Source organism: Myroides sp. WP-1 (assembly GCF_014145635.1).
Classification (GTDB): domain Bacteria; phylum Bacteroidota; class Bacteroidia; order Flavobacteriales; family Flavobacteriaceae; genus Flavobacterium.
In genome coordinates, this window is record NZ_JACHTC010000002.1 from 1 (window position 1) to 57,671 (window position 57,671).

44 protein-coding genes and 2 tRNA genes (1 of these 46 running past the window's edge) are annotated in these 57,671 nt (G+C 34.4%); 24 read left to right on the plus strand and 22 right to left on the minus strand.

Annotated features, from left to right (window positions below; all coding sequences use genetic code 11):
• Positions 1 to 108 precede the first annotated feature (108 nt).
• The 6 genes from H4K33_RS01760 to H4K33_RS01785 all read right to left on the minus strand — a co-directional run bounded on the left by H4K33_RS01760 (position 109) and on the right by H4K33_RS01785 (position 5,093).
• The gene (locus tag H4K33_RS01760; RefSeq protein ID WP_182646799.1) at positions 109 to 1,047 is read right to left on the minus strand and encodes a relaxase/mobilization nuclease domain-containing protein; all 939 of its coding nucleotides are present in this window, start codon (positions 1,045 to 1,047) and stop codon (positions 109 to 111) included.
• 1 nt (position 1,048) lies between these two features.
• Positions 1,049 to 1,348, minus strand: coding sequence for a hypothetical protein (locus H4K33_RS01765; protein WP_006260543.1), 300 nt, complete (start codon positions 1,346 to 1,348; stop codon positions 1,049 to 1,051).
• A gap of 98 nt (positions 1,349 to 1,446) precedes the next feature.
• Entirely contained in the window at positions 1,447 to 2,355 is a 909-nt protein-coding gene (locus H4K33_RS01770) for a toprim domain-containing protein (RefSeq protein WP_006260544.1), read from the minus strand.
• Positions 2,356 to 2,549: 194 nt separating this feature from the next.
• Positions 2,550 to 3,791, minus strand: a complete 1,242-nt coding sequence (locus H4K33_RS01775) for a primase-helicase family protein (RefSeq protein ID WP_006260545.1) — start codon at positions 3,789 to 3,791, stop codon at positions 2,550 to 2,552.
• A gap of 98 nt (positions 3,792 to 3,889) precedes the next feature.
• Positions 3,890 to 4,177 (minus strand): AlpA family transcriptional regulator, encoded by a 288-nt coding sequence (locus H4K33_RS01780; RefSeq protein ID WP_182646800.1) that lies wholly within the window; start codon positions 4,175 to 4,177, stop codon positions 3,890 to 3,892.
• A 91-nt stretch (positions 4,178 to 4,268) separates the two neighbouring features.
• Positions 4,269 to 5,093, minus strand: a complete 825-nt coding sequence (locus tag H4K33_RS01785; RefSeq protein WP_006260547.1) for a hypothetical protein — start codon at positions 5,091 to 5,093, stop codon at positions 4,269 to 4,271.
• 460 nt (positions 5,094 to 5,553) lie between these two features.
• On the opposite strand from H4K33_RS01785, the gene H4K33_RS01790 reads away from it, so the two are divergent.
• From H4K33_RS01790 to H4K33_RS01810, 5 genes are all read left to right on the plus strand, one after another.
• A complete protein-coding gene (locus H4K33_RS01790; RefSeq protein WP_182646801.1) occupies positions 5,554 to 6,786 on the plus strand; it encodes a site-specific integrase in 1,233 nt (410 codons plus the stop codon).
• Positions 6,787 to 6,790: 4 nt separating this feature from the next.
• Positions 6,791 to 8,047, plus strand: coding sequence for a hypothetical protein (locus H4K33_RS01795; protein WP_182646802.1), 1,257 nt, complete (start codon positions 6,791 to 6,793; stop codon positions 8,045 to 8,047).
• Positions 8,048 to 8,125: 78 nt separating this feature from the next.
• Positions 8,126 to 8,389 (plus strand): helix-turn-helix domain-containing protein, encoded by a 264-nt coding sequence (locus H4K33_RS01800; RefSeq protein WP_182646803.1) that lies wholly within the window; start codon positions 8,126 to 8,128, stop codon positions 8,387 to 8,389.
• Between the two features lie 99 nt (positions 8,390 to 8,488).
• Entirely contained in the window at positions 8,489 to 9,727 is a 1,239-nt protein-coding gene (locus H4K33_RS01805) for a primase-helicase family protein (RefSeq protein ID WP_182646804.1), read from the plus strand.
• Between the two features lie 589 nt (positions 9,728 to 10,316).
• On the plus strand, positions 10,317 to 10,841 hold the full coding sequence (locus H4K33_RS01810) for a hypothetical protein (protein WP_182646805.1): 525 nt from the start codon (positions 10,317 to 10,319) through the stop codon (positions 10,839 to 10,841).
• Here the strand turns inward: H4K33_RS01810 and H4K33_RS01815 are convergent.
• A complete protein-coding gene (locus H4K33_RS01815) occupies positions 10,838 to 11,320 on the minus strand; it encodes a hypothetical protein (protein WP_182646806.1) in 483 nt (160 codons plus the stop codon). The genes H4K33_RS01810 and H4K33_RS01815 overlap by 4 nt on opposite strands.
• Positions 11,321 to 11,580: 260 nt before the next feature.
• Here H4K33_RS01815 and H4K33_RS01820 point away from each other — a divergent pair, with 260 nt between their 5' ends.
• Entirely contained in the window at positions 11,581 to 12,201 is a 621-nt protein-coding gene (locus H4K33_RS01820) for a hypothetical protein (RefSeq protein WP_182647106.1), read from the plus strand.
• A gap of 254 nt (positions 12,202 to 12,455) precedes the next feature.
• Here the strand turns inward: H4K33_RS01820 and H4K33_RS01825 are convergent, their stop codons facing one another.
• Positions 12,456 to 13,331, minus strand: coding sequence for an Abi family protein (locus H4K33_RS01825; RefSeq protein ID WP_182646807.1), 876 nt, complete (start codon positions 13,329 to 13,331; stop codon positions 12,456 to 12,458).
• Positions 13,332 to 13,516: 185 nt separating this feature from the next.
• Between H4K33_RS01825 and H4K33_RS01830 the strand changes: the two genes are divergently transcribed.
• Together H4K33_RS01830 and H4K33_RS01835 are read left to right on the plus strand one after the other, a co-directional pair.
• Positions 13,517 to 16,675: a type ISP restriction/modification enzyme gene (locus H4K33_RS01830; RefSeq protein ID WP_182646808.1), complete on the plus strand. Its 3,159-nt coding sequence runs from the start codon at positions 13,517 to 13,519 to the stop codon at positions 16,673 to 16,675.
• A 3-nt stretch (positions 16,676 to 16,678) separates the two neighbouring features.
• Entirely contained in the window at positions 16,679 to 18,184 is a 1,506-nt protein-coding gene (locus H4K33_RS01835; RefSeq protein WP_182646809.1) for an SIR2 family protein, read from the plus strand.
• A 64-nt stretch (positions 18,185 to 18,248) separates the two neighbouring features.
• On the opposite strand, the gene H4K33_RS01840 is transcribed toward H4K33_RS01835, so the two are convergent.
• Positions 18,249 to 18,322 (minus strand) — tRNA-Ile (locus tag H4K33_RS01840).
• Positions 18,323 to 18,346: 24 nt separating this feature from the next.
• Positions 18,347 to 18,423 (minus strand) — tRNA-Ile (locus tag H4K33_RS01845).
• Between the two features lie 319 nt (positions 18,424 to 18,742).
• Here H4K33_RS01845 and rbfA point away from each other — a divergent pair.
• The 6 genes from rbfA (at position 18,743) to H4K33_RS01875 (ending at position 27,002) form a co-directional block, all read left to right on the plus strand.
• A complete protein-coding gene (gene rbfA, locus H4K33_RS01850) occupies positions 18,743 to 19,135 on the plus strand; it encodes a 30S ribosome-binding factor RbfA (protein WP_182647097.1) in 393 nt (130 codons plus the stop codon).
• 4 nt (positions 19,136 to 19,139) lie between these two features.
• The gene (locus H4K33_RS01855; RefSeq protein WP_182646810.1) at positions 19,140 to 20,345 is read left to right on the plus strand and encodes an FtsX-like permease family protein; all 1,206 of its coding nucleotides are present in this window, start codon (positions 19,140 to 19,142) and stop codon (positions 20,343 to 20,345) included.
• Between the two features lie 223 nt (positions 20,346 to 20,568).
• Entirely contained in the window at positions 20,569 to 23,082 is a 2,514-nt protein-coding gene (locus H4K33_RS01860; RefSeq protein WP_182646811.1) for a tetratricopeptide repeat protein, read from the plus strand.
• A complete protein-coding gene (locus H4K33_RS01865; protein ID WP_182646812.1) occupies positions 23,082 to 24,860 on the plus strand; it encodes an HSP90 family protein in 1,779 nt (592 codons plus the stop codon). Before H4K33_RS01860 ends, H4K33_RS01865 begins: the two co-directional genes overlap by 1 nt.
• Position 24,861: 1 nt before the next feature.
• Positions 24,862 to 25,947 (plus strand): hypothetical protein, encoded by a 1,086-nt coding sequence (locus tag H4K33_RS01870; protein ID WP_182646813.1) that lies wholly within the window; start codon positions 24,862 to 24,864, stop codon positions 25,945 to 25,947.
• Positions 25,944 to 27,002 (plus strand): hypothetical protein, encoded by a 1,059-nt coding sequence (locus tag H4K33_RS01875; RefSeq protein ID WP_182646814.1) that lies wholly within the window; start codon positions 25,944 to 25,946, stop codon positions 27,000 to 27,002. Before H4K33_RS01870 ends, H4K33_RS01875 begins: the two co-directional genes overlap by 4 nt.
• A gap of 120 nt (positions 27,003 to 27,122) precedes the next feature.
• Here the strand turns inward: H4K33_RS01875 and H4K33_RS01880 are convergent, their stop codons facing one another.
• Together H4K33_RS01880 and H4K33_RS01885 are read right to left on the minus strand one after the other, a co-directional pair.
• Positions 27,123 to 28,727, minus strand: a complete 1,605-nt coding sequence (locus H4K33_RS01880; RefSeq protein WP_182646815.1) for an ABC-F family ATP-binding cassette domain-containing protein — start codon at positions 28,725 to 28,727, stop codon at positions 27,123 to 27,125.
• Between the two features lie 268 nt (positions 28,728 to 28,995).
• A complete protein-coding gene (locus H4K33_RS01885) occupies positions 28,996 to 30,117 on the minus strand; it encodes a hypothetical protein (protein ID WP_182646816.1) in 1,122 nt (373 codons plus the stop codon).
• Between the two features lie 156 nt (positions 30,118 to 30,273).
• On the opposite strand from H4K33_RS01885, the gene H4K33_RS01890 reads away from it, so the two are divergent.
• Positions 30,274 to 33,027, plus strand: a complete 2,754-nt coding sequence (locus H4K33_RS01890; RefSeq protein WP_255493522.1) for a DEAD/DEAH box helicase family protein — start codon at positions 30,274 to 30,276, stop codon at positions 33,025 to 33,027.
• A gap of 304 nt (positions 33,028 to 33,331) precedes the next feature.
• Here the strand turns inward: H4K33_RS01890 and H4K33_RS01895 are convergent, their stop codons facing one another.
• Both H4K33_RS01895 and H4K33_RS01900 read right to left on the minus strand, forming a co-directional pair.
• Positions 33,332 to 35,710: a TonB-dependent receptor domain-containing protein gene (locus H4K33_RS01895; protein ID WP_182646818.1), complete on the minus strand. Its 2,379-nt coding sequence runs from the start codon at positions 35,708 to 35,710 to the stop codon at positions 33,332 to 33,334.
• Between the two features lie 220 nt (positions 35,711 to 35,930).
• A complete protein-coding gene (locus H4K33_RS01900; protein WP_182646819.1) occupies positions 35,931 to 38,312 on the minus strand; it encodes an outer membrane beta-barrel family protein in 2,382 nt (793 codons plus the stop codon).
• Between the two features lie 392 nt (positions 38,313 to 38,704).
• Between H4K33_RS01900 and H4K33_RS01905 the strand changes: the two genes are divergently transcribed.
• A complete protein-coding gene (locus H4K33_RS01905; protein ID WP_255493523.1) occupies positions 38,705 to 38,974 on the plus strand; it encodes a helix-turn-helix domain-containing protein in 270 nt (89 codons plus the stop codon).
• A gap of 78 nt (positions 38,975 to 39,052) precedes the next feature.
• Here H4K33_RS01905 and H4K33_RS01910 read toward each other — a convergent pair whose 3' ends face one another.
• From H4K33_RS01910 to H4K33_RS01935, 6 genes are all read right to left on the minus strand, one after another.
• Positions 39,053 to 40,045 (minus strand): beta-ketoacyl-ACP synthase III, encoded by a 993-nt coding sequence (locus H4K33_RS01910; protein ID WP_182646821.1) that lies wholly within the window; start codon positions 40,043 to 40,045, stop codon positions 39,053 to 39,055.
• 157 nt (positions 40,046 to 40,202) lie between these two features.
• Entirely contained in the window at positions 40,203 to 41,099 is an 897-nt protein-coding gene (locus H4K33_RS16660; protein WP_182646822.1) for a helix-turn-helix domain-containing protein, read from the minus strand.
• Between the two features lie 142 nt (positions 41,100 to 41,241).
• Entirely contained in the window at positions 41,242 to 44,403 is a 3,162-nt protein-coding gene (locus H4K33_RS01920) for an efflux RND transporter permease subunit (RefSeq protein ID WP_182646823.1), read from the minus strand.
• A gap of 24 nt (positions 44,404 to 44,427) precedes the next feature.
• The gene (locus tag H4K33_RS01925; protein WP_182646824.1) at positions 44,428 to 45,489 is read right to left on the minus strand and encodes an efflux RND transporter periplasmic adaptor subunit; all 1,062 of its coding nucleotides are present in this window, start codon (positions 45,487 to 45,489) and stop codon (positions 44,428 to 44,430) included.
• A 26-nt stretch (positions 45,490 to 45,515) separates the two neighbouring features.
• A complete protein-coding gene (locus tag H4K33_RS01930) occupies positions 45,516 to 46,838 on the minus strand; it encodes a TolC family protein (protein WP_182646825.1) in 1,323 nt (440 codons plus the stop codon).
• A complete protein-coding gene (locus H4K33_RS01935; protein WP_182646826.1) occupies positions 46,831 to 47,439 on the minus strand; it encodes a TetR/AcrR family transcriptional regulator in 609 nt (202 codons plus the stop codon). Before H4K33_RS01935 ends, H4K33_RS01930 begins: the two co-directional genes overlap by 8 nt.
• Before the next feature lie 317 nt (positions 47,440 to 47,756).
• On the opposite strand from H4K33_RS01935, the gene H4K33_RS01940 reads away from it, so the two are divergent.
• Both H4K33_RS01940 and H4K33_RS01945 read left to right on the plus strand, forming a co-directional pair.
• The gene (locus H4K33_RS01940; RefSeq protein WP_182646827.1) at positions 47,757 to 48,734 is read left to right on the plus strand and encodes a polyprenyl synthetase family protein; all 978 of its coding nucleotides are present in this window, start codon (positions 47,757 to 47,759) and stop codon (positions 48,732 to 48,734) included.
• 7 nt (positions 48,735 to 48,741) lie between these two features.
• Positions 48,742 to 49,092 (plus strand): hypothetical protein, encoded by a 351-nt coding sequence (locus H4K33_RS01945; protein WP_182646828.1) that lies wholly within the window; start codon positions 48,742 to 48,744, stop codon positions 49,090 to 49,092.
• Between the two features lie 68 nt (positions 49,093 to 49,160).
• Here the strand turns inward: H4K33_RS01945 and H4K33_RS01950 are convergent, their stop codons facing one another.
• Positions 49,161 to 49,739, minus strand: coding sequence for a hypothetical protein (locus tag H4K33_RS01950; RefSeq protein WP_182646829.1), 579 nt, complete (start codon positions 49,737 to 49,739; stop codon positions 49,161 to 49,163).
• Positions 49,740 to 49,855: 116 nt separating this feature from the next.
• Between H4K33_RS01950 and H4K33_RS01955 the strand changes: the two genes are divergently transcribed.
• From H4K33_RS01955 to dgt, 6 genes are all read left to right on the plus strand, one after another.
• The gene (locus H4K33_RS01955; RefSeq protein ID WP_182646830.1) at positions 49,856 to 52,627 is read left to right on the plus strand and encodes a 2-oxoglutarate dehydrogenase E1 component; all 2,772 of its coding nucleotides are present in this window, start codon (positions 49,856 to 49,858) and stop codon (positions 52,625 to 52,627) included.
• Between the two features lie 48 nt (positions 52,628 to 52,675).
• Positions 52,676 to 53,899, plus strand: a complete 1,224-nt coding sequence (odhB, locus tag H4K33_RS01960) for a 2-oxoglutarate dehydrogenase complex dihydrolipoyllysine-residue succinyltransferase (protein WP_182646831.1) — start codon at positions 52,676 to 52,678, stop codon at positions 53,897 to 53,899.
• Between the two features lie 193 nt (positions 53,900 to 54,092).
• Positions 54,093 to 54,317 carry a hypothetical protein gene (locus H4K33_RS01965; RefSeq protein ID WP_182646832.1) on the plus strand — a complete coding sequence of 75 codons (225 nt, stop codon included), beginning with the start codon at positions 54,093 to 54,095 and terminating at the stop codon, positions 54,315 to 54,317.
• Between the two features lie 134 nt (positions 54,318 to 54,451).
• A complete protein-coding gene (locus H4K33_RS01970) occupies positions 54,452 to 55,375 on the plus strand; it encodes a DnaJ domain-containing protein (RefSeq protein WP_182646833.1) in 924 nt (307 codons plus the stop codon).
• A 121-nt stretch (positions 55,376 to 55,496) separates the two neighbouring features.
• Positions 55,497 to 56,201 (plus strand): AAA family ATPase, encoded by a 705-nt coding sequence (locus H4K33_RS01975; RefSeq protein WP_182646834.1) that lies wholly within the window; start codon positions 55,497 to 55,499, stop codon positions 56,199 to 56,201.
• A gap of 24 nt (positions 56,202 to 56,225) precedes the next feature.
• Entirely contained in the window at positions 56,226 to 57,569 is a 1,344-nt protein-coding gene (dgt, locus tag H4K33_RS01980) for a dGTP triphosphohydrolase (protein WP_182646835.1), read from the plus strand.
• A 66-nt stretch (positions 57,570 to 57,635) separates the two neighbouring features.
• On the opposite strand, the gene H4K33_RS01985 is transcribed toward dgt, so the two are convergent.
• On the minus strand, positions 57,636 to 57,671 hold the 3' portion of the coding sequence (locus H4K33_RS01985) for a hypothetical protein (RefSeq protein WP_182646836.1). Its footprint extends 1,305 nt past the window's final position; the window shows 36 of its 1,341 coding nt (coding positions 1,306-1,341); its start codon lies beyond the right edge, outside the window — the gene reads right to left on this strand; it ends in the stop codon at positions 57,636 to 57,638.

Here is a 57,671-nt window from a genome sequence, read left to right on the forward strand (position 1 = left end):
TAGCAAACTTTATCCATTCAGAGTGAGAGAAAGGGGGACATTGTCTCTCTTTCCTCTCTGAAAAATAAATGTTTTTATTGCTTATTATCCGCACCCAAAAAGTTGCATTTATAAGTTGAATTCAAGATTTAATGTTTGTGTTTGTTTTCGTTTTTTCTTTTTAGTTATATCAGGCATATAATCCTCATAGTAATTTCCATAAGCGTTTAAAAAACTAAATAGACTTACTGTATTTGTATTCCAATTTTCAAAACAGATTTGTTTGTCTTGGTCTTTATATAGTACAGTATGAAATAAATCATTATTTGGTTTTGGTATCTTATTTTCAAAGAGTTCATTCAGTTTTAAATTCCGATCAACCTCACTTGCTTTTAGGTTCGTGTTGGTTGGTAAATGAATAAATCTATAGCCTTGAATATTACCTTGTTTGTTTACAGTTGGTTTTACTTCTATTTGATGTGCTAGCATCATATTGATGTACTGATCTAAGTTTTTAGGACGCTCTTTTAAAACAAAATAATGAGCCTTTTTTATTATTTCAGCTGTCTGTTTCTGATTAGTTTTTAAAAGCTCTTTTCTATTTAGATTTTCTTGTCTTATTGAAGTCCAATTGTATTTTAGGGCTATTTCGTGAGCGATACTCTGTGCTTGAAATCCGATATAGTTATCTTTTAGTGCTTTTCCATTCTCATCAATACGGTTAATCAAAATGTGAATGTGTTTGTGCTCTTTTTCAGTATGTAAGTAAGCGATGTATTGCGCGTCTTTGGGATTTAATTTTAAACCAACTAAAAAATCTTTTACGAGATTTTCTAAATCTTGGTCTGTCATTTTTCTACTATCTTCAATAGTAGGAGATATAACAACGGAGATTGTATTGTTTTTACAGCGAGTGTTTTGATTTTGTAGAATCTGCATGGTTTGATACATATCTTTCGGAGTTTCCCCCGAAAGATTGTTTCTAGCAAGTTCATAACCTTTGTTTGGATTAATTACATAATTAAAAAGTGCTGCTCCTCCAATACATGTTTTTGCTTTAGCTATCATATTACTTTAGTTTTTCAAGGTGAGCTCTAATTAAGTTTGCTGTTTCAATGGTGGATTCTTTTACCTTAGTGGTATCTCCAAGTTTAAAAAGGTTACCTATTCTTCTAAAGTTATCAGCAAATTTGTTTAGTAGTTTGTAAGTTTCAATTTCATCTTGAGTTAGTTTATAACTTACAGAATATCCCAGGGCAGTACTTCGTAAATATTCAGAAACGCTACAACCAATTTTATTTGCTTTGTTTTTTATAAGCAGAGATTCAGTAAGGGTAACTCTAAATTCTATCTTGTGTTCTCTTTTCATCGTCTTACCAATTTTGCGACCTTCGGGAGAAAAACGAGTGGTCTTTGTTCCGGTTCAAATTTTCAATTTGTAAGGACAAAGACACATCTCGATGATTCTCACGTCAGTTTATCGCGGTTAATACTCAGTAAATAATCATTGACATCCTTGTAATCTTTATATTTAGCTCTTGCATCTTTTGTAATTAATGGAAATGCTGCAATTAATTTCTCAGTTGCTTTATCTCCAGCAGTATCATTGTCAAAACAAGCAACTATGGTTTTATATTTAGATTCAAATGTTTCTGAATCGTCTAAGGTTTTATATAAAAACTTGTTCGAGGATTGAATAAGGGTACTTTCTAAAGTGTTAACGGAGTTTAAAATGATGTAATCAAACCTATGTTCTAAATTAGGTTTAAGAGTTATAAAGGATAAAAAGTCGATAAAGGCTTCAAATAAAAATACGGTAGATGAATCATTATTTATATAGGTAGGATACTTGGAGCCAAAGCACATTTGAACATATTTGTTTCTGAGTTCTACTCCATCAAGTTCATTTTGAAAGCCTATTGCATAATAAGCTTTATCTTTAAGGATATAATGTATTTCCTTACAATACCTTTGAGTTGTTTTAATGCATAAGCCTCTTTGCTTGATGTAATATATAAGGTATTTATTTCTCAGAGGTTTAATGGCTGTAATCTCATAATCTTTCTCATCTTGATTAACCTGTGGATTAAAAAGTTGCTGGTGAACAGAAAAAGAATTGTTTGCTAAGATTTTTAGAGCTTCTTTTATATCACATTTGTAATATAGCATTACAAAGTCAATTACATTTCCTTTATATGTACTATCACCAAAGTCATAGAATACATTTTTAGTTACACTAACACTAAACGAAGGGGTGTTTTCTGCTCTAAAAGGAGAATGGTACCAGGCTTGTTTATCATTGATTTTAGTTGGTTTTATACCAAGGCTATCTAAAATAGAAATAATCGATATGTTTTTTGCTTCTTGAATATTCATAATTTGGGTTGTTTAATTGTATGTTATTGATTTATAGTGTTTAAAGTAATATCTGTATGTCATTTAGTTGTCATCTGATCATCTGATCATAATTGTACTAATAGTGAATTACTTTCTTTAGATGAGCGCAGATGAATCGTAGATGACAATCAGTTTATGATTTATTAATACTTAAGTTATTGGTAAATAGTTTATTAGTTATTTATTTCATCTGTCATCTGATTTAAAAGTGTTTCTTTTGAAATCCTGTAATATTTACCCTTGTGAATAGTCCGTTTTAAAGTACTATCCTCTATCTTGACTCGTTCATAATTATTTGAGTTAGTTGATCTAACTAAAGCTATGTTTTCAAGTATTGTTTGTATCTCTCTCATTGTGATATTATGACCTCTGTTATAATAATTCAGAAGAGCATTAATATCAGAAGGAGTGGTGTCTATTTGATCCATATCAAATTCATTGAAAATAATATCAAGTATATCAAGCACCAGGTTTTTGTTTTGAAGATCTACATCGTGTTTTAGTTTATGTAAGGCTTCTGTGTGTAGAGTCTCTGGAGTAAACCACATTCGGGTTTTCTTTTCAGTCGTGAAAGGAACTCTATAGAGATAGTTTAAGAAAATAGGAATCTCCTGAATGAGTTTGGTGAAAAATTCAGTAGATCTCTTTCTTATCGGAGGGACTTTAATAACCCAAAACCTTGTTTCTTCTTTATCTATCTTTAGAAAATTATGCTCGTGATTACTTGTCATGATAATCTTAAGAAAAGACTTCTGCTCAACTTTTTCTTGGCCTTTGTATTCAATTGATTGATACATAGCCGTTGAAATGTATTTGATTGCTTCAACAATATCTTTGTTCTCAGATTTTACTTCTTCTATTAATAAGAGAAGTTTACTATCCATCTCACTATTGAATTTTTCTGTAAATGCATTTGCCTTTACAAAAACAGCATTTTTATCAAAGATTTCTTTTATCCAATTTAAAAATGTGGTTTTTCCTGTTTCACGATTCCTAGATACAAGCACTATAATTGGCAATATTTGTTCTGGATAGAATAATAGAATTTTAAAATAATCTATTGCAAGTAGATATTGATTTCCAAAGATGTGTTGTAGAAAATAATAAGTAATAGGTATCTGTTCTTTAAGTGAATTTAATGAAAGTTCAGAAGTAGTGTCAATGTTATATAGAATAGGAGAGTAGGAATTAAAGTAATCTCCTATAAAATGAGTGTAATGAATGTGATTAGGTTCACATTTATAACCAAAGAATTTAGGTAACTCTTTGATGATATCCTTTCCAAAGTCAGTGATGATTTCAGACTTTCTCCACAGTTTACGTTCAACAATGATTTCTTTACCGTTGACGTTCTTCTTTCTTATCGCATAGTACTCTGTTCCTATTCGAATATATTCTGTTGCAGTTGTATTCATATCAAAAAATTTTCAGAAAGAAGTAGTTATATTTACTACTGTTTTCTTTTGTTATAGAAATAGTTATTTAAGCATTGATAGTAGGGCTATCAATGCTTTTATTTTTTTAACTGTTTTGAAAATTGTGATAGAACTTCTTGGTCGGTAAAGACTCTATATTGTTTAATCCACTCAACTATCTCAAGGCGGTCAAAGAATAAGGTGCCATTGGTAGGTTTGTGATGAGGGATTAAGTTTTTAGAAGTTAACTTATGAATAGTACTGTCTGAAAAGCCAGTATAAACCATCAAATCTTTAATAGTAAAGATTTCTTTTTGAAACTGATTACCTTTAGTAATCATTAGCTTGATCTCGTTAAGCTCTTGAATGATTTTTAGCGTTGTCATAATAAATGTTTTTTGAATTATGACGCTAAACTATTGCAATGAAGCTACTTGAAATGGTTGTTTGTCAGTTAACTGACATTTAATTTTAGTCTTAGGACAGTTTTTTAGATAACTGACTTTTTACATTTTCTAAGATTTTAGCATAAGTTTCTTTATGAGCATTTGTAATTAACTTTCTGCCCTTTTTATTTATTGAATCATAGTTTATAGCTGAATAATCTTCTACAGTTGCATATTTAAAGTAGCGACAACTTTCTTTTAGTGTGGTTTTGTGTAAAGTAAATAAATGTACAAATGGTATAAAGAAAGCTTCTAAGAACATGGCACAATGTTGAGACTGAAGTTCTAACTTAATAGAAGAATCAGGATTATCTGTTTTTTTACTAATACAAGATTCTATAACTCTTTTAAAATCTTCCATTGTTGTGTCATCATTAATAACTTCTTTCTTTAATTCATACAAAGTTTCTTTAATGATAGCCTGATGTGCTGTGCTAAAAACAAATACATTGTCTTTCTTTTGCTCCTGTTTCTTTTTAGAAGGAGTAGTGATATTAATTGTAATTGTTTTTTTAGAAGGAGATATTAGTAGATACTCTTTAGAATTTTTAAATGATTTAAAAGATTCTTTATATATCAAACTTAGGTGACTGATTAAAAATATGTTCTGCCCTTTGTCAAAATTAATTGCAGCACTTAATAATAATATAGAGTAAATCAATGCTGTTAAAGGCAAAAGGATGTACCATTTAGATATACTATAAAAATATGGTAATTGAAAAGTGGATGTTACCAGGGATATTATTGGTAATAATGCGGCAATTATGTAAGTGAACTTCTTGGAAAGAGTTACAGAGCTTAGCTTTTCAAGCTTCTGGTGAAAGAAAAAAAACGGAGTTTCAATAATAGTATTCATAGTGTCTTGTTGTTGGTTAGTAATAAAAGTACTAAAAATATAACTAACTGCAAGAAAATGAAAACTTTACTATCTTTATAGGGTAAAACAAATTGTTGTACTTTTGTTGTACTGATGAAAAAAAAGGTGAAAAAAGGGCAAAAAAAAAAGCACCTATTTTACAATAGATGCTTCTCTGAAATTTTAGTGGTCCCACCTGAACTTGTTTTGTTTTTTAATTCGTTTTTATATAGTTTTACCTATTGATAATCAGTTTAATATGATTTATTTTAATTCGTTTGAACTGATTTGAATTCATTTTAATCATATTTTTAACCCCTAATTTGCCCCTTCGTAAAAAATGGATTTTTAGAGTATGTTTTTAAGATTTTGATCGATGAAAATTAAAAATAGGAAAAGCTCCTGTTTTTTTATGCAAAAGCGTTGCCCCCTTGGCAAGCCCCCTTAAAAAACAATAATAATGAAGTACTATTTCGAGCTGAGAAAAGATAAGATCGATAAAGAAGGTATGGTTCCTATTCGCTTAGTTGTTACTGCTCCAAAAGTTAGGATAAGAAAAAACATAAGCGTCAAGACAAAACTCGATGATTGGGATGCTGAGATTAATCAAATTCGAAATGTCAAGAGAGATGATAATGAACTGTATTTGGACTACAAAGAGTATAATGCTATACTTACTAATACCATTAATAAAGTAGAACATATCTTCGATTTTTTTAGATTTAACTCCATTCCTTTTACAGAGAAAATGTTTGAGGAAAAATATAAGTTAGAGACAGTTAGTGTATCTATCCGTTTTTTTGATGCTTTTAGTGAGTATATTAAAGTTTCTACTATTTCTAAGGCTAAGTCAACTATAACTAAATATAACTCCGTAAAAGCGTTCTTTATTGATTTTGCCACATCTTCCAAGTATGTTATGCGTTTTGACACTATAGATTTTCGTTTTGAGGAGGCTTTTATGGAATACTGTTTTGTTGAGCGTAAAACATTGAATAACTATTACGGAAAGTTAGTAGCTACATTAAAAGCATTTATGCAATGGGCATTTAATAGAGGGTATCATAACAGCCTAGAATTTAAAAAGATTAAAAGAGTTGATAATGAAATAGAAGTAGTGTTTTTGACTATGGATGAATTGATGAAACTTTATAATCATAATTTTGAAAACAGATCTATGGAAAGAGCTCGGGATATGTTTTGCTTCCTTTGTTTTACGGGACAGAGGCATAGTGATATCTATTCTCTTAGAGATTGTAATATAGTTGAAGATTATCTGAATTATACTGTTGTTAAGACTAAGACAGTTCATCACCAGGTATATTTAATATCATATGCAAAAGAGATACTAGAGAAGTATAAAGATACTCCTTATAGTCCTGTACCAAGAATCACTTCTCAGAAATTGAATGAGAGACTTAAAGAATGTTGTGAAGAGGTAGGAATTACAGATAAGATTAGACTAACTCGTTATATAGGTGCGAATAGAATAGATACAGAAGTAAGAAAGTGCGATGTAATTACTTCCCATGTAGGGAGAAAAACATTTATTACTAACAGTATTATTTTAGGAATTTCAGAGCGAGTAATTAAAAGTACAACCAATCATAAAGACGAGAGAAGTTTTAGGAGATACGTTCATGTTGGCGAGTCATTTAAACAAAAGGAATTAAATAAATGGGAAAGTTTGTAATCTGATGAAAAGAGAAATAAAAATACATTCTGCATTTGATCAGATTCTAACATACCTGAATATAACTCCTAAAGATGAAGTTTGCTTTAGTAGTTTAGAAAGAGAAATTATAGAACATTTTGATTATTTGACTTTTATTGATTTATTGCTTGGGCTTTCAGAGGTTAATTCTCAATTACGTATCGTTGTTATACTATCTACAGATACTTATGAAAAGATGCATCTCAAAGCGTTTAAAAAGTGGGAACTCTATAAACAAGATATGTCAGAAGTCTCTTATTTATGTAGGCTACTGAAATGTAAACATGATTTTTTAGAGAATTTAAATAAGCTCTCTATACCATTATTAGAAAGATTGGATAACCCAGACAAAGGAGATAATAATCATTTTATTAGAGTTTTAGATCAGTATATTTTTGAAGAACTAATGCTCATCAATAGTAATTTAGATGAGAATTGTATTAATACTAGCAATTGTTTTGCACTTTTGTTTTTGGAAAATAAAAAACAAGCCATTAATAGTTTCTTAAACTATGTATCTAAAGAAATTATATATGAGGGAGGAAAAAGTAATCATCAGAGTTTTATTCTTAGTAAAGATAGATTTTTTCACTTTTTGCAGTTAGACTTTGTACCTAATATTTCTTATAGTAATTATAAACAAAGTTTAAATCTTTTTAAGGAAGAAAATATGATAATCTCTAAAAAACAAATTGATATAGTAATTGGACAGGAAGAATTTTTTCAGAAGAAATTGCCTTTACATGAACTTAAGTTAGAAGAATTGTTTTCTTTTAATAATGATTTTCCAAAAGAAAAGGTAGACTATATGAATGATATACTTAAGGCTTTTTTTGAAGTTCTTTGTGAGAATAAATTTACCTATGGGGAAACAAATGTATTTAAGTTGTTTTTTTCTTCATGTACAGAGATCTATCCTTCTTATAGTAAAGATGAACTTTACTATGCTTATAATCTTTTAAATGAGCTAGTGTCAAAGGATAAAGTAGTTTTTTATCAAATACTTTCTGTATTTATAGTTTTACATAATAGTGATGCTATAAAGTTAGTACCAACAAAATTACCCAAAATTTTATCAGCATATTTTAAAGGAAGTACTTTGTCCCAATCAACAATGCGTCAGTACATATCTGGAAAAGCAAAATATAGTAAAGAATTTTTGTCAATATTAAATGAAGTTAATGATTGGGTGGTCGCTTCTGAAAAAGGGAAAAGAGTTAATTTTCAGCGTGTTATATGAGTGTGTAATGGGATGTAATAAGATTTGTCTTAAGTTTTTAAATCTTTGTTTCATTCAAATGCTTTAAAATAAATTCAAATGGAAACAAATTTTGAAACAAAGAAGGAAGGAAGATTTATTGATGAATCTCAAGAAGTATTAGTTAATACTTTCTTTCCAACAGGTGATGATCGTATGTCTCAACAAGAAGTAGCTAGTATGTTTGATAGAACAGTTCAAACTATTATTAATTGGAAGAATAAAGGGAAGATTCCTTATTATGAAATTGATGGACGACCTATTTTTTCAAGAAAGCAATTAATTCAAGTGGCTTCAAAAAATCAACATCTCTTAAATCCATAAAAAAAGCGTTTGCTTCCTTCAAAAACCAAACGCTTAGAATTTTATTCTTTAATCAAATCCTTATAGTGCAAATATAAGGATTATAATCTATTATTTATTATGAACTTAGATTCTGCCGAATTTATTCGTGTGGGTACAGCATATTATGCCATAATTGAAAGACCTACACTTAGTAAAACAACTGAAAAGGTAATGCTTCCTTGGAACAAGGAAACAATTACTAATGACTTTGGAAAAGACTTTATTTCCAATATTAAAAAGTATTATGGCTTTTGTTGTATTCCGCAACATATCAATTACAACAGAGAGATAGATGACTTCTACAATATCTACCACCCTATAGACTACCAAGTACAACGATCTATTGATGACTTGGTTTACTTAGAGAGTAAACTAAAATACACTTTAGATTTTATACGTCATATTTTCGGTGATCAATATAACTTAGGGCTTGATTATTTTAAGATATTGTTGGAGTATCCTACTCAAGTTCTCCCTGTTCTTGTATTAGTTTCTAAAGCTCGTGAAACTGGAAAATCAACAATGCTAAAATACCTAAGAAAGATATTTTCGTTTAATGCAACGTATATTAATGCAGAATCGTTTGTAAACAACTTTAACTCAGATTTAGACGGTAAGTTATTAGTACTTATAGATGAAGTCGTTACTGATAATCAACAAATCACTGAGCGTATCAAATTTTTAAGTACTGCTGATAGAAATAAGATTGAACGTAAAGGTAGAGACAAAGAAGAAGTAGAATCCTTCTACAAATTTGTTATGACTAGTAACTTTGAAGATTCTTTTATGAAGATTGACAAAGAAGAAATACGTTTCTGGGTTCGTAAGATTCCACAAATAGAAAAGAACCCAGATTTTTTAGATTTGCTTTTTAAAGAGATTCCTGATTTTCTCAATTATCTTTTTACAATTCCTTACTCCACAACTAAGAGAACTCGTATGTGGTTTACCCCAGAACAAATAAGAACTGAGGCATTAGTAAAATTAATGAATTCTGATAAGAATAAGTTAGAGCAAGAGGTGCTAGAGTTAATAAGGGAACTTGCAGAGAGATTTGATGAGAAAGAGTTATGCCTTGCACCAATGGAAACCTCTGCTATTATTAAGAAGATTAATAAGAGAAGTAATATAGAACCAAAAGACGTAAGAAAGATTTTCAAAAAATGGGGGTTTATTGCATCAGAAAATTCGTATAAATACCCTGGATATGATTACCATTCCTATGGAGAATTTACTAGACTAGATAGAACGGGAAGATTCTATCAAATTAATCTTAGCAAAATTGCTCATTATTTTGATGAGAATGATGAGAGGTGATTTAATATATTGATTAATAGTTTTTTATCTCTCATCAAAACTGTCATCAAACTGTCATCAAACTAATTTTGATGACAGTTTTAAACTAATTTTGATGAATGATGAGAGTTTGATGACAGTATATCTTTATAATTATCAATTGATTACAAGGTTCTGTCATCAATCATCAAAATATCATTGAAATTTAAGTCATACAAGATTATGACATATAGTGAAGTGAAAAAAATAGGTTTAACCTTTATTTTATCTAAAATAAGGTACTAAAAAAGTCAAACAGAATAATCAAGATGTTTTGGATAGTGAGCCTATGTATAGAAGAGTTAATACAGAACATAAAGTTTACAACGATCGTTATTCTTCTCTTCTGACTTAACAGTTATTTACTTTTTTCTTTTCTACAGAATAAGTGTTTTCTTTAAAAAAACACTTCTATGAAATAGAGCAAGACGGCGTCGGACAAAAGTTCGACCCATACTTGCCCATACGGGAGGTAATTAATTAATAATCAATCACTTGTTGTTTGTAAATTAATTCTTTAGAAAAGAAAAAAGTAGTCAAAACAAATTAATTAACTAAAAATCAGTCCATTATGAGTAACTACTCACGAAAAACAGTAAAAATATACAGCGAAACATACAAACATTTAGAACGAATTTCAAAGGAGACAGATAAACCAATTTTACATGTTGTAAGTACAATAGTCAACACGTTTGTAGAAAATGAATTCGTCAAAGATTTTAATTTAGAAGCTAAGACTAAACCTATAAACTATCGTGATCTTTTAACCAACTCTTTAAATGAGCAAAAGAAAGAGCTAGCAAATTTTATGAAGGAGCGAACTAATACGATAATTGGTTTTATTAAGACGCTTGATAAGAAAGTAGAAGGAGCAAGACGTGATATCATTTTCAAAGTAGATCCTGATGATGATACAATTTTTCATCCATTAGAGTTCCATTATGATTTTGTGATAAAGAATCTACTACTTTTATTAGAGGTTAATGGTATGTCCACAGATGATTGTATAAAAAATTTAGAAGTTCTACTTAGTCGAGATGAATATGAATTTTTTATAAAGAGCTATAATGCTGTAATGTCTAAAAGAATAAACTAAAGTATGTAAGCTTGAGATACAAGGTTAGAGAGAATTGTATGTTTTTCTTTTGATAAAGAGTCTTCCATTTGATATACCTGGTCATAAGTACACTTATAAATTAATTCATATACTAAGTAAGTAATTACCTCGCAAGATAAATTATCAAAGACAAACTTATAACCATCTTTCGCTAGATCAAAACTATTAATATTAATGTGTTTAGGATAAATCTCAAAGGTAGTCTTGACATATACAGCTTTAAATAAATCTTCATTAAGAGTACCATGAAGAATAGTTGACCTTTCAAGTCTATCTAAAGCATGTAACGTTCTTTCAATTTGTTCTACCCAATAAGTAGAGACCTTATGACTCTTAAGTAATTTAATACTTTCAATAAAACTAGGGGATAACTGTAGAGTCTTGTTGTCTATAAACGAAACATCTAAAGTATTAAATAATAGGTTATTTAGAACTTTAATAATAGGACGTGAACTCATAGCCTTAAAAGTAAAAGGCGCAAGCTCGGTAACTATGGTTAACTGAGGTTTGCGACAACCCAACAACCCAATAGACTCCGCCTACGCCAATATAAGGCACAGGCGCAAGTCTATCGTTTTATAGGTTGTTTAATGAAGGTCGCAATTTCAGTTAACCCAAACGATAGCTCACGCTTGTTCGTAATATTTTCAATTACAAATGTAGATATTATCTATCAATAACTAAAAGAATTACATAACTTAGAAAATAAAAAGACATTATGGAAGAGTTTAAAACATACATTAGAAATTGGTTCTTAGAGAACAACCCTACATTTAAACCAAACATTGAAGACATCTATTTAGACGTCGAAGATCTGTTAAAAGGACTTAGTCCTCAAGCTTGTAGAATAGAGTTATCTTCATTTTTAGCTTTAAATTATAGTAATAAATATCTAGAGAAAGTTGAAATGGAACTATATGATGGGTATGGTGATATAGTAAATGGATGGAATGAGTTAGGCATATTTACTTCTGAGCTTGAATGTATACTAGAGAACTTAGAAAAGGATATAGGTAGGCATCCTAATAAGGACGTAGATGATTTAATAAAAGCCTGTGTTCAAAAATACATGTTAAGGGATGAGATAGAGGTAGATCCTTTTATTGAGTTTATGCAATCGTTAAGAGAGGACTGTAAACCTAGTGCGGAAGAAGTGGCTAAGTTCGCGGAAGTAGCTCGTCTGCATCAAGAGAATGGACTAGATAAGAATCAACGTATGTGCCCTAAGTGTTTGGAAGTAATAACATCGAAGTATGCACATGATTTTGTTCGATGTAAATGCGGTTATCTTGGGATTGATGGAGGATTAGATTATACTGAGGTACATGTTTTCTTTTAAAATAAATTTTAAGGTTTTGACTTTTATTAAAAGTATTCAAGATAGAAATTAGTTTGGAATGATATAGAAAAAGGTTGTATAAAAAACAAAAACCTCGGAGCAAGTCCGAGGTTGTTATTTCTTTTTTTTAAGTGCAGCGTTAAAGCATGTTTCAGAATAACGGGACACTATTTTGTTATGCAAAAGTACGATAACATACGCTACTATGCAATAGATTACTATTGTTTTTTACAAAAAAACGAAATATATACGTTCTATTTAGGTGCTATATAATTAATCTTTGTCGTTATGATTCCTGTTATTTCGTCACCTTTATTTAAGTATTGATTAAACAAATCATCAATATTATTTTTTAGTTCATCAGCTCTATTTTGTGATATTGTAGATAGTATAAAAATGATGATTTTGATACATGAGTCTAAACAGTGCCTATCATTATTATTAAAAGTGTAATAAGGTAGTTTTGGTATACCATAAGTATTCCTTAGGTCAAAAATAACACCGTTATGAGCACAATAATTGCGTACAAAGACGATCACATCCATTAGTTTTTCGAATTTTGGAATATCTTTTACTTTATACATATCTGATATTCTTTGTTTGGTTTCAATACTTAGAAGGTTCTTGTATATTTTCTGATTGATTCCAAATGTTAGGTATTCTAATGTCTTCCATGCAGGAGCGTATTTATCATTAATGTGTTTATTGTGATGATTGTTTATTACATTGTTTTTTCTAAAATCAGTATTGTAGTATTTGTCAAAACCATTAATAAAATCCTTTGTCATAACCTTTGGATCAACAAACCATGTAGGACTGGTCTTGTGGATATTAGAAACATAGTACACTATTTTGGTTCTATAATTAACTTCAATCCTATTAAGGGATTTAATAAGTAAGTGTCTTAAATCTACATCCAGGTAATAGAGATCAATGATAGTAGAGAATTTTATACCCTCTTGAAAATTATGTTCATCATCTATTTCAAAAGGATTCCAATAAAAACCAAGTCTATAATATCCAATGTCAAGAAGCACTTCCTTAATTTTGTCTAAAGGAAGGTCAAGTATCATTCCTCTTGATTTTAATTTTTCTATTTGATTGTCTATTGATGTAGCTATATTTCCCATTTTATTTAGTATTAATACCCATGTAAATATATTAGATTAAGAAGTTATATCATCTAAAATAGTGTGAAAATTATTTTAGCACAACTGACAATTTGGGTCAATCTTATTACTTTGAGTGAGTTAGTTTTTAATTCCTTTTAACTTGTTTGAATTATAAGTATTTTTGTTTTTTAAAGTTATTTACAATGAACACCTTACAATATATATCAAGCCTTAATAATCGCTATAAATTAGGGAATTCTACAGAACATACTTTTCGTGGTGATTTACAAAATTTAATTGAAAGTTTATTACCTGAAATACAAGCAACCAATGAACCTAAACGCCAGGCATGTGGAGCTCCTGATTATGTGTTAACTAAAGTTGGAAGTACTATTCCTATTGGTTATATCGAAGCTAAAGATATTGGAGTTGATTTAAAGTCAAAGCAACTTCAAGAACAGTTTGGGAGATATAAAGAGGGATTGACAAATTTAATAATTACGGATTACTTACAGTTTGATTTCTATAGAGATGGAGAATTAACCACAACTATAACTATCGGAGAGGTAGTTGATGGTGGTATTCAACCATTACATGAAAGCATAAATATATTTGAAAGTCTTATATTAAACTTTAGTACGGTTGTATCTCAAACTATTCGTTCTGCCGAAAGACTTGCAGAGTTGTTGGCAGGTAAAGCACGTTTGATGGCTGATATAATCGAAAAGGCTTTAAATGCAGATGATGAGTTACAACAATTCTCACCCCTTAAGCAACAAATGCTTTCATTTAAGAATATGTTAATTCACGATATCGATAATAAAGCTTTCTCTGATATTTACTCACAAACAATTGCTTATGGTATGTTTGCTGCTCGCTATAATGATAGCACATTAGATACCTTTTCTCGTATAGAAGCTGCTAATCTAATACCTAAGTCTAATCCTTTTTTGCGTAAGTTATTTCAGGATATTGCTGGGTTTGATTTGGATAAACGTATAGATTGGGTTGTAGATGAGTTAGTTAATGTGTTCTTGGCAACAGATGTCCATCAAATTATGATAGGATTTGGTAAGAGTACAAAGATGGAAGATCCTATCATTCATTTTTATGAAACTTTCCTTTCTAAGTATGATGCTAAGTTACGTAAAGCAAGAGGTGTTTGGTATACCCCTCAACCTGTGGTAAATTTTATTGTAAGAGCTGTAGATGATATTTTAAAAGATGAATTTGGTTTATCTCAAGGATTAGCGGATACATCAAAGACTAGAATTAAAGTAAATACAGATATGGCAGATGGGCGCTCTTCTACAGGGTATAGACAAGTAGAGAAAGAGGTACATCGCGTTCAAATATTGGATCCTGCTACGGGTACAGGAACATTCTTAGCCGAAACCGTAAAGCATATCTATTCTAAATTTAAAGGAATGGAAGGAATGTGGAATCAATATGTAAAAGCAGACTTAATACCCCGATTGAATGGCTTTGAGTTATTGATGGCATCTTATGCAATGGCGCATCTGAAGATGGATATGCTATTACAAGAAACGGGATATCAAAGTGACGATGATCAACGATTCAGAATATATCTTACGAATTCTTTAGAGGAAGCTCACCCTGATACAAATACATTATTTAGTTCTTGGCTTTCTGATGAAAGTAATCAAGCAAATGCTATTAAAAAAGATACACCTGTGATGGTTATTATGGGGAATCCTCCTTATAGCGGGGAATCTGCTAATAAGGGAAAGTGGATTATGGATTTGATGGAGGATTATAAAAAAGAACCTGGAGGTAAAGAGAAATTAAAAGAAAGAAACCCTAAATGGATAAATGATGACTACGTAAAGTTCTTGCGTTATGGACAGCATTTTATTGAGAAAAACGGAAATGGGGTTTTGGCTTTCATTAATCCGCATGGATTTTTAGACAATCCTACTTTTAGAGGGATGAGATGGAATCTGCTAAAAACGTATGATAAGATTTATACCATCGATTTACATGGAAATTCAAAGAAAAAAGAAACAGCACCTGATGGTTCAATTGATCAAAATGTTTTTGATATTATGCAAGGTGTTTCTATCAATCTCTTTGTAAAAACAGGAACTAAAAAAACAAATGAATTAGGTCAAGTGTTTCAATATGATTTATATGGAAAAAGAGAAAGTAAATATGAATTTTTAATCGAGAAAAATATTCGTTCAATTGATTTTAATAAATTAGAAAATGTCGCACCGGATTACTTTATGGTGCCAAAAGATTTTGCTGCTCAAGCAGCATATGAAAAAGGCTTTAAAATAAATGAACTTTTTATAGTAAATAATGTTGGGATAGTTACTTCTAGAGATTCATTTGTGATTGATACTAATGAGTCTAATCTTTCAGAACGAATTCAGGATTTCTTTTTTTTGGAAAAGGAAGAAATAGTTGCTAAGTATAATTTAAAAGAGAATTCTACTTGGAAAATTGATTCAGTAAAGAATGTAGCAGGTAGTTTTGATAATAATCAAATAAAGAAGATAAATTATAGACCTTTCGACACTAGGTTTATATATTATGATGAGTTTTTTATTGAAAGATCAAGAAGAGATGTAATGAAGCATTTTCTAAAATCTAATTTGGGAATAGTTTTTAAATTAGGTAATGCAGAAGAGAAATCTGTATCAGTAATGGTGACAAATTCATTAATAGACTTTAGAAGTTGGTCGAGACCTGGCATGCAAGGTGGAGATTATATAGCTCCATTGTATTTAGTGACTGATAATTGGAGTATAGGAAATGAAGTGTTAACTAAAACTCCTAATCTTTCTCCTAAGTTAATTGAAAAAATAGAAAAAAGATTAGGTTTAAAACTTGGACAAGAGAAGGTAGGTGTAGACGGGACATTTGCGCCAATAGATATATTAGATTATATCTATGCAGTATTACATTCACCTAAATACAGAGAAACATATAAAGAGTTTCTTAAAATCGATTTCCCACGTGTACCTTATCCTAATGATTCGGTTTCATTTTGGAAGTTAGTAGCTTTAGGTAAACAGATACGAGAATTACATTTGTTGGAATCAGATAAGGTAAATGATTTTATATCTTCTTATCCTAAGAGTGGTGATAATATAGTAGGTAAAACAGCTTTCAATGAAGGGAAAGTTTTTATCAACGATACCCAATACTTTGATAACGTTCCAGAAGTGGCTTGGAATTTTTATATAGGAGGATATCAACCAGCTCAGAAATGGCTAAAGGATCGTAAGGATAGAGAATTGTCTTTTGAAGATATTAGACACTATAATCAGATGATTGTTGCTTTAGTAGAAACAGATAGGTTGATGAAAGAAATAGATAATGTTTTAGAATTATAAAGTATGAAGATAACTGAATTTATCGCGAGATATGCTAATCATCCAATTTTATTTGTTGGTTCAGGTTTAAGCCTAAGATATTTAGAAAGCTCATTTAATTGGAATGGATTATTAGAACATATAGCATTTAAAGTATTTGGTACAAATGAAAATTATTTAGATATAAAACACAAGCATACTTATAGGGGAATTGTTGACTATAAGAATATAGCGACAGATTTAGAAAAAGAGTTTAATGAAATTGTTTCAAGGGATAGAGATGGTGAATTGTCATTTATTAATGATCAGTTTTATCAAAATATGGAAAACGGTATTTCTATCAGTAGGTTTAAGCTGTTTATTGCAAGTTTATTTACTGATGTGAATATCTCTACTCATATGAAGGAGGAAATATCTATTTTAAAAAAAGCTAGAAAAAATATTGGATCTGTTATAACAACAAACTATGATGGGTTGATTGAAAAAGTTTTTGAATTTAGTCCTTTAATTGGCAATGATATTCTCTTAAGTAATCCATACGGTTCAGTATACAAAATACATGGTTGTTATACACAACCTCATAGAATTGTAATTAATGCAGATGATTATGACGATTTTGATAAACGTTATGAGTTGATTCGGGCTCAGTTACTTTCTTTGTTTATTCATAATCCTATTATTTTTATCGGTTATAGTGTAAGTGATGATAATATTAGGAATATTTTAAAAACAGTATTTTCATATGTTGAAATTGATTCTCCTGAAGCTGAGAAAATTAAAAATAATTTTCTTTTAATTGAATACCAAAAGGATGAAAATAATTTAATCGTGAGTGATTATGATATAGTTTTAGATGATGGTCATACTATAAGAATTAATAAAATTAGAACAGATAATTATATAGCCATATACGAATCTATATCTGAGTTGCAGTTACCTATTACTGCTTTAGATATTAGAAAAGTTCAAAATGTCGTTAAGCAAATTTATGAAGGTTCTCATGATGAAGAAGGAAGTATTACAGTAAATATTACTGAAGATTTGGATAGTTTAAAGAATAGTGATAAGATTTTAGCAATTGGATCAACTAAAACGATACAGTATCAATTTAATACAGCTACTGAATTATGTACAAATTATTTTAAAATTATAGAAGAGTCAAATAAACAACTTTTAAGATTAATAGATAGGATTCAGATTACGAGTAGTCAACTTTTTCCTATACTTGGATTTTTAAAGGTGTGTCCTGATCTAAAAAAGGGGGAAGCGTTAAAAGAACAACAGATAAATAAAATAGAAGATATACGTAATAGATTAGAAAGATGTAAAATTATACATCATAGTGTTCAAGAAGTTTTAGATTCAGATAGGGTTATTCAATCACAAAAAATAAACTGTATTATATGGAATTTTATAGAAAGTAATATAAATATGGATGATATGAAAGATTATCTTTTTAATTATACACATAAAACAACAACAGAGTACAGAAAGTTATTAGTTGTTTATGATTATAAGGTAAATATCTAGTCCCCTAATTAACCCCCTAAAAAAAATAAACCCCTCACTACCAAGGTAATGAGGGGTTCTTTTGTGGTCCCACCTGGGCTCGAACCAGGGACTTACTGATTATGAGTCAGTTACTCTAACCAACTGAGTTATAGGACCGCTCATTTTGAGCGAAAAATTTCGTGGTGGTCCCACCTGGGCTCGAACCAGGGACTTGCTGATTATGAGTCAGCTACTCTAACCAGCTGAGTTATAGGACCAGTCAAATTGACGATTAGTGGATGCAATATTACAGCGTAATATTGGTTTTTGCAAGAAATAAAACTAAAAAATGATTATTTGACCCGTCTCAATTCCCTAACTGCTAACCGATAATCCATAACTTTTTCGTTCTCAGTCTCTTTTTGCTACTCTCTTTTATTTTTTGCTATTTTCAAGCAGAAGAGAGCAGTAAAATAATCCGTGAAGATCACCTTAAAACCCCTTCTTTTTTCAGTTGTAGACTTCTTGTGAACCAGCGATCTACATTCTTCCTAAAATATAAAAAAAATGATATCCAAAAAATTGTATTTTTGCAGCATGGAGACAAATAGACAAAAGAAGATGGGTGCGCTTCTGCAAAGTGACCTCGTAGATATATTACAAGGAGAAGTGCGCAAGAACGGAATAAGCAATTTGATTATTTCAGTTTCTAAAGTACACATTACCTCAGATTTATCAATCGCAAAAGTGTTTTTGAGCATCTTTCCTGCTGAACGTGGAGGAGAATTATTGAAAGCAATTCAGTCGAATGCACCACTAATTAAGCACGACTTAGCACAACGCGTAAAAAATCAATTGCGCAAGGTGCCAGATTTGATGTTCTATGTAGACGATAGTTTGGAGTATATCGATCAAATTGACAAAGCATTAAAAGGGGATGAAAACCCAATTGCCAATCCTGATTTATTAGCGAAGAGAAAGAAAAAATAAACCGGTGAAGATAGCCTTTTACATAGCCAAACGCTACGCTTTTAGTAAAAGCAAGAGCAAAGCAATTAACGTCATTACGGCGATTGCCTCTATAGGTATTGTCGTGAGTGCTATGGCGATGTTAATTGTATTAGCTGTGTTTAGTGGTCTTCGTACGTTTAGTTTGTCCTTTACGAATGAACTCGATCCTGCTTTAAAGGCGTTTAGTCAGCAGGGGAAAACGTTTGTTGTATCGGATGCACAATATGAAAAATTAAAGCAATCCCAATTGTTTTCGGGAGTTGCTCGTGTAGTAGAAGACCGTTTGCTTTTTACCTATAATGAAAAGCAAACCGTTGCTATACTCAAAGGGGTAGACGACGATTTTCCAAAAGTGAGTCAGTTTCCCGAAAAAGTAGAATTAGGACAGTGGATTGCGCCCGATTCGGATGAAATCGTAGCGGGAATAGGGATGGCTTATCTCCTTTCTATGGGGTTGTTTGATATTGAACACAGCCTTCAAGCCCTTTCTATTAAACCAGGAGAAGGTGTAGTTAGTAACCCAGAAGACGCCTTTATACGTACCTATTTACATCCTGTGGGAATTTATTCTTCTCGCAATGAAGATGTAGATAGTAAATACGTTTTTTGTAATGTTGATCTAGCACAGCATTTACTCAGTCTCTCCGAAAAAGAATACACCAATATAGAATTTGCCCTAAACAAAGGTGTGAGCGAAAAACAAGCCGTTGCTTTTATTTACGAAGTACTCGGTGATACAGTTGTTTTAAAAAATCGAATTCAAATGAATGATAGCTTGTATCGCATGTTGAATACCGAAAATGCTGTGGTTTATTTTATCTTTTTATTGGTGGTAATTATCGCGTTGTTTAACTTAGTTGGAGCTTTATTGATGATTATCCTCGAAAAGAAGATGAACATTAAAACCCTGAATGATTTAGGAGTTTCTCTCAAACAACTCAAGCGCATTTTCTTGTTACAAGGGATGATTATTAGTACAGTTGGTGGTATTGTTGGTATTGTTTTGGGTATAATCTGTATCTTAATTCAAGAGTATTTTGGGGTAATCCTCATTCGCCCTGGATTTCCTTATCCTGTAGAATTTAATATCAGCGACGTATTTGTTGTGTTTTTCTCCATTTTTATTTTGGGATTTATTGCTTCTTATATCGCTTCAACACGTGTGAATAAAAAATATTTACACGATTAATTGATAAATAATATTTCTTTTTTTAGAGATTTAAAGTCTTTAAACCTTTGCGGTTACACGTTTTTATTCCTTTTTTATTTTCCCTATAAATAGGGATTTTTCCTTTTCGAGGATACACTTTTTTATAATTAACAAATTATATCAATAGCGTTTCTTAAATTTGTGTTTGCTTGGATAAAATCCAACACAACAAAAAATTGTTTTAATAGAAAAAGAAAAAATTATGGGCGAGTTTAATGTAAGATACTTGAGCTACATCAGCGAATTTGCAAACGGACAAGAAAGCTTGAGCGAAGCTGCACAAGCGTATTTTGAAGGTAATGATTATGCAGATCCAATCCGATGGTTTAAAGCACACGCACTTTGTATGTTGGCTTTACAAACAGGAAAAGAAGGCGAAGTATTCCAGCAGTTATACGAACAAATTAATGAAGAGTCAAATCGAGAGCGCAGTAGTTTTTATTTGAATGATAAGGATTATGCATTGTGGTTTGACGATGTCGTTTTATTAAATCAACTTTTTATTGATAAAGGGTATGCAAAGGCTTATACCTTTATGCATGAATTGTACATGAATGCGCGTTATGGGTTTAAGGACGACGAGAAAGCTACCGCTTTTTTAAAGCAAGGCTATGATGCAGGTGACCCAACAGCTAAAGCATTTGTTGGATATAATTTATACTATGGCAGTCAAGGTTATGAACAAGATCAAGAGAAGGGGATGGAATTTATCCGCTCTTCTTATGCGCCAGGGAATCGCGTAGCACCTTTATTTGCTTTGAATATTGAATTCCGCGCTTGTGAATCAGCAGAAGAAGGAAAAGCAGTTTTAGACAAATACCACGAATTAATTCACGTAGAAAAACGCGGGTTATATGTCTTAGCGGATTATTATTTAAGAGAAGGTGAAGACGAAAAAGCAGCAGAAACTTTTTTAGAAGGTATCAAAAACAATAGCGGATATTGTAATTATATGATGGGATTGATGATTTGCAATACGCGTTTCGCTCCATTGGGGTATGAAATTGCACAAGGGGTTCCCTATTTGCAAATGGGCTTTGAACACGGAATCGCTTATGCTGGTTTCGTACAAGGATATTACTATTTGTATCCTGCAGATCAAAGTGAACCACAATTTGAAAAAGCCATTCAAACTTTAGAAAAAGCAGCTTTATATTGCTCGAATGAAGCACTATTGGAATTGGCAATCCTGTACTTGTATCACAACGAGTATAAAAATATTGAAAAAGCCTTGGTGTATCTTGATCGCGCAATCGCAGGTAAATCGACGCGAGCGATGAATGAAAAAGCAGTGGCGTTATTAGAACATCAAGAAATTGAACAAAACCCAGCAGAAGCACACGCACTTTTACTAGAAGCGATGGAGTTAGGTGATGATTATGCACCTTATCGCTTGGGGTATGGATATCAATTCGGTGAGTTTGGTACAGAAGAGGAGTATAACAAGTGTATTGAATTTTACGAATTAGCTGCTGAACGAAATAATGGATTAGGAATTGAATATGCAGGAAGATACCACCGTTATAATGAAAATCCTGATTTAGATAAAGCCGTTGCTTTCTATGAGAAAGGATTGGAATTATACAATTCGAATTATTGTAAGGTAGAATTAGCTATGATGCTAGAGCGCGGATATGGTTTAGAAGCTGATCCTGTAAAAGCAGAGCAGTATTACTTAGAAGCATTAGAGAATAATTATCCTTTTGCGGCTGTACGCGTAGGATACTTATATGAAGATGGTTTGTTAGGCGAGGTAGATGCGGAAAAAGCGAGAACGTACTTCGAAATGGCAGCAAATGCTGATTTAGCAGAAGGAATTTATCAATTTGCACGTTGCAACCGTTATGGAATTGGCGGAGAAGAGAATCGCGCTTTAGCGTTTGAACTATTCGAAAAAGCATTGGAATACGGGTATAACGACGCGAATGTTGATTTAGCTTTAGCTCATGAAGAAGGCGCTGGTGGCATTGAAGAAAATCCTGAAAAAGCAGTCGAGTACATGACCGCTGCCGCTGAAATTGGCTTTGGTTATGCACAATATAAATTAGGTACTTATTACCTCTATGCTTACGGAATAGAGAAAGATTTAGACCTGGCAAAGTATTGGCTAGAAAAAGCAAAAGACAATGGATCTGCTTTGGCAATGCTTACTTTAGGTGATTTCTATTTGTACGGATACGAGGAAGATCAGCCATATGATTTAGCTTTCCCTTACTATGAAGAAGCAGAACAACAAGGCTATGTTTCGGAAGGATTGGGAATCTGTTATCAATTTGCTATTGGAGTTGAACGCGATGATAAAAAAGCGTTCCATTACTATAAAATTGCCGTAGAACGCGGATATGATGCCGCTTATTTCCGCTTGGGAATGTGCTACTATTACGCTATCGGCACAGAAAAAGATTATGTAGAAGCGATGTACTATTTAAGAGCAGTTGCAGATCGCGGTCACTTAGAGGCGTCTTCTTATGTTGGAATTATGTTGGTTAAAGGAGAAGGTGTGGCACAAGAAGCAGTTGAAGGTGTAAGTTACCTGGAAAAAGCAGCGAACAATGGATTTGACATGGCGCAATACGAATTAGGTAATTGTTATTTAAAAGGAGAAGGTGTAGAGCAAAACGATGAAATCGCTTTACATTGGTACCAACAAGCGGCAGAAAATGGAAATGAAGACGCACAAAAAATTGTTGGTGGTCCAAGAAAAAGAAGAAGATAATGGACAATAAAAAGAATTATCAGTTCCAAGTGAATATGAAGGGAATGATAGAGCTGTTGAGTGAGCATATTTATAGCTCACCAACGGTTTTCATTCGAGAATTACTCCAAAATGGAGTAGATGCTGTTACAGTAAGAAAGGGAATTGATGAGCGTTTTCAGGGTAAAATAACCCTGTTTTTTGATAGTGATCAGTTGATTTTTCAAGATAATGGCGTGGGATTAACCCTTGACGACATGCATCAGTTCTTATCCGTAATAGGACAAAGTTCTAAGCGAGGTGAATTGGCAGAAAAAGACCTTATTGGTCGTTTTGGAATCGGTTTGCTTTCTTGTTTGGTGGTTTCGGAAGAAATTGTTGTGGAGTCGCGCTCTTTGTATAAAGAAGAATCTGTGCGTTGGACTGGACGTGCAGACGGAACGTATGAAGTGGAAATGATTGATCTACTTCCAGAGGTTGGAACACGCGTTATTCTACAAGCGAAAAAGAATTGGAAATCCCTTTTCAAAAAAGAAGAAGTGAAACAAAATGTACTCTTTTACGGAAGTGCATTGCCAATTGAAATTAAATTTATTGAACAAGGGGAGGAAGAAATTGTATCTGATGGAAATCCCATTTGGCTAGATCCCAATGCGAGTAAGGAAGCCTTACTAGCCTACGGAAAGGATGTGTTTAAAACAAAGTTTTTGGATGTATTCCCAATCTCTTCTGAGGCAGGGGATATTCAAGGTGTTGCTTTTGTTATTCCCAATAAAGTAAATGCCTCAACCTCTAAAGAACACAAAATATTCTTGAAACGCATGTATTTATGCGATCAAGCGACAAATTTATTACCCGAATGGACTTCTTTTGTTCGTTGTGTTATTAATTCTAATGGATTACAACCAACAGCATCTCGTGAGTCATTGATGAATAACGCTCTGTTGACTGAAGCGAAAAAAGAATTGACTACGTGTTTTAAAGATTATCTGAAACTCCTATCTGTTTCCGATCTCGATAAATTGGAACACATCATTTCTATTCACCATTTATTTATTAAATCTCTAGCAGCATCAGATAATGAAATATTAAAATTATTTGAAGACTATTTGCCTTTTGAAACCAATCAAGGCATGTTGTTGTTTAGAGATATTCGAGTGAATTATGGTGCGATATACTATACGCCTTCACTTGATGATTTTAGACAAATTCGACGTATTGCAGGATCACAAAAAAAATTGGTAATCAATGCGGCATATAGTTACGAAGCAGATTTAATTCAAAAAATAAAAGCGAGTAATCCGACTTTGAAAATTGAATTGATCAAACCCAATGACGTGTTGGATAGTTTTGAAGCAGCGTCAATTACTGATGATAGCATCGATTTATTTATTGAAAAAGCCAATAAAATTTTAAAACAGCACTATTGCAAAGCAGAAGTAAAGCGATTTGAACCTCAGGATACTACAGCAATTTACATTGCAAACGAAGAAGCATTGAACAGTAAGAGCATGCAAAATCTATCGCAGAGTTCGAATCCATTTGCTGCAGCATTGGGGCATTTTAAAAAACAGGAAGAAGTTTTGCCAACCTTGTGCTTCAATCAACAAAATGATTTAGTGGCTAAGCTGTTGGTTATTAAGGATCCAGAGTTGTTTGAAGCCTTGATCAATGTGTTGTATGTTCAGGCTTTGATGTTAGGTGGATATACGATCAATAAACAAGAAATGGATATTTTCAATCACGCCCTTTACCAATTCGTGATTTTGGGAATGACTAATTTTTTACCAGAGTTCTAAAATGTTATATCGTTTAGAAATACAGAAGATACTCTTGCAAATTCAGGAGTATGTCCAGGATTCGAAAGATTGTATTGCTTTGTTGAAGCAAGCAATTTACATAGCAGATAAGCATTCGGATATCAATTGGGCAATTGATTTGCGAATCATGTTGATTCGCGAAGAACGCTGTTCTTCTGCTTGTATTGAAAGTCCTTTGGCTTTTGCTTGGCTATTAGAACAAGCGCGTTTGCATCCTGATTTATTATCTGAAGCAGAATTTCTGGAAGAATATGAATGGATGATTTGTTCTGCGTATGGTAATGTGGCTGTTTCTTTGGATCAAGTACATGCTATTGCTGCGGATTTGGAAGAAAAATTAGAACAATTCAACGCCTCTAAACGCAGTTTTTATTATACCATGGCTGGTTTTGCTCAACATTTGGGTGATTACAACTTAGGAGCTGAATATGTAGCGAAAGCTAGGGAAGAAGCACTCGGTGAAGATTGTAGTGAAGCGATGGCCTATGACAATGAAATTGAAAGCGCCGCTCGATTAGGTTATTTTGATCAAGCTATTGATTTGATGCACCAGATGGAGTACAAAAAGATACGCGATTTCTCCCTGCCTTTTGAAACCTATATCTCAATGGGGTATTTTATGGTGCGCTATGGCGATGAACGCGCGCGCATTTATATTGATAAAGCCAAAGAAGAATTTGTGAAATTACCCGAGGTAAATAGTTCTCTCCTTTATGGATTGACACGTTTGATCTACGCTTTGCATCTATTAGACGATGCGGATCGTTGGGGATATTATGAAATTATCGCAGGTTGGGATATCGATGCAGAAGATGACTTAAAACTGATGCTAAGCCGCCATATGATGTTCGTCTTAGATCAAGAAGAGAAAAAACAATTAACCCTATCTCCTTCTGTTTCCTTTTATCAGGAAAGCGGTTATTATGATCTCAAAACACTATCTAATGCTTACAGAGAAAGTGCTTATGATTGGGCAAAACGATTTGATTTGCGCAACGGAAATACCTTTGCACAAGATGATCTGAACCGAATGGAAGAAGAGAATAAAAGAAAAAAAATGCTATGAATTACAATTTAGAAATCCAAAAGATTCTACTCAAAGTAGATGGACTTAAGAGTTTAGAGGACAAAATAGTAGCGCTGAAAGAAGCAATTCAATTGGCAGATCAACACAATGATATTGATTGGGGATTTGATTTGCGCTTGGATTTAATTCGCCAAGAACGCAATACATCTCGTTGTAATGAGAGTTTTCCTGCTTTTGCATGGATCTTACATACCAGTGATGCTAACGAAGATTACTTTGACGAATCAGAATTTCTATGGGAATACAAGTGGATGTTTTGCTCAGCCTATCGCAGTGCATTAATTCCGATGGATGAAATTGAGAAAATTGGAGAAGATTTAAAACGCAGATTGGTCAAAAATGGATTCAGTACCCGTGCATATCACAATGTGATGACAGGATTGGCTTTCCATTTACGCGATTACGATTTAGCGAAACAATACATTGATGCCGCTAATGCAGAACTTGTAGATGATATGACCAATTGTCCGGCTTGTGAATTGGATACTGAAGTAGAATTGCTTTTGTTTCAAGACAAGTTAGACGATGCTATCGTGAAAGCACAAGATTTAATACACAAGAAATTAACGTGTTATTCAATGCCTTTTCAAACGTTCTGTAGCTTGACGTATTACTCGTGGAAAGCGGGAGATATGGAAGGTGCAGCGAAGTACTTTGACAAGGCGATTGAAGAATATGAGGCACATGACCAATACGATAGTTCTGTGGGCTATTCTATGGGCTTGTTGATGTCATATATGAATGCGATCAATCATCCTGAAACGTGGGCGTTCTTTGAACGTATTTCTACTTGGGACATTGAAGCAGAAGATATCCACCGTTATAACTTTGCTCGTTATATGTTGCCAATTATGAAACAAGGAGGAAAAAGAGAACTACAGCTATCTACGCAATTGGATTATTACAGAGAAAGTGGTATTTACGATTTAGAAGACTTGTACACATACTTCAAACAACAAGCACAAGCATTTGCAGAGCGCTTTGATGCCCGAAATAAGAATACAAATTACACAACGGAAATTGCAGCGTTGTAAATGATAACAGTTACCATAAAGTAAAAAGGGAAGCATCTTGATGCTTCCCTTTTTTAGTAAATTGTCATTGTTTTTTTGAAGAATTTCTTCGGAGCAAAAAACGCTGATTGCTTCAAACAATCAATTCCCCCCTTCTTCCATTGAAATTGTTCGATTGGGTTGAATAACCTCACGCAAGTTTACGTCGTGAGAAACCAATATAATTGTTCCCTTATAGTCTTTTAAGGCTTGATACAAGCTCTCCAAACCAAAAATATCTAGGTTGTTACTCGGTTCATCTAGCACTAAAACATCCAAGGTATCTAAAGAGAGATTAAGACAACAGATGGTCAGGCGCAAGCATTCTCCACCGCTTAATTGCGCTACTGGTTTGGTCCACATTTCAGGGCGAAAGCCATATTGAAACAGGGTATTCTTTAAGCTAGCTTCATCGAGTAAGTTGTGGTTAAAGTGTGCTGCCTGCTCAAGTAGGGTTTTGCTGTGGTCTAAGAGGGAATAAAATTGATCCAAATAGGCTATTCGATTCGTCATTCGATCAATCGTACCCTTTGTTGGTTGTATTTTTCCTACAAGTAGATGTAGTAAAGTCGATTTACCAGAACCATTTGTTCCTTCAATTAACAAACGTTCTCCACTTCTAATTTCTAAATTAACAGGCGTTGACCAAATTTCAGTCGATTCGCTCGTATACTGATGATTGACGTCCTTGAGTTGAAAAAGTACTTTATTCGCGTGGAGATCTGAGTCATTAAAAGACAAGTGAAACGGCTTTAATTGTTCGAGTTGGTCTTTTAGTTGCCATAATTCTCCTTGTAGCTTTTGTTGTTTTTCGGCTTGAACTTCTGTGCTCTTTGCACTGCTGTTTTCTGCAGCATTTTTAAGCATATTAACCACAATTTTAGGCAATCCGCCCTTTTGTTCCGCCCTTTTGTTTTGTCCTACTGCTTTTTGTTGCTTTTGCACTAGTTTTTGCTGTTCCGTCTTTACCTGACGCATATCTTTCGACAGTGAATCTATTCGATGTTGAAGCGAATCTAGTTCTTCTTGTTTTTGTGCTTTGTAAAAATCGTAATTTCCCTTGTACTGTTGAATACCTTTAGAGGTGATCTCAAAGGTCAAGGCCTGGCGATTGAGTAACTCAATGTCGTGACTTACTAACAGTACCGTTCCTTTATACTGATCCAAGAAGTTAAACAGTAATTGTCTGGTGGCTTGATCGATGTGATTGGTCGGTTCATCTAATAGAAGTATATCCGGTTGATGAATGTGTATTGATGCAAAATATACACGCATTTGTTGCCCACCACTTAACTGCTCCATCGGCAGGTTTAAGTCTTTTTCTGCTAGTTGCCAGTATTGAAGGGCTTGCGCTATATTCTCCTCAATCTGCCAATCATCATCCAAATCTACATAGTCTTGTTCATCGATAGAGCCTTGTAAAATTCGATGTAAAGCCTGCACTTTCTTATCCGTTTGTAAGGCTTGTTGAATAGTTTGACCTGATAGGTGATTGCTGTTGATTTGGGGCAAATAGTAAGCCGTTCCATCTAACTGAATAGCAGATAATGGAGTCGTAGCAATGAGTTGTAATAATGTACTTTTTCCTGTGCCATTGGCACCGATTAGATTGGCTTTTTCTCCTTTGTTAAGTACGAGATTAACCTGATGAAATAAAGGAGTTTTATCCGAATGTTCGTAGGATAAATTTTTGATAACGATAGACATAATAATCAAATTAAGATAGATGAGTATAAAATTCATGTGGCCCGTATACCACTACTCACGGTCTTGGAGTGAAAATCACATAAATAAATAAGTATTAGGAGTCTAGAAAGATAGACACCAATCAAACATTTTGCTCCTACAAGTTGCCTGCAACTTGTATTATTAAAACGAGATACTTATTTATATTTTCATTCGATTATTTATTCGTTACTACTGATGCAAAGGTAATAAAAAAAGCTATTCGATATGGAATAGCTTTATATAGTTCTTAAAAAAGACTGATCTGACCTTGTTGGCTGTTGTCTTTTGCGGGTTTCTTTTTTTCTTTTTTAACCTCTTTTTCTGCTTTATCATCTTGTGATTGAACAGGAGGAAATGTTTCTTCTTCAAAGAGATTCAGCGTTTCCTCTTCGACTTCTTTTGTTAAACAATCTGCAGTAAAAGGGGCTTCTGACTCAATGCAAATAGAAGTTTTTGTTACAATGCCATCAAATACAGGAGGTGTGGCTTGTTGAGCCCATGAAGGAGTCACAGCTTCTTCTTCTTGTAATTCTGTCTTGGTTTCTTCCCTAAGAATTGACTCATCCACAACATCCGTTATCGTTTCGGTTTCTGCTGTAAAAGTAGGTAGCTCTTCTATACGTGTTTCCTCTTGTTTTATCTCTAGAGGAGAAGCTATTTCTTCTTTATCTGATGGTTCTACTGCAACAACTGTTTCCTCATCTTCATGCGTAGCCTTTTCAAGGACTGTAATTGATTCGTCATTTACCTCAATTTCGTTGCTTTCAGTTTCTTCTACAAGAGCATCCACAGGAGGCGTCTCTTCCAAAAGATCAAAAATGGAATAGTTTTTTACAACGATTTCATTTATATCAATCGTAGGATCAAGCAACGGACTGTTGTCATCTTGTATTTCTTCACAACTCTCACCTTCTAAAATAGTAGCTTCTTCAATAATGATTTCATTGACGCCCAAACTCGGAAAACTCAAGCGATCAGGCAAATCTGTTTCTGTCGTATCAGAATCTTTATTTTCTGTGGTAAAGCTTTCAACCTTGTTTTCAAGATCAACTAAAAGACGCTTGATTTTTTTGATATGCGGATGATCAGCAAAGGTTTCTTTTTCGTATACTAATTCTAAAAGCTTGTACATCGTATACGCTTCATGGTACTTTAAAACGATCGCATGCTTTTTATTGTGATCTAAAATGGATACTTGTTTCTGAATATTCTTGGCTTTGTCCTCTAGTTTAACAAGTAGATCTTCTTTTATACTAACCAATAAAGCGTCTTTGATCGATTGTACAACATAGTCATCGGTTTTTTCAACCATCTGAATAACAGTAAGAAGAACATCGTTACTTAATTTAAATTGAATTTTTGTCGTCATTGTGAGTATTGGAAAGCCAGTTTAGTCGTTTCAAATATTGATAGTTCTACAAAATAATGAAAAAAATATGACTTTACACTGTGTTAGTAAAAACATTTAAAAGGCTTTGTTACCTAAAAAAGCTTGCTTACTTTTAAAGGAGAAATATCGACTATATTGAAACAGTTTCCCACTCCCATAGCGTTTAAATATCCATGGCGCGATTATCAAAAAAAGGTGTTAGATCAACTGGCCATTCATTTGAATGACGATAAGTTGCACTTAGTTGCGCCACCCGGATCAGGTAAAACGGTTTTGGGTTTAGAAGTGATTTTGCGTTTAAACCAACCAACGTTAATTTTAGCACCAACCTTAGCAGTAAAAAATCAGTGGATCGATCGCTTTTGTTCCCTCTTTTTACAAGTAGATGAGGTACCTGATTGGATATCGACGCAGTTAACGCAACCCAAATTTTTAACGGTTTCTACTTACCAAGGGTTACATGCGGCATTTAATTATTTGAGAGAAGAGGAAGAACTAGATGAAGATGCTGCAGTAGTGGAAAATACAGTGTATACGAATAGCCATGCAGAAGAAATTGTCAAGAAACTTCAACGCGTGGGCGTGCAGACGCTCTTGGTTGATGAGGTTCATCACCTGAGAAAAGAATGGTGGAAAGCATTGGATCTGTTAGATAATAAGCTCAAACCTACTATTGTTGGACTGACAGCAACTCCTCCGTATGGAGCATCGAGCTTTGAATGGCAACGCTATATGGAATTGGCAGGTCCTGTAGATGAAGAGATTGCTGTACCGACTTTGTTAGAAGTAGGAGATTTATGCCCGCATCAAGATTTTATCTATTATTGTACCCCTTTAGCCGAAGAAAGAGAAAAAATATTAGCCCATAAAACTAATGTGTATAGTTGCTATACAACCTATAAGTCTCATGCTGTATTGGTTGATAATCTCAAGCAATTAGCTCTTTTTAAACAGCCTTTGGAACACTTGGATTGGATTTATGAAAATTTGACAACGTATGTAGCTTGTTTGGTTTTTATAAAAGATTGTGATCAACAAGTGGATAAAATTCACCTTAAAGTTTTAGGATTATCTCAAGACGAAATTCCACCTTTGGATTTGGTCTGGTTCGAGAAGATGCTCAACTTTTATTGTTTTCAAGGGGAAGATTTTTTTCAGGCAATTGCCACTTATCCCTCTATGAAAGAAGAATTAATTAAGAGTTTGAAAAGTAAGGGGTTAGTGGCCTACAGGCAGGTGCAATTGGTTCACGATAGCAAAGGAGATGATCTGTTGTTGTCAAGTCTGAGTAAGTTAGAGAGTATAAGAAAAATACTCGATTTTGAGTACACCACTTTAGGAGGTGATTTGCGTATGGCAATCTTAACGGATTACATCCGCAAAGAGTATTACAGTACAACCGAACAACCTCCAGCTGTTTTAGGGAAATTAGGGGTTATGTCGATTTTTGAAACGCTTAGACGCCAACATAAAACAGCTCAGTCAATGGCCGTTTTGACGGGATCTGTAGTCCTTTTGCCAGCAGATTGTGTCGATCGTTTACAAGAAAAAGTAACGGATCAAGAGGGTATGTTGGTTTGTACTCCATTGACTTATGATCCTCTATATGTTTCATTGCAGCTAACCGCCACGCAAAGAGGAAGAATTGTTCATTGGATGACACAATTATTTGAAGAAGGATATATTCAGGTGTTAATAGGTACAAAATCTTTATTAGGTGAGGGATGGGACGCACCAGCAATTAATTCGTTAGTAATGGCGAGTTCCATAGGTGCTTTTATTACTTCGAATCAAGTGCGAGGACGAGCTTTTCGAATTAACCCATCGGATCCAGCAAAGACAGCCAATATTTGGCATTTAGCCTGTATTGATGAATATGCAAAAGAAGGAGGTAAGGATTGGGAAATAATTCACAAGCGTTTTCAAACCTTTGTTGGAATTTCAACTCATGATCTTCCTCAAGATGTTTTTATCTCAAATGGTATAGAGCGATTAGGAGAAATAAAATCGAAGAAGAAATTTGATCCGATATATGTCGAAGCACAAAATGAAAAAACTTTTCAATTAGCCCAACGCAGAAGTGAGTTGAAGGAAAAGTGGTTGTACGCAATTCAACAAGGGACTCATTTAGCAGAAGGAGTTCAGGTGTTGTTCTCTTCGCCAAATGAACGAAAAGACCCTACACAAGCCAAGCGATTTTACACCAATAAAACCCTTATATCTGCCTTGGTTACGTTGGTTTGCTCTGCAATTTTTTTCGTAACCTACCAGGTTATTGGGTTGGGAAGAGGAATCTTGTTTCATGGGTTAAGTTTGTGGTCTTTAGGTTATTGGTTTTTTCAAACTTTTGTCTTGGGATTAGGGTTGCGCTTCGGTTGGAAGGGATGGAAATACTATAAAATGTATCAGAAATTTGGAGATATCCGCAAGGATGTACAGCAAATAGGAGAGGCTTTGTGTAATACCTTATGCCATTTTGATTTAATTTCTACTGCTCGTGAACATATTCAAGTAACTACTGAGAAGGAATTTGGCGGAGGAGTGTTCTGTTCTTTAGAGGGAGCTACCCTGAGAGAAAGTCACATTTTTGCTTCTTGCATGAAAGAAATCTTATCTCCTATAGAAAATCCGCGTTATGTATTGGAACGCAAAACGCTATTGCCTATTCAGGATAGTGAAACAGATTTTCACGCGGTGCCCGACTGTATTGGTGTCAATAGAGAACGGGTGAATTATTTTGCACAACAATGGACGTATAAAGTAGGGCGAAATAGAATTGTTTATACCAGAACACCAGAAGGGCGAAAAGAACTTATTCAAGCAAGAATAACAGCTATCGTTAATCAACTTGATGAACCTACTGTAAAACAAGAACATCATTGGTTGTAAAAAAAGAACGTCCCTTGTAGGGTATACAAAGGACGTTCAACTAACTAATCAATTAAAATGGGTCATCACGCCACTTTATATAAAAGTGTTTAATCTTATATTTTTTCGGTGAAGAAGAGTATAAGGTAAACAGACTTTTCAAAGAATTAAATTTTTATTTTTTAGCAAATCAATTTAAAATTGTTTGTAACACTTAGTATTAGTAGATTGTATATTTGATTTGTTACATGGAGGTAACTTTTTTTTTTGTTAAAGTTTTCCTTAACAAGAGAAATATATTCCCTCCTTTTTCAACCTCTTTTTTTTATTTGCTACTTCTACTTTTGTCGCTGAACGTAGCCTCTTTAATACTCTTTTTATTTGAACTGTCTCCAAAGGTATACGTTGCGCCAATGCTTAAACTTCTACTGTTCCACGTATTGCTAAAGGATTGGATATTGTCCTGGAAATAACTTGTTCCACTAGATTTTCCTGTATTGAATATATCGTACACAGATAGATTTAAGTTTAACTTTCTGTCGAGTAAATTGGCTTTTAAACCCGTTGATAAGGCTTGGTATTTGGCATACTTTGAGTTGTCTTCTTTATGGGGAACTTGGTGATACCAGTTTAAAAATACATTCAGTGTCTTTGCCTGATTTAAGGTAAAGGTATTTTGAGAGTAGTAACTAAAATAAACACCATTTTGGGGAATTTGATTTGCCTTGCTATTTCTGTAGTAAGACTTTCCATAAATCAAATCTGTGCCCGTACTCGTTTGCCACCATCCTGTTATTTTTTCACTGTATGAAGCGGTTATCCCGTAGTTATCACTGTTGAGCATATTGTAATAGGTACTGACAAATACGTCGTCGACTAATGTTGAATATTGATCAAAAGAATTTGAAATATGATAATAATTAAAACTAACAGACAATGCGCTATTAAATAGGTAGTTCAATTCAAAGTTATCCGTAAAAGAAGGATCTAATTCCGGATTTCCACTGTTGTATGAATAAGTGTTTGCATAATAGCGAAACGGATTTAAAATGCTAGAATACGGTCGGTTGATACGCTTAGAATAGTTAAAGCTAAACGCGTGTTTTTCATTTGGGTTATAAGCCACAAATACAGAAGGAAACCATTTGTTGTATGATTTGGTGAATTTTTCATTTGTTTCAAGTAAGTGTCCTTCTACCTCTGTTTGTTCAAAGCGAACTCCTCCTTTTACATTCCACTTGTCGTTGAGTTGTTTGTTCAAACTTAGATAACCTGCATAATTGTCCTCCTTGTAATTAAAGCGATTGCTACGTGTTGTATCATACGTGAGTTGATCTTCAAAGCGGTTGTAGTAAAAAACCTTAGATCTATTATCATAATTGGTGTATTTACCTCCAAATTCAACATCTACCCACGGTAATTTATAGGAAAGATCGGCAGTACCACTCCAAACTTTATAATTTAAATCATTGGTGAAATAAGTTGATCTAGTTTGATTGCTTGGCGAGTTGCGTTCGTCCATATTGGTTGAACCTTCAGGGGCATTGGTAAAGTAGTTCATTCCTAAAGACAATTTGCTACCTAATGAATCAATATTGTAATCGTAGAAGGTATTCAAGGTTTGATATAGATTGTTGTTGTTGACTTTAGTTAAAGAGTTGATTACAGAATCAAGTGTATAAGTAGGTAAAGCAATATATTTTGATTCGTTGTTGTTACTCGTTGAGTTTTTGTATTTAGACAAGTCATAAGTTACTCCAACAAGACTATTGCTTGATAGTTGATAATTCGTTGTTAGGTTTAAACCTGCAGAATTGTAATTGCCTGTAGGATCTCCATAAGCATCTAAAATTCGATCTTTATTGGTGTAAGTGTATGAATTTACATTGCCGTATCGACCATCGTTACCGTTGGCTTTTAGCATTAAATTCCACTTTTTGTTTTGATAATTTAGACTCCCATTTCCAGAAATAGCATTATAGTTATTATAAGAATAAGAACTGCTAACCGATCCATATAAACCAAGAGACTTGTTTTGTTTTAAAACGATGTTGATCAATCCGCTATTTCCACTGGCTTCATATTTTGAAGGAGGATTGGTGATAACTTCGATTTTTTCAATGTCGTCAGAACGTAGAGTTTTTAAATAATTCGTTAACGCCTCTGCCTGAAGGTGCACAATTTTATCGTTGATCATAATAGTGACGCTGCTCTTTCCTACAAGGCTAATTTTGTCATTTTGTACTTTGACCATCGGTGTGTTCTTCAATGCTTCGATTGCATCCATTCCTTGTGAAGCAATACTAGCTGAGGTATTAAATACTAAGCGATCTGCCTTGCGCTCCACGAGTTTTTTTTCTGCCTGAAGGACAATCTCCTCTAACGCAGTGGAAGATTCGGTGATAATCTCCCCTAAATCTAGGTCGCGATCTAAAGTGATATTTTGCGTGTAAAGCTGTTGTCCTAGATAGTTAATCGTTAATGTGTATTGAGCTGTTGGAATATTCGTTAGATTGAATTCTCCCGTTTCTGAAGTAAAACCTTGTTGAACCAATTGATCGTCTGTCTCTTTTAATAGATGTAGTTCCGCAAAATCAATGGGTTGTTTGGCTTGGTTGAGTACTTTTCCCTTTATGCTATTTTGTGCCTGAAGTAATGCTATACCACAGAAAAATGCCATAAATAGAGTTAGATTCTTTTTCATAGTAATGGATTTTAAACAAACTTATCAACAGTGTTAATAAGTTTGTTAACAAGTCGGTTTGTTTTGGTTGATAACTAGGTTAATGCCTATAAGTAGCTCTATTAATTTATTTGTTACGAATTGTTTAGCTTTGTTTATAACTTTTTTGATTTCAAGATTAAAAGTGCTTGTGTTTCAACTGTTTTTTATAAGTATTAACAAAGTTATCAACACCTTGTTTTTATTTTCTGTTGATAACATCTTTATTACTTCCTTGACGTTCTCGTACTTTTATTTTTGAATTTCCAAAGCTATAGCTCAACCCCATGGTGAAGTAGCGGTTGTCATTATACATGTTGTATCCTTGTTTTACACCATCTGACGTTGCTTCTGCGCGTAAATGTGATGTTCTTAAGATGTCGTTCATATAAGCTGAGATATTTAGTTTCTTGTCTAATACCGCATATTTCAATCCTAAACTTAATGCATACATAGGTTTCAGCTTCCAGTTTCCACTGTTTAATTTAGATTGATACCAAAAGTCTATTTGCGCCTGAAAAGTTTGAGGTTCGTTTAATTGAAGGGTTGTATTAGAGCTCACATAATATCCCATTCCATTGTTGGTTTCTAAATTAATAGGTTGCAATAGTTTAGAAGAGCTGTAAAATACGCTGATTGTGTTTTGTGTATTGATCCAATGCCAAGCATCAAATAGATGTGTGATTCCTAAATTGTAGTTCTCTGCATCGAAGATATTGTCGTGTTTCAACATTTGAATGTTATTTGCTGTATCAATGGTTGAAAACTGCGTTGACATATCAGTTGCCTTTGAATAAGAGGCATTGAGGAATAATTTATTTCTAAAAGTGTAACTAGCAGTAATAGTATTGGTAAAGGTTGGTTTGAGTGAGGGGTTTCCCGTTACATAGTTGTACTCATTTACATACCATCGGAATGGATTGAGTTGCCAGAAACTAGGTCTGCTAATTCGGCGATTTGCAGTAAGAGAAAGCGTATTGTCATCATTCACCTTATAATTAACATATAGACTAGGGAAAAGCTCTGTGTAATTTGTTTTTTTCTTTTCTGCTGTAGCTACAGATTCACCCGTTGTTTGTGTGCTCTCTACGCGTAAACCAAGTTGTGCCTCCCATTTTTTAGAGAAGGTTTTGGTTGCGCTGAAATAGGCAGCTTGTATGTTTTCTTTGTATACAAAATGGTCGGCTTGTATAATCTCGTATGTTGTTGCATTTTCGTTTGCGTTGAAGGAATTAGCATTGTTGACAGTTTGTACAAAACTCACTTTTGCTCCATAAGATAAATTAACGAAAGACAACGGCTGTTCAATGTCTATTTTGGCGCTGTAATTGTCGATCTTTTGATCGCCATCCGTTTGTGAATCTTGTACTTTGTTAACAACGTTATCAACAATGGTCGTATTGGTGTTGAAAACTCGGTTTTTATTTGTTGTATAGTTAAAGTAATCCATGTCTAAGTTTAACTTATTTCCCAGTGTATCAAACTTATGCGAGAAATTTAAATTCAAAGCATGATTGTTGAAATCTGGATTAGATTTTCCCTTTGTATCAATGTTTTTTATTAAGTTATCAACAAGGTTATAAACATTGGATTGATTTTTGTCTGCGGTTTTTTGTGTGTTTTTGCTTCCTCTATACTGAAAACCAAATCCAGTTTTGTCAGTGGCTTGATAATCCAATTGGAAACTACCAGCTATATCTTCGTTTTTCTTTGTTTCTCTGTAGATTGTTTTCCACGTTTCTGTTGGATAATACAGATCCATTTTTCCAATTTCTTGGTTGTAGCCCTTACTTGCATTTAGCGATGCAGCAACTGATATGTTGTTTTTGCTGTAGTTAAATACATCGCTAAATTTCCACGTTGCTTTATCTGCAGTTTCAAATCCAGCACTTACCTGATTGTTCCAAGAATCTTGTTTGGCTTGTTTTAGTACAATATTGATTAAACCACTGTTTCCACTAGCCTCATATTTAGCAGGAGGGGTTGTGATAATTTCTATTTTTTGAATGTTTTCTGAAGGTATCGTGCTCAAATAGCTGATGAGTTCTTCTCCAGTAAGAGGAAGCATTTTGTCGTTAATCATCACCTGCATGTTGCTTTTTCCAACTAAGGAAATCTGATCCTTGTCTACCTTTAACCCAGGGGTTAGTTTTAAAACATCTTTGGCATTGCTGTTGTTGGCATGTACAGATTGATCAATGTTGAAAACGGTGCGATCAATTTTACGCTCTATTAATTTGGGCTTTGCAGATACTACGATTTCGTTTAACACTTGATCTGCTTGCAGAATAATCGGATCAAGTGTTCGATCCATTGTGATTGTAATAGTTGCTTCATATTGATTGATGCCCGCATTGAGAATACGCAAGGCATAGGTATCAGCAGCAATAGGAGTTAAGGTAAAACTTCCTTTTTCATCCGTATAGGTGTGTAGAATTAATTCTTCCTGTTGATTGAGTAAAAGGACTTCTGCATAATCGATTGGTTGATGTGTTGCGTCGAGAACAGATCCTGTTAGCTTTGATTGAGCCTGACTTACGAAGGAAATAAGTAAACAGATAAAAGTGATTAGTTTAGTTTTCATGTAGTGTTTCTATTTACTAGAAAACAAACTAAAGTTGTGCCAAGAGAATTATATTTTTTTAATTCGCTGAAATTTAGTATATTAAAAAAGTAGGGCAGCAAGTAAGTGTCCGATTCCGAACAACAGAATAATAAAAATGAACACATAAAAAAAACTGCTTTTGGGGAAAGCAGTTTTTCGTTAAGCATATATGAATTTTGAATTTCAATTTCAGATCATTCATTTTAAGCTTGACATTGATTTTGTTGTTTATGTTAACCAAAGGTACGATAAAGTTTAATAAAATGGAACTAAAATATAATAAAGTGTTACCTTTGTGAAAGATAATTTATTAAACTACAAGGTTTATTATGCAAACACCAACACAAAAATGTAAATTTCAATCAGAGAAAATGCGAACAAGAAGAAAAGAATTAGGTTTTTCACAAGAATATGTGGCAATGAAGCTGAATATTTCTCAAAAAGCATATTCTGATATTGAAAGTGGAAAGACAAAATTAAAGAATGATGTACTCAATGAAATAGCAATTATTTTAGAGATTTCACCATTTGAAATTTGTCCAATTGCCTGTGATTGTACTTCTGATTTGCAAACAAAGCACGGACGACTTATTGAGTATCTTCAAGAAAAGGATATTAATTTTCCAGAAGATCTGATTTAAATGGCGTGCAATCTAACCTGAAACCTATCGTTTATATTTTATAGGAAAAGAGGTCTTCTTTTGAAGACCTCTTTTTGTTTATATATTCCATTGCAGGAGGCTTGCGCCCCATGAAAATCCTGCGCCGAATGCAGTTAAAAGAAGCAAGTCTCCTTTTTTGATCTGATCTTTGTATTCCCAAATACAAAGGGGAATCGTCGCTGCTATTGTATTTCCAGAATAAGTGATATTACTTAAAGCTCTGTGCTCCTCGATACCCAAATCCTTTCCTACAGCATCAATAATGCGCTTATTGGCTTGATGGGCAACTAACCACTGTACGTCGTCTATCGATAAGTTATTTCGATCTAGAAGCGCTTGGCATGTGTTACTCATTGCCGTAACAGCATTTTTGAAAACCACTTTACCATCCTGTTTTAAATAACGGTATTCTTCCTTCCATTGGTCTGTTTCATAGGGATAAAGTGATCCGCCACCCTTGATATTTAAATATTCGATTCCCTTGCCATCGCTAACTAACAAGGCATCTTGGATTCCTGTTTCTAGAGAAGGTTCTAACCATACTGCACCAGCTCCATCTCCAAATAAAATATTAGTTGATCGATCTGTGCGGTCTACATAACTGCTAATCTTGTCTGCTCCAACAACCACGACATTTTTATAACGTCCTGTTTCAACCAAAGCTGCTCCCATGTCTAATGCATATAAAAAACCAGAACAAGCAGCGTTCATGTCAAAAGCCCATACATTAGTCAAATTGAGCTTATGACAAACGATGTTCGCTGTTGAGGGCATTGGCATATCTGGAGAGGAGGTAGCAATTATTATTGCATCTATTGTTGAGATGTCTTTTTGGTAAGAAGAACACATCTCTTTTATGGCTTCTACTGCCATATCCGATGTCGCTAGACCATCTTCTAAAATTCGTCGCTCCTTAATTCCTGTTCTTTTCATAATCCATTCATCAGAAGTATCTGATAAATGTTCTAAATCAGCATTGGTGCGCTTGTTTGTTGGGAGATACCCTCCAAGGGCTGTGATTTGAGCATATTGTTGTTTATTCTTCAACATTTTCGTGAGTTTTGCGACTTATATGCAAATAATAATTAAATTCATTTAAGGAGGGGTTTTTCCTTTAAAGAACTCAAATCTCGCTATTTTTAAGAAAATATCAGTAGTTAAATAAACGGTATAACTTGTCAAAAAGACGTATAAATTATTTGAAATGTTAATTTATTAACTTAAACTCGCGCGGTGATGATCCGGTGCTATTTTTAAAAAATTTGCTAAAGAGTGCGACATCTTGAAAATTTAGTTCACTGGCTACAGAAGTCACAGAATTATTCGGATTCTTTAAAAGTATTTTTGCCTCGAGAATGATTGATTCTACAATGATGTCTTTTGGTGTTTTACCAAAGATTTCAGTAATGACTTTAGTGAGGTGTTTTCTACTGATGAACATGTGATCTGCATAGAATTGCACACTTCTCTCTTTTTTAAAGTGAGAAGATACTAATAGGAGGAAATTCTTGGTTAACTCTTCTTTTCGAAGTGTCTTTTTTTCTGTTTTAGCCAAGACGCGTTTATTGTAGAAATGACCTAATTCATACATCAAAATAGAAAAATGATGGAGGATCAATTGGTGGGTAAACATATTGTCTTGATCAAAAACAAGTTTGTTCAATCGCTTCATATGATAGTTGAGTTCTTTAATCAAATGACTGTTTAGCGATAGAATTTTTGGATATTGAGAAGAAAAAAACTGAATGAGATTATTGGATTTAAGATGAAAACCCGCATCTAGAAATAATTCACCACTTGCAAAGAAAGCCTGTACACTAAAATCTTTGGTGTATTGAATAATCTCAAAAAACTGTTGTGGCAAAACAACGAGAATATCGTTTTTTTTCACTTTCGTTGGTTCTAAATTGATCGTAATCTCACATTCACCTGATTTGATGAGGATCAAACCAAAAGAAGCAAACGTATAGGGTTTGCCAATGACAAAATATTGACTGTGCTTAGGACCAATTTCTACAACGGCTAATCGCTTGTCTACAATAAAACGTTCGTATCGATTTAAGATATCTTCAATAGAGTAAGATTGTATATAATTATTCTTCACAATAGGGTAACATAGTTAAAGGGATAAAAATAAGAAGTACAAGGGATAAAAAACTTGTTTTAGGTTAAGAAAAAAAATAGAGTAGAAAATAATTTTCTACTCTATTGTGATTTGTTTTATTTAGGTCAACGAAGAAACACTTCTAATGATGATCTACAAAATTGCGGTTTGGTTCATAATCGGATTCCATTTCTGCTTGGTAATCGATTTTTTCTTTTTGACCGAAACGCTTGCCTATTTTGTCAAAAATAGAGTAGATGATCGGTACAATAACCAAGGTTAGTAAAAGGGAAGATAATAACCCACCGATGATTACCACAGCTAATCCGTTGTTCATTTCAGCTCCTGCTCCACTTGCTAAGGCAATAGGTACCATTCCGATAACCATGGCAATGGTTGTCATCAAGATTGGTCGCAGACGCGCATGGTTGGCGGCGATCAAAGCATCGTGAACACTGTCTCCAGACTCTACTCGGTGGTTAGCGAAATCGACCAGTAAGATCGCATTCTTACACACTAAACCAATTAACATAATGATTCCTAAGATGGTAAATATGTTCAAGGAAATATTGGCGATAGCTAAAGCTAATAGAGCTCCAATAAATGATAGTGGCACAGAAAAGATAACGATAAACGGTTTAGAGAAACTGTCATACAAAGCAACCATTACCAAATAAACTAGAATAATAGCAGCTAATAAAGCGATTCCTAATGTACCAAATCCTTCTTCCTGATCTTCCATAGTTCCTGTCCATTGGTATTTTACTCCGGGCTTTAAGGTTAGCTGATCAAATTTTGGCAACCACTCGTTGGCAATATCTCCAGGAGAACGACCAATAGTTTGCGACTTGATTGTAACAGATGGACTCTTGTCTCTTCGCTCTAAAATGGATGGACCTGAGCTATAACTTACCGTTGCAAATTGTTCAAGCTTCACATCTTTTCCTTGGTTGTTTTTAAAGTTGATCGTTTTTACGTCGTCTATGGTTGTTCTTGCATATTCTTGAAAGCGAATGTTAATATCGTATTCATACTCACCTGCTCGATATTTACCGTCAGTATTTCCGTTAAATGCTGTTTGCATGGTCATACCCACCGTGTACATGTCTAATCCAAGAGCTGCCATTTTATCGCGATCTACTTGTACGTTGATTTCGGGACTTCCTGTTTCGGTGGTTAGTTTTGTTTCCATCGTACCAGGTATTTGATCTAACAAAGCCTTGGCCTGAATAGCAAATTCCATGGCATCATCCAAGTTAGAACCCGTAACAGTTAAGGCTAAAGGCGCTTCTTCTGCTCCAATTAACCCAACAGGTACTGTTTTTACTTTTACACCGACCATCAAAGGAGCTAATTCTTTTTTCAACTTCGCTGCATAAACGAATGAACTCTCGCTTCGTTCTTTTTTATCCGTTAAGATAACGTGTATTTCTGATTTGTATTTGGTTGCCTGACTTCCACCATAGCCCTCAGAAGACTGTCCAACGGTGGTAATCATGTCTACTACTTCCGGCTTGGTGCGCAAAAAGGCTTCTGCCTTTTGTGTCATATGATTGGTCTGTTGTACAGAAGCGTCTTTATCTAATTCTAGCTGTACTAAGAATTCTCCTTTATCTGTTTTGGGGAAGAATTCTCCTCCCACATATCCCAAAGAGGGAAGTGCTAAAGATCCAAAAAAGGCCAATGCTACAATAATCAATACAATAATCGTGTTTTTCGTTGAGTTTAATGCCCAAACTAATAAACCTGAAATACTGTGTGTAAATGATGTCAATCCCTTTTCAAACCCATGAAGTATTTTTCCAAAGAAAGAGGTTGGTTGGATGACTTCAATTTTACCATATCTTGAGAATAACCAAGGAACTATGGTAAAAGAAACCAACAAAGATAACATCGTTGCTATAATTACTGTGACACAAAACTGTTTAATGATATTTGGCACTAACCCTGATGACATTGCAATAGGTAAGAATACCACTACAATAACTAAGGTAATTGCTGTTACGGTAAAACCAATTTCTTTTGCCCCATCATAAGAAGCGCGTACTTTGTTTTTACCCATTTCCATGTGGCGGTGAATATTTTCAATTACCACAATGGCATCGTCTACTAAAATACCAACAACTAAAGAAAGTGCAAGTAAACTCAATAAGTTCAGTGAATAACCCAAAAGGTAGATCCCGATAAAAGTCGCTACTAACGACAAGGGAATGGCAACCATCACAATCAGGGCATTTCTGAAGCTATGTAGGAAAAACAACATAACAAAAGCAACTAATACAATCGCCAAGAACAAGTCGAACATTACAGCATTTGCGGCTTCTAAAGTAAACTGAGAAGAGTCATTCGCTGTCTTGATGTTTAATTGAATATCAGCGTAGTTTTTCTCTACTTCAGCAATAGATTGTTGCGTTAATTCACTCACCGTAACGGCATTGGCATCCGATTGCTTGATGACCTGCATCAATATCGTTGACTGTTGATTCAAACGCGCAATCTTTTCTACTTCTTTTACCCCGTCTTGCACATCGGCAATATCACTTAAACGAATGTCGATTCCACCTTGAGAAGCAATTACTAAGTTTCTCATCTCTTCGATGTCTTTGTATTTCCCAGCTAAGCGAATAAGCGTTTGTTTGTCTCCTGATTTTACACTTCCTGTAGGGAAATCTAAATTAGAACTCAGTACGGCTTGTTGTACCATTGGAACGCTCAATCCGTAAGCTTCAATTTTTTTAGGATCAAGTAAGACCTGAATCTCTCGTTCTTCTCCACCAACTAACTCTACTTTAGCCACTCCGGCTACACGAGAAAAAATAGGTTGAATCTTCTTATCTAGTAAGTCATATAGCTCTTTTTCCGTTAGATTACTCGTTACACTTAGCGTCATAATGGGTAAATCACTTAAAGAGTATTTCTGTAGAGAAGGAGGATCAACGTCTTTCGGTAAGTCTTTTAAGATCGCATTGATCTTGCGCTGCGCATCGTTCAATGATAAGTCTACGTTGGCTTCTGAAGTTAGGTAAATCATTACAGTAGACAAACTCTCAAAAGACAAGGCTTCTACTTTTTTTACATTTTCCAAAGAAGCAACGGCATCTTCAATTTTTTTAGTTACGGTATTTTCAATTTCCGAAGGGGAAGCTCCTGGATATACTGTGGCAACAGTAATCACATTGACTTCAAACTTGGGAATTAATTCGTAACTCAGGTTTTTATAACTAAATATACCTCCGAGTAAAAGGGCTATAAAAAGCACAATGATGATGCTCGGACGCTTGATGGATATTTCGGCTATTTTCATATGTCAATCCCTTCCTTTAGGACGTTATTTAATAATAGTTACTGGGGCTTGGTCTGTTAGATTAATTTGTCCTGAGGTGATTACAATTTCACCTTCTTTTAATCCCTCGAGGATTTCGACAAAATCACCTAAATTTCTCCCTGATACGACTTGAGTAGCTACTGCTTTGTTGTCGATTACACGGTAAATTAAGTTCGAACTTACACTTCCAACAAAGGCATTGCGGGGAATAAGTAGGAGAGGTGTATCTTGATTTTTATCTGCATCAAAATAAGCCGAACCATACATTCCTGCTCTTAGCTTGTTGTCTTTGTTGTTTGTCAGTAATAAATCAACCGGATAATTTAAGGCAGCGTCTGCTTTAGGAGCGATAAAAGTTACGATTCCTTCGAATTGATCGTTGGGAAATACACTGGCTTTTACTTCGATTTTATCTCCTTCTTTTAAATTGGCAACGTGACTTTCATCTACATTGACCCTTAATTTGAGCTGATTGACATTGACAAGATCAAAAATAGGCGCGCCAGGAGCAACAAAACTTCCTTGTTCTACGTGTTTTTTATTGATAATACCATCGATCGGAGCCTTGATATGTGCATCTCCTGCAGTAATTTGAGCAGATTTTAAATTCGCTTCTGCATTTTGTACCATTAATTTTACTTGATCTAGCTGTTGTTTGGTTACTCCACCAGTAGTATAAGCGCTTTCAAAACGAGCTGCATCCGCTTTTGCTGTTGCATATGCAGCCTCTGCATTGCGTACTTGTACATGGATCTGATCGCTGTTAACTAGAGCTAAAACTTGACCTTTGCGCACTTGCGCTCCTTCGTCAACAAGTAGTTTTGCAACACGTCCAGGTGTCTCAGCCGCTAGCGTTACTTCTTGATACGGGACAAAATTTCCGTTAGCTTTATAATTGGCATCAACAACTTGTACCGTCGCTTTTTCTACGCGAACCGTAATTGTTGCGTCTTGTTCTGCTACAATAGCAGTCTCCGCATCGTTGTTTGATTTATTGCGATTTAATATATAGACAGTCCCACCAATCAAGACGATAAGGACTAAGGCTGTAATTATTTTTTTCATGGTTGTTATTGAAATTAGATAGTGAATTAGTCAAGTAACGTTTTTAGTTCTCCTTGTGATTTGACAATTTGAATCTCGGCCAGTTTAAAGTCTAGCAATGCCGTTGTATAGTTGTTTTCTGCTTCTGTATAAGCATTTTCGGCATTTAATAAATCGGTTAAAGTAGCTAAACCATGTTTGTAGTTGTTTTGCATATTGGTCAAGATACTTTTTGCTAGATCAACATTTTCCTTTTGAATATTGATGGTGATTAATGCGTTTTCGATTGATTTTTGCGCATTGACAAAATCCAAAGTAAGTGCCTGTTTTGTGTCTTCTAATTGCACGTCAATTTTTTGGATGTCCACTTTTGCTTGTTTAACCTTCGCTCTGGTTTCAAAACCATTAAAAATAGGTAGCTTTAATGAAATTCCCACCGCAGATGCACTGGTCCAAAATACACCATCACTCGGTTTGTTGCCCCAAGGAAACTTGTCTCCCATACCTTGATAACCAAAAGTTCCAAAGGCAGCCAACGAAGGATAGTAATCGGCTTGAATAGATTTCAATTTATAAGCCAATAATTCTTTTTGCTTTTCCAACAGGTGAACCTCCGTGCGGGTATCGATGTTGTTCTCAGTCAACACCGTGCTTTCATCAATGGTAAACGTATTTGCGGGCATTTGAATAGCAGTAGATAAATCCATCCCCATAAAGAATTTTAGCGCATTTTGTTGAAGTTCCACCGCATTGATCACTTGTTGCTTGTTCGCTTTTAGATTGCTTAAACTAACTTTTGTTCGATCTAAATCAATCTGAGTCGCTAAACCATTGCGATGTAAATCTTCAATAATATTTTTGATATGTGTCGTGCTGTTGATGGTAGTCTCTAGCGTTTGTAGCATCGCTTGTGATTGAAATACTTGATAGTAGGTCGACGCTACCTTTTCAATGATTTGCTCATCCGTCAGTTCTTTGTTAATAATGTAAAACTCTTTTGCCGAACGCGCCGCTTTCAAGCCCATAAAAACGGCTTGATTGAATAATATTTGCGAAGCAGTAGCCGTGATTTGCGAGTTCCACTTTAAGTTGAACGGAATCATTTGAGTTTGTCCGCCCATGGTTAAAGGCATCTCCTGAATCTTGACGTTGTTGGCAAGGTTAGCCTCTACATTGAGATGAGGTAAAGCATTTGATTTTACTTCTTGAATCTGGTAGTCGCTATTTTCAATATCCAAGTTCGCTTGTCTGGCTTCAGCTTTGTGAAGTAAAGCATAATGCAAAGCGTCCTTTAGCGTTAAAACAGGAGCTTGTGCCCATAGGCTACAAGAGAGAAATAGACAGCATAAGGTTGTTAAGGTTTTATTCATTTTTAATGCTTTCTTTGAGTTCTAAGTATTGTTTGAGTCCTTTTTCTGTGGTGATACTTCTAATGTGATGATCCAGGTGTAAGGCGTGTAATTGCATATGTGTGTATTCTTCCGGTTCGAAGTAGTCGTGATCGTCAATGAGTACAACAGAAGCAATGTGAAGACGCGCTGTAAATTCAATATCTAAATTTGAACGATAAACCCCTTCTCTAACTCCCTTTTCCAAGTTGCGCTCAATAATACCAACATATTTTTTCTTGTGAAAAATCTTTTGCTTTTGAGCAATTTTAGGATAGTATTTGTTTAATTGATACAAACAAACGGATGTTTCTACAGCAAATACTTCGTTCATGTTATTGTGCGCAGCAATGATTTCGGCTACAGCAGGTCTGTTTTGTGCAATAACGGATTCGAGTGATTTTAAAAACTTTTCGTTGATGTAAACTAAACTCTTTTCAATGAGTTCGGGTTTGGAAGCATAGTGTTGATAAATGGTTTTTTTAGAAATAGATAGCTCTGCTGCTATATCATCCATTGTGATGCTTTTAAACCCTTGGGATAAAAACAAATGTGTTGCTTTTTCAAGTATTGTGGTTTCCATGAATCTGATTTTTGATGAGCAAATATAATTCGGAAACTTTATTCGTTTTATAGTTTCCTTAGAATTATGAAAACTTTAACTTGCTTGGAAGTTTCCATGGTAAAAGACGTGATGAAAAAGGAGATGTAAAGCTTGAAAGGATTGAGATTGGAATTTATCAAAAGGATAAAAACAGTAGGTTGAACTATGATTTTGTTGGAAATTTGGTGGATAACTGATCTATTTTTAAGATATTTGCGGCTGTTAAGTGGCGAGCGTACGGAGAGAAACTGAAAGTCTTTAAAAAACGCGTATTTTTGCCTAAATTTTTTTTGAACATGCAATCAATAGCAAAATATAAAGAACAGATAGCTTCATATCTTAGTTCAATACAATTAGATGGACAACCGATCGAACTTTATGAACCTATTTCGTATATTCTTTCTTTAGGTGGAAAACAGATCAGACCTGTTTTAACACTAATGGCAGCGGATGTTTTTAATGAAGATCCTACAAAAGCGATACAAGCTGCTACCGCTATCGAATTGTTTCATAATTTTTCTTTGATGCATGATGATATTATGGACGATGCATCACTTCGAAGAGGACACCAAACAGTACATGAAAAATGGGATGTGAATACGGCTATTCTGTCAGGGGATGCGATGTTGATTTTAGCGTATCAATATTTTGAGCATTATGAACCAACTGTTTTTAGAGACTTGGCGAAGTTGTTTAGTAAAACAGCAATTCAAGTTTGTGAAGGACAGCAGTACGATATTTGTTTTGAAGGTCGTTCGGATGTGAAAATCGAACAGTACATCAAAATGATTGAGTATAAAACAGCTGTTTTAGTGGCAGCAGCGCTTAAAATGGGAGCGATCGTAGCGAAAACAACGGAGGAGAATGGGAATCAGATTTACAATTTTGGATTGAATTTAGGAATTGCCTTTCAATTGTTAGATGACCATTTGGATGCCTTTGGAGACGAAGCAACATTTGGTAAGCGCATTGGAGGAGATATTCTTGAAAATAAAAAGACTTTTTTATATCTAAAAGCATTGGAAAATGCTAATCCTAAGCAAAGAGAAGCATTGGAAGGTTTTTATGCTTCAGTAACCTGTGCGGATGAAGAACAGAAAATTTCAAGCGTGAAACAATTATTTGTTGAAACGGGTTCACAAGAAGCTTCTCTCAAGTTGATTGAACAATATACAGAAGAAGCTTTACATATTTTAGCTGACTTAGCTATTGAAGAAGATAAAAAAGAGCTTCTGCGTGTTTTTAGTAAGGAATTAATGAACAGACAAATGTAGTAGTAAAATGGAAGTAGCAGTAACTTATCTCGAGAATCAATTAAAAGAGCAGGATTTGTTTGAACAATTAGTCCAACAAATAGAGCGTGACTTTCGAATGAGCGTAGATGAGGATCTGACATTTCCCGCTTCAACACCTCTTGAACTCGTACAGCAAATTCAAGGCGTATTGGAAAGCATTGCTTCTCGTACACCAGCGAAGTTGTCGATGTTGCTTTATCGCATCGATGTAGCAGAAAAAGATATTCGAGCGTTAGAAGAAGGAGATGTATTTAATTACTTTCAACAATTGACTTACCTGATTGTGAAACGAGAATTTCAAAAGGTTTACTTCCGAACAAACTTGTCAAAAGAATAGTGAAATATCAATAAAAAAAGAGCCGATTTGTATAATCGGCTCTTTTTTTGTATCTTATAAAGGTGTTTTTAGAAATAGATGCGGATAAAAGGCATCAGTGCGCTGCCGTATACCATGTCTTTTTCTTTGTACAACACATTGTATCGAACTCCTACTGTAGCAGGTCCGCTACTGTAACCAGCACCTAAGAATAAAGCTGTATTCCAAAAGTTAGCATCTAACTTGTGTAAATCTTGTTTATAAGTATAGGTATTGTTTACACGCAATTGCTCTAGTTCGGCAGATAATTGCAATTGGGGAATAGGATTGGCTAGAGCAATTAAGCTTCCTCCGTAAATCCAAGATTGATACTCCTTTACATTACTGTAGTAAAAAGAGCGGTCTTTGCTATTGATATAGCTTCCTTGTAATCCTACACCCACACTGAAATAAGGGTTTACCTGATACAAGGCACTTGGTGCTAACATCACATCTGTATAGCCGCTACCGAAGCCCAAACCAAAGCCTCCTCCAAATCTCCATTTTTTGACAGAATCGTAATTTTCGGAGTTATTTCGGTTTTGTTGTGCAAAAAGTGAAAAATTGGACAATAAAAAAAATGAAAAAATGAATAAAATACTCATTTTTTTGACATAAAATCTTCTCATAGTTGTTTTATGAAATTGTTGTGAGATAAAAATAAGAAAAAGTTTATACTTTTGTAATCAAAGAGTTGTATTTTTGTATATATAATATTTAATCAATAGGTCTTTAGACGAAAATTATGGATAGATTTTCCTTTTTAAACGCGGCACACACTGCATTTTTTGCAGATTTGTATGATCAATATTTAGAAAATCCAGATAGCGTAGAACCAAGTTGGAGAGCCTTCTTTCAAGGGTTCGATTTTGCAAATGAATTTAATGATGGCACAGTAGAAAAAGTAACTTACGTTTCATCACCAACAAGCGGTTCAAATACAGGTAGTTCTGTAGATACAAGCCAAATTACTAAGGAATTGGCTGTATTGAAATTAATCGATGGCTACAGGACTTACGGACACCTATTGACTAAAACAAACCCGCTTAGAGAAAGAAGAGTTGTTCACCCAGATTTAAGTTTAGAGAAATTCGGTTTATCAGCTGCTGATTTAAATACAACATTTGATGCAGCGAAAGCGATTCAATTACCGGCTTCTACTTTAGCACAAATTATTGCACAATTAGAGAAAATCTACTGCGCAACTTTAGGTATTGAATTCAAATATATCACAGACGAAAAAGAAGTGAATTGGATCCAAGATCACTTCGAAATCCCAGAAGCAAAGTTTAATTCAGAAGAGAAAAAAGAAATCCTACACAAATTAATTGAAGCGGTTTCTTTTGAAAACTTCTTGAATACAAAATATGTAGGACAAAAACGCTTCTCTTTAGAAGGGTTGGAGGCTGCTATTCCAGCAATGGACTTTTTAATTGAATCTGCTGCTGCTAAAGGAGTAGAGGAGATCGTGGTTGGTATGGCACACCGTGGTCGTTTGAACGTTTTAGCAAACGTATTTAAAAAACCAACACAAGAAATCTTTTCAGAATTTGACGGAAAAGACTATGATGCTGTAGAGGGATATGACGGAGACGTAAAATATCACTTGGGATTAAGCTCAACACGTAAAACACGCTCAGGTAAAGATATCCATGTAAACCTAACACCAAACCCTTCTCACTTAGAGACTGTTGGTGCGGTTATCGAAGGGATCGCAAGAGCAAAACAAGATACAGTTTACACCAACCAACCTTCTAAAGTATTGCCTATCGCTTTACACGGAGATGCAGCTATTTCAGGACAAGGAATTGTGTATGAAATTGTGCAAATGGCTCAGTTAAGAGGGTATAAAACAGAAGGTACAATCCACGTGGTATTAAACAACCAAGTTGGATTTACAACAAACTTCACAGACGGACGTTCTTCTACCTATTCAACAGATATTGCTAAAGTTACAGCTTCACCTGTGTTACACGTTAATGCAGATGATACTGAAGCAGCAGTACGCGCGTTCTTATTCGCTTTAGAGTACCGCATGACTTTTGGTAGAGATGTTTTTATCGATTTAGTAGGATACCGTAAATATGGACACAATGAAGGGGATGAACCAAAATTCACGCAACCTTTATTATATAAGTTAATCTCTAAACACCCGAACGCTAGAAATATCTATAACGCTAGATTGTTAGAGGATAAAATTGTTGATGAAAGTTTTGTGAAAGACTTAGAACAGCAATATAAAGATGTATTAGAACAAGATCTGCAAATTTCTCGTGAGAATGAATTTGCTAAGATCAGAACGTTCATGCAAGAAAACTGGAAAGAATTCAAAATTGTAGACGAAAAAGCAATGGTTGTTGATTATGATACCAAAGTATCTAAACAATTATTGACAGATATCGCTGAAGTAATCACGGAACTTCCAGAAGATAAAAAATTCATCAGCAAAGTAAAACGCCTTATCGGAGACCGCAAAGCGATGTTCTTTGAAAATGATAAGTTAGACTGGGCAATGGGTGAATTATTGGCTTACGGATCATTAATTTCTCAAGGATATGATGTGCGTATGTCAGGACAGGATGTTGAACGTGGTACGTTCTCTCACCGTCATGCTGTAGTAAAAACAGAAGATACGGAAGAGTCAATCATCTTGTTGAACCACTTGAAAGATCAAAAAGGACAAATGAGAATTTACAACTCTTTATTGTCTGAGTATGCTGTTTTGGGATTTGAGTATGGATATGCGTTGACAAACCCTAATACATTGACGATTTGGGAAGCTCAATTTGGAGATTTCTCCAATGGAGCACAAATCATGTTAGATCAATACATTTCTGCAGCAGAAGATAAATGGAGTAGCCAAAATGGTTTGGTTATGTTGTTGCCTCACGGATATGAAAACCAAGGAGCGGAACACTCTTCAGCACGTTTAGAGCGTTACTTACAATTATGTGCAGAACACAATATGTTTGTTGCAAACTGTACAACTCCAGCAAACTTCTTCCACTTGATGCGTAGACAAATGGTAACTGACTTCAGAAAACCATTAATCGTGATGTCACCGAAGAGCTTGTTGAGACATCCATTAGCTACCTCTTCAATTAGTGAATTCACTGATGGTAAATTCCAATATGTAATTGACGATGCAGCGGTAGATAAAGCAAAAGTGAAATCATTAGTTTTCTGTTCTGGTAAATTCTACTATGATTTAGTAGCGAAAAGAGAAGAATTAGGAAGAGAGGATATCGCATTTGTGCGTTTAGAACAATTATTCCCATTGCCAATTGAGCAGATCAAAGCGGTAATCGCTTCTTATCCAAATGCGGATGATTTTGTTTGGGCACAAGAGGAACCGAAAAACATGGGAGCTTATGGCTATATGTTGATGAACTTCGAAGAAAAACCATTGCGTTATGCTGGTAATAAAGCGTATAGTGCGCCAGCTTCTGGAAGTTCAACACGTTCTAAAAAGCGTTTTGCATATGCAATTGAAAAAGTTTTTAATAAGAACTTATAATAAAAAAAGAGTATTTTTACATAACAATATTTAATTAAAGAATATACGATGAGCATCTTAGAAATGAAAGTTCCTTCACCAGGTGAATCAATTACAGAGGTTGAAATTGCTACTTGGTTGGTAAAAGATGGAGACTATGTTGAAAAAGACCAAGCAATTGCTGAGGTTGATTCAGATAAAGCAACATTAGAATTGCCTGCTGAAGCAAGCGGAATCATTACTTTAAAAGCAGAAGAAGGTGACGCAGTAGCGGTAGGTCAAGTAGTTTGTTTAATCGATACAGGCGCAGCAAAACCAGCGGGAGGTACTTCTACAGAAGCTAAGCCAGCAGCAGAGGCTCCAAAAGCGGAAGCTCCTAAGGCAGAGCCAGTACAAGCACCTGCAGCAGCTACTTATGCAACAGGTTCAGCTTCTCCAGCTGCCAAAAAAATATTAGATGAAAAAAATATTGATCCTGCTTCAGTTGCTGGAACAGGAAAAGATGGTAGAATCACTAAGGAAGATGCTTTAAACGCAAAACACTCAATGGGAACTCCAACTGGTGGACCAAGAGGTGAAGAGCGCAAAAAAATGTCTATGTTACGTCGTAAAGTAGCAGAGCGTTTGGTTGAAGCTAAAAATACAACAGCGATGTTGACAACGTTTAACGAGGTTAACTTAACAAACGTAAACAAGCTTAGAAGTGAATACAAAGACGCTTTCAAAGCTAAACACGGTGTTGGTTTAGGATTCATGTCTTTCTTTACTAAAGCGGTTACTCGTGCTTTAGAATTGTATCCAGACGTAAACTCTATGATCGATGGTCAAGAGCAAATTAAATATGACTTCTGCGATATTTCAATTGCAGTATCTGGTCCAAAAGGACTAATGGTTCCTGTTGTTCGCAACGCTGAATTATTGTCTTTCCGCGGTGTTGAAGCTGAAATTAAACGTTTAGCTACAAGAGCTCGTGATGGACAAATTACAGTGGATGAAATGACAGGTGGTACATTTACAATCACTAATGGTGGTGTATTTGGATCGATGTTATCTACACCAATTATCAACCCTCCACAATCTGGAATCTTGGGAATGCACAACATTATCGAGCGTCCAATCGCAGTAGATGGTAAAGTAGAAATCCACCCAATGATGTACGTGGCGTTATCGTATGACCACCGTATCATCGACGGACGTGAGTCAGTAGGTTTCTTAGTAGCTGTGAAAGAAGCTTTAGAAAACCCAACTGAATTATTGATGGATAACAATCCTAAAAAAGCTTTAGAACTTTAATAGAATCAAATTTCTATCTCTATAAACGACAACTGAGCAATCAGTTGTCGTTTTTTTTTAAATGAAAGATGAGATTTAATGAAGCGAATAAAGATACTAACTCGTGTCCTCATGCTATTCTAAGACTACAAAAAACAAATCTCACGAAAAACCTTTTTTCTATTGTATCTTTGTCCATTAAACTAATACTACTATGTCGAAAGAAACGAAAAAAGGAATATTTAAAGGGATTATTGAGAAAGATGAGCAAGGAAACTATTTCTGTGGTCCTTATTTGTTAGACTATCAATATACAGAGGCTCAGTTTAAATTAGGAGATCTAGTGAGTATCAAAACTGTTATTGCTAACCCAAGCGGAAAAAGTAGAGATGCTTATCCGATGAAATCAATGAAATTTTTCCTCGCAGACGAAGATTAATTTTTTACTCTTCTAGGGAAATAGTATATTGTCAGGTGTAAAGGTGTGGTTGGAAATCATGCCTTTTTACTTTAAACGGATGAGATAATCGGTTTAAAGCACATAATGTCATCTTATTCAATTTCCCAGAGTGTATGCGCACCTATTATGCTATTTTAGAGGTTACCCCAACAGCTAGTTCGAGTGAAATTAAACAAGCATTCAGACGGTTATCGAAGTTGTACCACCCTGATATGAATCAAGGTAATACGAGATATCAAGATAGATTGTTCGAAGTGATTAAGGCATATGAAGTTTTAGGTGATGATAGCCAACGTCGTGCCTATGACTTAACGCTCTCTCGTACACAAACAACAACCAGTAATACTCAATCTTCACAAGCGTATACTGCAAGATCCACACAGGCAAATACAGATTACTATAGACCTGAAATTCTTACTTTTTCTTGCAATCAAACGTATTTTTTTATGGGCGATCTCATCGAAATAAGCTGGGATTGTAAACAAGCCGATGTTATTCGCATCTATCCATTGGGGTATATGGATGAACTGCGTGGTAAAATCGTTTATCGCGTCAAAGAATTGGATGCAAAGTATCTTACTTTTGAGTTAACGGCTGTGAACAACCACAGTTCTCATGTAGAAAAGAGAAGTATTCATCTCAATAATGGGATCTACATGAATTTTACTGAAACAGATCAGTTAGAAAAAGTTAACTATGTTAGTCCTCAACATTGGAGTATGGGATTCTTGGCTCCTTTAGGGCGTAGTTCAAGGAAAGACTATGGTTTACGCGTTGCGCTTTTAACGCTATTTTTCTTGATGGCTTTCTTTTATCAACCCCATTTTGATCACGACGGAACCTATTCGTTTATTTGTACGGTATTGATTTATGTCTTACTTATTTGTTCAGCAAGACGCCTTCACGATGTTAGTCGACATGGAATACTGTCTTTGTTGCTACTGGTTCCCTTGTTAAATATTGCGGTTCTGTTGATATTACTGCTGCTTAAAGGAGATGATTTGCCTAATAAACACGGTCGTAAACCTCGGTTTTAGTTTTGTCAAATTGGTTTAAGTATAGATAGACATTCCGTAGCTTTTTTAAGGAAACTCGTTGGAGGGTAACGTTTTTTTTAGCTTATATTTGTAGTTAATAATGTTCAAATCATAGTTTGAGATGAGTTCTTTGTATTATATCGATCGTACTGACATTCGCTTAGCAGATGTTATGTTTACTGAAAAAGTAGAGCAAGAGATCGAAGCATTCTTGAAGGAGTATAAGTATCGTGAAATATTAACGAAATACAACTTGCCTGTTAGTAATAAGATTTTATTATATGGAAAAACAGGTTGTGGAAAAACAATGACCGCAAAAGCAATTGCCAAGCAATTGGATAAAAAGTTGATTATTGTAAACTTGGCAACGATCGTTTCTTCTAAACTGGGAGAGACAGCCAAAAACATCGAAAGTTTATTTAAGGAAATTCAATACGAGAGTGCTGTTTTGTTTTTTGATGAGTTTGATTCTTTAGGACAAATTCGCGATTACGACAATAAAGATAACAGTGAAATGAAGCGCGTGGTTAACGCAATTCTACAGTTGATCGACAATCTTCCGCAAAAATCCATCTTAATTGCAGCAACGAATCAAATTCACATGATTGATGAAGCTTTAGTTCGCCGTTTTGAATTGAAACTAGAGTATACAGCTCCCGAAAAAGAAGCGTTGGATCTGTATTACGATAAGATGTTAGCCGTATATCCGTCAGAATATGCACAGGTAGAACGATTGTATAATATCTCCTACGCTGAGGCCAAAACACATATTTATCGCACAGTAAAGAATAACATTATTACAAGCCAACAAGAAGTAGAAAATTAGTAAAGAAACAAAAGAATATAGTATATGATGAAATGGGAAAAGTTGCTGTCTTTAAAGAAGCACGGTGACACATTTGTAAGAAATCGCCTAGATGAAAGTCAAACGCGAATTGGTTTTGAAGTAGATTATGATCGCATTATATTTTCATCGCCTTTCCGCAGTTTACAAGATAAAACACAAGTTATCCCTTTATCAAAAACAGATTTTGTTCACACGAGATTAACCCATAGTTTAGAAGTTTCTGTCGTTGGGCGTTCGCTTGGTCGAAATGTCGGAGAGAAACTACTGAAAAAATATACCTATTTAGCGGAAGAATACGGCTATACTGTGAATGATTTTGGGGCGATCGTTGCCGCAGCGTCTTTGGCTCATGATATTGGAAATCCGCCTTTTGGTCATTCAGGCGAAAAAGCAATTGGCGATTATTTTAATCGAGGAAAAGGACTTGCTTTTAAAGATAAGCTTACAGAAAAGGAATGGCAAGATTTAATTGATTTTGAAGGAAATGCCAATGGTTTTTCTATCTTGACGAAGTCTCGCCCAGGAATAGAAGGAGGATTGCGTATTTCTTATGCTACACTTGGAGCTTTTATGAAGTATCCCAAAGAAAGTTTGCCTAAAAAGCCAACTCGTGATATTTCGGATAAGAAGTATGGTTTTTTCCAAGGAGATAAAGAAGCGTTTATTGATGTGGCTTCTGAGTTGGGGATGATTATGAAAGACGATCGAGTTGAAACAGCATTTTATCGTCATCCTTTGGCGTATTTAGTTGAAGCAGCTGACGATATTTGTTATACAATTACAGATTTTGAAGATGGTATTAATTTGGGGTGGATTCCAGAAGAACATGCCTTAGAATTCCTTATCATGATTGTTCAAAATAGTATCAATACGCAAAAGTACTCTCAATTAAATTCAAAAGAAGATCGTGTAAGCTATTTGCGTGCATTGGCTATCGGTAGTTTGATTGATGACGTGACGCGTTTGTTTATTGAGAATGAAGAAAAGATTTTAGCTGGTGATTATCCCTTTGCTTTGACAGAAAAGTGTTCTTACATCGCGCAAATGAAAGATATCTTGGCAGTGAGTATCAATAATGTATACCAGAGTAAAGAAGTCATTGAAAAGGAGATCATAGGGTATCAAGTAATAGAAACGCTCTTAGAACGCTTTATTACCGCTACAAATAACCGCTATTATGGTGAGGATAATCACTATGATGGATTAATTATAAAACTCCTACCAGAACGCTATATTATAGAAAGCGATAGTTTATATGAACGCTTAATGAGTATTTGTCATTTCGTTTCCATGTTGACAGACGGTAAGGCTTTAGAATTGTATCATACAATCAAAGTAACGAAATAAAAAAAAGGCTTTTGAAATTAATTTCAAAAGCCTTTTTTCATTAGTTAATCAAATATGGAAAATGTACTATTTCTTTGTTGTTGGAATCCAAACGTGAGCATA

What these genes read in the sequence shown, in the direction of transcription:
- H4K33_RS01955 (WP_182646830.1), top strand. Translation starts at nt 49,856, where the DNA reads ATGGATAGATTTTCCTTTTTAAACGCGGCACACACTGCATTTTTTGCA.
- H4K33_RS01920 (WP_182646823.1), bottom strand. Translation starts at nt 44,403, where the DNA reads ATGAAAATAGCCGAAATATCCATCAAGCGTCCGAGCATCATCATTGTG.
- H4K33_RS01885 (WP_182646816.1), bottom strand. Translation starts at nt 30,117, where the DNA reads ATGACGACAAAAATTCAATTTAAATTAAGTAACGATGTTCTTCTTACT.
- H4K33_RS01965 (WP_182646832.1), top strand. Translation starts at nt 54,093, where the DNA reads ATGTCGAAAGAAACGAAAAAAGGAATATTTAAAGGGATTATTGAGAAA.
- H4K33_RS01810 (WP_182646805.1), top strand. Translation starts at nt 10,317, where the DNA reads ATGAGTAACTACTCACGAAAAACAGTAAAAATATACAGCGAAACATAC.
- H4K33_RS01875 (WP_182646814.1), top strand. Translation starts at nt 25,944, where the DNA reads ATGAATTACAATTTAGAAATCCAAAAGATTCTACTCAAAGTAGATGGA.
- H4K33_RS01975 (WP_182646834.1), top strand. Translation starts at nt 55,497, where the DNA reads ATGAGTTCTTTGTATTATATCGATCGTACTGACATTCGCTTAGCAGAT.
- H4K33_RS01865 (WP_182646812.1), top strand. Translation starts at nt 23,082, where the DNA reads ATGGACAATAAAAAGAATTATCAGTTCCAAGTGAATATGAAGGGAATG.
- H4K33_RS01910 (WP_182646821.1), bottom strand. Translation starts at nt 40,045, where the DNA reads ATGTTGAAGAATAAACAACAATATGCTCAAATCACAGCCCTTGGAGGG.
- H4K33_RS01860 (WP_182646811.1), top strand. Translation starts at nt 20,569, where the DNA reads ATGGGCGAGTTTAATGTAAGATACTTGAGCTACATCAGCGAATTTGCA.
- H4K33_RS01775 (WP_006260545.1), bottom strand. Translation starts at nt 3,791, where the DNA reads ATGAATACAACTGCAACAGAATATATTCGAATAGGAACAGAGTACTAT.
- H4K33_RS01760 (WP_182646799.1), bottom strand. Translation starts at nt 1,047, where the DNA reads ATGATAGCTAAAGCAAAAACATGTATTGGAGGAGCAGCACTTTTTAAT.
- H4K33_RS01790 (WP_182646801.1), top strand. Translation starts at nt 5,554, where the DNA reads ATGAAGTACTATTTCGAGCTGAGAAAAGATAAGATCGATAAAGAAGGT.
- H4K33_RS01835 (WP_182646809.1), top strand. Translation starts at nt 16,679, where the DNA reads ATGAAGATAACTGAATTTATCGCGAGATATGCTAATCATCCAATTTTA.
- H4K33_RS01940 (WP_182646827.1), top strand. Translation starts at nt 47,757, where the DNA reads ATGCAATCAATAGCAAAATATAAAGAACAGATAGCTTCATATCTTAGT.
- H4K33_RS01930 (WP_182646825.1), bottom strand. Translation starts at nt 46,838, where the DNA reads ATGAATAAAACCTTAACAACCTTATGCTGTCTATTTCTCTCTTGTAGC.
- H4K33_RS01935 (WP_182646826.1), bottom strand. Translation starts at nt 47,439, where the DNA reads ATGGAAACCACAATACTTGAAAAAGCAACACATTTGTTTTTATCCCAA.
- H4K33_RS01795 (WP_182646802.1), top strand. Translation starts at nt 6,791, where the DNA reads ATGAAAAGAGAAATAAAAATACATTCTGCATTTGATCAGATTCTAACA.
- H4K33_RS01815 (WP_182646806.1), bottom strand. Translation starts at nt 11,320, where the DNA reads ATGAGTTCACGTCCTATTATTAAAGTTCTAAATAACCTATTATTTAAT.
- H4K33_RS01900 (WP_182646819.1), bottom strand. Translation starts at nt 38,312, where the DNA reads ATGAAAACTAAACTAATCACTTTTATCTGTTTACTTATTTCCTTCGTA.
- H4K33_RS01945 (WP_182646828.1), top strand. Translation starts at nt 48,742, where the DNA reads ATGGAAGTAGCAGTAACTTATCTCGAGAATCAATTAAAAGAGCAGGAT.
- H4K33_RS01825 (WP_182646807.1), bottom strand. Translation starts at nt 13,331, where the DNA reads ATGGGAAATATAGCTACATCAATAGACAATCAAATAGAAAAATTAAAA.
- H4K33_RS01805 (WP_182646804.1), top strand. Translation starts at nt 8,489, where the DNA reads ATGAACTTAGATTCTGCCGAATTTATTCGTGTGGGTACAGCATATTAT.
- H4K33_RS01925 (WP_182646824.1), bottom strand. Translation starts at nt 45,489, where the DNA reads ATGAAAAAAATAATTACAGCCTTAGTCCTTATCGTCTTGATTGGTGGG.
- H4K33_RS01970 (WP_182646833.1), top strand. Translation starts at nt 54,452, where the DNA reads ATGCGCACCTATTATGCTATTTTAGAGGTTACCCCAACAGCTAGTTCG.
- H4K33_RS01905 (WP_255493523.1), top strand. Translation starts at nt 38,705, where the DNA reads ATGCGAACAAGAAGAAAAGAATTAGGTTTTTCACAAGAATATGTGGCA.
- odhB (WP_182646831.1), top strand. Translation starts at nt 52,676, where the DNA reads ATGAGCATCTTAGAAATGAAAGTTCCTTCACCAGGTGAATCAATTACA.
- H4K33_RS01950 (WP_182646829.1), bottom strand. Translation starts at nt 49,739, where the DNA reads ATGAGAAGATTTTATGTCAAAAAAATGAGTATTTTATTCATTTTTTCA.
- H4K33_RS01820 (WP_182647106.1), top strand. Translation starts at nt 11,581, where the DNA reads ATGGAAGAGTTTAAAACATACATTAGAAATTGGTTCTTAGAGAACAAC.
- H4K33_RS01880 (WP_182646815.1), bottom strand. Translation starts at nt 28,727, where the DNA reads ATGTCTATCGTTATCAAAAATTTATCCTACGAACATTCGGATAAAACT.
- dgt (WP_182646835.1), top strand. Translation starts at nt 56,226, where the DNA reads ATGATGAAATGGGAAAAGTTGCTGTCTTTAAAGAAGCACGGTGACACA.
- H4K33_RS01785 (WP_006260547.1), bottom strand. Translation starts at nt 5,093, where the DNA reads ATGAATACTATTATTGAAACTCCGTTTTTTTTCTTTCACCAGAAGCTT.
- H4K33_RS01800 (WP_182646803.1), top strand. Translation starts at nt 8,126, where the DNA reads ATGGAAACAAATTTTGAAACAAAGAAGGAAGGAAGATTTATTGATGAA.
- H4K33_RS01780 (WP_182646800.1), bottom strand. Translation starts at nt 4,177, where the DNA reads ATGACAACGCTAAAAATCATTCAAGAGCTTAACGAGATCAAGCTAATG.
- H4K33_RS01765 (WP_006260543.1), bottom strand. Translation starts at nt 1,348, where the DNA reads ATGAAAAGAGAACACAAGATAGAATTTAGAGTTACCCTTACTGAATCT.
- rbfA (WP_182647097.1), top strand. Translation starts at nt 18,743, where the DNA reads ATGGAGACAAATAGACAAAAGAAGATGGGTGCGCTTCTGCAAAGTGAC.
- H4K33_RS01770 (WP_006260544.1), bottom strand. Translation starts at nt 2,355, where the DNA reads ATGAATATTCAAGAAGCAAAAAACATATCGATTATTTCTATTTTAGAT.
- H4K33_RS01870 (WP_182646813.1), top strand. Translation starts at nt 24,862, where the DNA reads ATGTTATATCGTTTAGAAATACAGAAGATACTCTTGCAAATTCAGGAG.
- H4K33_RS01830 (WP_182646808.1), top strand. Translation starts at nt 13,517, where the DNA reads ATGAACACCTTACAATATATATCAAGCCTTAATAATCGCTATAAATTA.
- H4K33_RS01895 (WP_182646818.1), bottom strand. Translation starts at nt 35,710, where the DNA reads ATGAAAAAGAATCTAACTCTATTTATGGCATTTTTCTGTGGTATAGCA.